This window comes from Photobacterium minamisatsumaniensis (genome assembly GCF_050336695.1).
Taxonomy (GTDB): Bacteria; Pseudomonadota; Gammaproteobacteria; order Enterobacterales; family Vibrionaceae; genus Photobacterium; species Photobacterium minamisatsumaniensis.
In genome coordinates this window covers 1-57,671 of sequence record NZ_JAKJSI010000035.1, presented here as the reverse complement: position 1 = coordinate 57,671, position 57,671 = coordinate 1, and the positions used below count along the sequence as shown (strand labels likewise).

The following is a 57,671-nucleotide window of genomic DNA, read 5'->3' as shown; positions in this document are numbered from 1 at the left end:
GGAGCTTAGCCGTATTGCTACGTTAGTAGCAGAAGCCAATGACATGATCATGCAGGTCGCGACAGCTGCTGAGCAGCAAGGAACCGTCACGGAAGAAGTCAATAATACGGTAGCGCACATTCATACCGCGACCGATGACATTAACCGTGCAGCACAACACTTGGCGTCTGAGAGCCAGTCGCTCAGCAGGGCGGCCTCTGAACTAGGTGAACAGCTTAAACATTTTAAAGTGTAATCTAAGCATCTAATAGAAAACGTTTTACCATAAAAAACCACAAGCATTGCTTGTGGTTTTTTTATATCGACTCAATGTGACTATTTCGTCAGTGCTTGATTTAGCCACTGATCGAACTGTCCTTTTGGCAGTGCCCCATTGATTGTGTCAGCCAGTTGACCATCTTTGAATACCATAACGGTTGGAATGCTACGAATGCGATATTGGGCAGCTAACGCCTGTTGTGCTTCGGTATCAATTTTAACAAAGCGTACGTCGCCATTACGTTCATTAGCAACGTCTTCAAATACAGGCGCAAAGCCAACACACGGGTTGCACCAAGGGGCCCAGAAATCAACGACTACAGGCTTATCACCCTGTAGTAATGACAAGAAGTTATTGGTAGTACCTTCAATAGGCTTACCGTCTAGCAAGTGTTCCTTACAAGCGCCACAGGTAGCGGTATCACTAACACGCTCAGTAGGGATGCGGTTCATCGCTTTACAATGAGGACAGCGGGTAGTCATTGTTGTCATAGTTACGTTCCATTCGATATTCTTAACGTACTAATTTAACGACTACCCCGAAAATAGAAAAGCAGGAATAACAGATTATAGTGATAGAAATAATCTATCGGTTATGATTTCACCTTGTAATATTGGTTGTTTGTATTGCCAATAACGTACCAAGCCGTGGCTTAGTGAATAAGTCCCATATCTCTAGCTTCCTCAATGGTTAAGCCGCTTGCTCTGATATCACGAAGTATTTCAATGCGACGACGTGCTTCTGCTTGCTGGCGCTTATTTTTAGATACGTGAGACGCTGTCTCGTCTTTGTAATCCCACTTCGAAGAGACATTAGCCATCTCATTGTGGTCGATAGAATTGATAGACACAATTACCTCCTGAAATTAGTCCTGCGTCGAAATCCACCTATCTTTATCAAACGTTTGTGACAGAGTTAAGACGAACAAATCGACTTTGTGACATATCCCAAATTTGTGCAATTCTAATGAAAACTTGCTTTCCACGGGCTCGAAACGCGAGTACTGTTGATGATTCCACTCTGCGAATAATAGACTGTTTTAGATCAATTTTTTCGTCACTTGGCTAAGTTAGGAATGTATTGCTTAAAATAGCAACTAAGAGTAGGTGTAATTGCCATCAATCTCATTTTAATTCATGGGTTTAGGTGGTTATTTGCTCTGAGTGGTTGAATGGTGTGCGGTTGGCGTTTTTAGGCTTTACAGTCGGAACCATTATCCGTATTATTCGCCGCACAACGGAGAGATGGCTGAGTGGCCGAAAGCACCTGACTTGAAATCAGGCGAGGGGCGACCCTCCTAGGGTTCAAATCCCTATCTCTCCGCCACATTCAGAAAGCCCAGCAGAAATGCTGGGCTTTCGTCGTTTTAGTGGCAGCGAAAGGGATTTGAAAGTCCTGCCATACCAAAATCGCTCCGCCACATTAGAAAAAGCCGCTGATTTATCAGCGGCTTTTTTGCATCTGTTATTTAGGGTTCAAATCCGTAATACCCTCGTAGCACTCCTCCACATTCAGAAAGCCCAGCAGAAATGCTGGGCTTTCGTCGTTTTAGTGGCAGAGAAAGGGATTTGAAAATCCTGCCATACCAAAACCGCTCCGCCACACTTTTCATATCTAAACATTGCACCCCTCCAAACCACGCAAAGCAATGGACACATTTAATATCAAAGAGCCGTCCATGACGAATGAGCGTAGAAATATTGCAGCCGTTTGATTATGGCCTTGAAGTGATATTAATCGACAAGATAAACAATCTGAATTGTCGCAGCGTACCATTGGTTATATAACCCGCATTCTTTTCTTAATATGTTAAAACGTGATGCAAAAGTTGATTGATGCGTTGGCTACTCAGGGATACTTTGTCTGGGATGATTTTCTAACTCCGGTTCAGGTGAATGCCCTGAAATCCTGCTTGCCCGAGAAGTGGATCAAAGCGCGAATTGGCCGTAATGATGAAGTGATGCGTGAATCATCCATTCGTAGTGACAAAATTCATTGGCTTGCTGCTGAGCAAGGTGTGGCAGCGCAAGATTTTCTTGAAAGAATGGAAGTGATCCGTCGAGAGGTGAACAAACAGTTTTTTCTTGGTTTGTTTGAATATGAAGCCCACTTTGCCAAATACGAAAAAGGCGACTTTTACCAAAAGCATCTCGATTGTTTTCGGGGAAATGAAAACCGCCGTTTGACGACTGTTTTTTATATGAATGACAGTTGGTCAGAGCAAGATGGTGGTGAGTTGGTGGTATATGATCTCGATGATAGGGAATTGATGACGCTGCAACCAAAATCAGGGCGATTACTTGTGTTTTTATCGGAGCTATTTCCTCACGAGGTACTACCAACAAATGTTGAAAGGTTCAGTATTGCGGGTTGGTTCCGGACTAATGGTGTAAAAGGTAGCTTGCTGGATATTGCGCGATAAAGCCCCATTAGACGCTTTTGATTACATCTAAAGACCAAAAAAATTGATAGAACGATGCCGTATTCGTCATTATCGGTCCACAATGATCGAAGAAGCCACTGATTTATCAGTGGCTTCTAGTATTTGAGCTCTCGTCGTCGTGCTGAGTGGCATTAGTTAATCTTCAGTGATTTTTTTCAGCAGAAATAAGAATGCGACTTTTTCAGTTTCATTCAAATTCTTCAACGTTTCTTCGGTTATTTTTTTCGCACTCGGTAGCATTTTTTCGACTAACTTACGACCTTCAGGCGTTATCGTTATAATCACTTTTCGATTATCTTGGGTATCTTGCACGCGTTGGATCAACTCTCGAGCCATCAAGCGCTTTACCACGCCTCTGATTGTCGCTTGATCGATATCGGTCTCGTTGACAAGTTCTGTTAACGAGCTGGGTCCACGCTCAACAATTGTACAGAGTGTGGCGAATTGAATTGACGTTAGTTGCTCGTCATAACTTAAGCTCTGAAAGATTGCAGTATGCTTCTGATATGACTTACGAATCAGGTGACCGACCTGCTCACTTAAAATATAACCATGCTCTTTTAAACTGTTATTTATATTTTTATCCATATATCAACACGTTATCTATATTTTGGCTAAAGGCCATATTATATTAATACAAACATTTTTCATCCTAAATGTCTGACATTTCATCCATCTATTTTAGCCATGTAGAATACAGCACTAAACGGTCATTCTTCGCGAGACCGATTATATGAATATTTGCACGCCTTGCGATGTTGATCGCCAAGGTTGTAGGCACTGAAAGGGCAACAAGTATTCCAATACCACAAGTTGCCACTTTTTGTACCAGTTCATAACTGATCCTGCTGGATATTAAAACAAAACCGAGTTGAGTATCGCTTTTATCTATTGAGCCAATTAGCTTATCAAGTGCATTATGGCGGCCAATATCTTCACGAATACGTGTCACTTTACCTGTTTGGTCGCACCAAGCCGCAGCATGAAAGCCGCCAGCATTTCGTTGGTATTCCTGTTTATGTTTTAGTTCTCCCACTGCATTTTTGACTGCCTGATAAGTTGGGATTGGAGGTGGTGATAGCTGTTGAGGCGTTTTGACTGCCTCAGCTAAAGACTCTATCCCGCACAAGCCGCATCCAGTTCGTCCCGTGATGTTCCGTCTTTTATCCTTGAGTGCAAATATCCGACGGTTGGTGATGGTGATGTGAATTTGTACACCAGAATCAGACTCTTCAATTTCTATATCCAGACATTCTGAGCGAGTCATAATAATTGACTCCGACAAACTAAACCCAAGAGCAAAATCTTTTAGATTTGAGGGGGTTCCCATCATCACTGCGTATGAGATACCGTTATATATCAGCGCAATTGGCTTCTCTTCAGCCACAACCCCTTCACAGTCCCACTGACCAATCGATCCTATTTGCACGGTTTCTAGTGATTGGTATGGCCGCGCACTAGCTACACCATATTCTAAATGGCCCCCTCTGTCGCATATTTTAGCTTCCATGCTCATGACCCCATTCACTTTGATTGTTTTAAAAAATGACGCTGTTGAGTGTCTTGTGCTACATACCGTTCTTGCCATTGAGATGGTTTTGAAACGCGTTCAATGCGCACGGCTGTAACTTTATATTCTGGACAGTTTGTTGCCCAATCTGAGTTATTGGTGGTAATAACGTTTGCGCCACTTTCTGGGTGGTGGAAGGTGGTATAGACGACACCCGCTAATACGCGAGTTGTTAAGGTCGCTCTTAGCGCCGTGCTTCCCGAGCGGCTAGAAATTCCAACCCAATCACCTTCATTAATGCCATAAAACTCAGCATCACTCGGGTGTATCTCTAATTTATCTTCATCATGCCATACTTGATTCTCTGTCTTGCGTGTTTGCGCCCCCACGTTATATTGAGAGAGAATCCGACCGGTTGTTAATATCATCGGGTATTTACGTGAAGCCACCTCGCTGGTGGGGGCATATTCTGTCACCACAAATTTTCCCTTACCTCTAGAGAAAGTTTGCGTATGCATAATTGGCATGCCTGATGGGTTCTCATCGTTACATGGCCATTGCACACTGCCTTGCTGTTCAAGCTTTTCATAACTGACACCCGTAAAACTTGGAACCAGTGTAGAAATCTCGGCCATGATTTCTTCTGGGTGTTTATAGTTCATCTCAAAACCCAGTGCGGTAGAAAGCGCTTGAGTCACTTCCCAATCTTCTTTTTCTGCTAGCGGAGCCATTACTTTTCGGACGCGGTTGATACGGCGTTCGGCATTGGTAAACGTCCCATTTTTTTCAAGAAAACTTGAGCCGGGTAATAACACATGGGCAAATTTAGCGGTTTCGTTGAGAAAAATATCTTGGACGATAAGGCAATCTAGTTTACGTAAGGCTTTCTCTACATGTTGGGTATTGGGATCGGACTGAGCGATATCTTCACCTTGTACGTACAAGCCTTTAAAGCCACCGGAAATCGCTTCATCAAACATATTGGGTATGCGGTAGCCCGGCTCGCCATCTAACTCGACTCCCCATACGGCTTCAAATTTAGAGCGCGCAATGGGGTCTGATACGGATTGATAGCCAGGTAATTCATGTGGGAATGCCCCCATGTCGCATGAGCCTTGAACATTATTTTGTCCGCGTAATGGGTTTATCCCGACACCAGAGCGACCGATATTGCCTGTTGCCATCGCTAAGTTCGCTATCGACATCACTGTGGTTGAGCCTTGGCTGTGCTCCGTTACGCCTAACCCATAATAAACGGCGGCGTTTCTTGCTTCGCCATAAAGGTTTGCGACGGTTCGAATAAGTTCAGCGGGAACACCAGTGATCGTTGCTGTTTGTTCTGGGGAATTGGATGGGTCTAAAATGAAATCCAACCAAGCGTTATAACTTTCTTCTTCACAACGTTCACCAACAAATTGACTGTCGAGTTGGCCATTCACCGCCAAGACATGCGTTATGGCATTGATAAGCGCGACGTTAGAGCCCGGTTTTAAGGCTAAGTGGTAGTTCTCATTGAGGTAGGGGGTATCGAGTAGGTCAATACGCCGAGGATCAATGACGATGAGTTTTGCCCCTTGGCGAAGCCTTTTTCTCAAAAGAGAACCAAAGACGGGGTGGGCATCAGTTGGGTTCGCCCCCATGACAACGATCACGTCGGCATCGAGAACTGAGTCAAAATCTTGTGTACCTGCGGATTCTCCTAATGTTTGTTTCAGTCCATAACCCGTTGGAGAGTGGCACACCCTCGCGCAGGTATCACTGTTATTATTACCAAACGCGCCACGGATCATTTTTTGGACAAGGTAAGCCTCTTCATTGGTACAACGCGATGAGGTAATGCCGCCGATACTTTTACGGCCATATTTTTTCTGAACGTTTTTCAGTTTATCGGCTGCAAACTCAATGGCTTCTTCCCAGCTGACGGCTCGCCATGGTTCGTCGATATGCTCTCTGATCATTGGCGCTTTTAGGCGGTCGGGGTGAGTGGCATAACCAAAAGCAAACCGGCCTTTTACACAAGAGTGACCATGGTTAGCACCACCGCCTTTATAGGGCACCATATTGACTAATTGGTCGCCTTTCATTTCCGCTTTGAATGAACACCCTACACCACAGTAGGCGCAGGTTGTGATCACACTGCGCTCTGGTTGCCCTATTTGGATGATGTTATTTTCCATCAGTGCTGAGGTTGGGCAAGCTTGGACACAAGAGCCGCATGATACGCAATCGGAAGATAAAAAGTCGTTACCTTGACCCACCGAAATCGCTGAGTCGAACCCCCGATTTTCCACGGTCAGCGCAAAGGAGCCTTGTGTTTCTGAACACGCGCGTACACACCGAGAGCACACAATGCATTTAGCGGGATCAAAGGTAAAATACGGATTTGAAGTGTCTTTTTCTTGCTGCAAATGGTTTTCACCTTCAAAACCATACCTGACTTCTCGTAAACCAACAGCACCTGCAACGTCTTGGAGTTCGCAGTTGCCATTTGCAGGACAGGTTAAGCAATCTAAAGGGTGATCAGAAATATACAACTCAACAATGTTTCTGCGCAGTTTGGCAATATCATCGTTTTGTGTTTTGACCTTCATCCCTTCCATGACAGGTGTGGTACAAGAGGATGGTAGCCCTCTACGACCTGCTATTTGAACAGCACAAACACGGCATGAGCCAAATGCATCTAAACTGTCTGTTGCACAGAGTTTAGGGATTGTAATATCAAGTTGAGCCGCCGCACGCATGACGGATGTACCTTCGGGGACCGTGACAGGGAAACCATCAATTTCCAGTGTCACCATAACGTCAGAGTTAACCTCTGGTGTACCAAAATCTTTTTCAAATACCGTAGGGTCAAAGGACACGGGGTCAAAATATTCAACCATTACATTTATCTCCAGTCGCGTTAAAATCTTCGGCAAAGTATTGGACGGCGCTTTTTACTGGGTTGGGTGTCATACCGCCCATCGCACACATCGACCCCAACTCCATGGTTTGGCATAAGTCGTCTAATAAAATGAGATTTTCTTTACGATCAACATTGCCGAGAATACGATCAATGACCTCAACTCCGCGTGTTGAGCCTATTCGGCAGGGTGTGCACTTACCGCATGATTCAATCGCACAAAACTCCATGGCAAAGCGAGCCATTTGTGCCATATCAGCGGTGTCGTCAAACGCGACAATACCACCGTGGCCTAGAACAGCACCGATTGCGGTAAAGGATTCATAATCCATCAATGTTTCCCATTGTTCTTCTGGGAGGTATGCCCCTAAAGGGCCTCCAACTTGCACCGCTTTTAAATTACGGCCACTGGCAGAGCCACCTCCAAAGCCATATAACAGCTCTTTGAGGCTGATACCGAAGGCTAGCTCGACCACGCCACCTTGGCGTAAGTTGCCTGCAAGTTGGAAGGGTAAGGTGCCTTTTGAACGCCCCATTCCATAATTGGCATAAGCCGCTGCACCGCATTCTAAGATATAAGGAATAGCGGCTAACGAAAGTACGTTATTGATGACGGTGGGCTGTCCAAAGAAACCTTTCAAAGCGGGGAGTGGCGGTTTGTTTCTTACGATTCCTCTTTTTCCTTCCATGCTTTCTAGTAGTGAGGTCTCTTCGCCACAAATATAGGCCCCGGCACCCAGTCGAAGTTCTAAGTGGAACGTTTTTCCTGAATCCAGAATATTGTTTCCGAGATAGCCATTGCCTACGGCAAGATTTATTGCTTCATTCATGATATTAAAGGCATGTTTATATTCCGAGCGAATGTAGACATACCCTTTGGTCGCGCCGACGGCCAAACCTGCAATCACCATTCCTTCTATTAGCATAAACGGGTCAGATTCCATGACGAGGCGATCGGCAAACGTCCCCGAATCCCCTTCGTCGGCATTACAAACAATATATTTACCACCTGTTCCTGCGTTGGCTGTTCTCACCGTTTCCCATTTGATACCCGCAGGGAAAGCGGCACCACCACGGCCTCGAAGCCCTGACTCAGTGACTTCTTCAACAATCTCTTTGTCGGTTAATTGAATGGCTCTGCGTAGCCCTAAAAAACCACTCATCGCTATATAGTCTGCAATTGATGTCGGATCAGCTATGCCTGCGCGTTTGAAGGTGAGACGCTGTTGTTTTTTCAGGTAAGGGATATCTTCGGTTAACCCTAAGCAATAAGCATGATCGCCTGAGAGGAAGGCTTCTTTGGCTTCTAATAGTTCGGTGAGCTTATCAACGGTCATGTTAGGGTAGGCGATACGCCCTTTTGGGGTATGAACTTCCACTAATGGTTCTAACCAAAAAGCGCCGCGGGAACCGTTACGTATCATGGTAAATTCGTCGCCACGATTTTGAAGTAATGTGGCTAAACGGTCGGCTCCTAGGGAGATCGCGGTGGTATCTTTAGGGATGAATATTTTATCGTTCATCGGCCTCTCCCTCCGAAGTGTACTGCTGGGTTATTGCGTGTTGAATTGAATCTATATTGGCTCGACCATACAGGTCGTCGCCGACACACACATTCGGTGCACACGCGCAATTTCCCATGCAGTAGATGGGTTCAATTTCGACAGCGTTTTTAACTGAGCAATCTTTTGTTTGCAGCCACTCTTTTATGTTATTGCATAAACTTACGGCCCCCATGGCTTGGCATGCTTCAGCTTGGCATATTTTTACAACGACTTTAGCTGGTGGCGTTAAGCGGAAATAATGATAGAAGCTGATCACTCCATCAATATCGGCCTCTGATCGGTGCAATTGCTGTGATATTACTTTTATGGCGACACGGGGTATATAACCGAACGTGTCTTGTAAGTCATGTAATATGGGAAGTAGCGGCCCTGCCTTATTAATATTACTCTCTATCACTTTGAGAGTTGAAAATTCAATGGCATCGGTTTGTAGAGTGGGAGCATAAATAGAAGAAGTTTGCATACAGTGCTTTCCTTCGATAATTCTTAGTTAATCTTATCCATAATTAACCATTAAAAATAAGACTCTACGCTAGGGTGCTATGACTATTCTAAAAGCATGACAAATTAGACTTTGAATATACTTTTAGAAAGTCATGAAAATAACGCTATCAATTAATTAAGCCGATACGGTGTCAACAACGCCAATATATTGGAGATAATCAGCACTTGAGATGACATCGCCATATTTACTGTTAATATCAAATAAATTAGCATCATGGGGAGACTTGTGGCGATCCCCAACACAATCCTCAAGCACGATAACTCGAAAGCCATGTTGCATGGCATCTACTGCCGTTGCACGAACGCAGCCACTTGTTGAGCACCCTGCAATCACAACAGTATCGATCCCTGATGCCGTTAATGTTGAGGCTAATGTTGTACCAAAGAAAGCACTGGCATACTGCTTTGTTATCACCAATTCATTGGTTTGAGGAATTACACCTGGACAAAACTCTGCCAGTATATTACCTTCGACCATCTCCCTCATGACAGGGGCTTTCTTCACCCAAGTACCGCCATCAGCAAAGCTGGGTGAATGGTAACGAATGTTGGTATGTATCACCATTTCACCGGTTTTTCTTGCCTGCTTAAGAACAGATTCCGTTTTAGCTACAGCATTTACAACATCGGGCGCATATAATAATGAATTGGGCGTTGTATATGCTTTCATGAAGTCTACAAGCAATAGGGCAGATTTAGCACCGAACCCTATTTTTGTATCCCACACTCCCTGATAATTATTCAGCACATCGTTATTCGACTTTATATCGCTCATATTTAATGCCCTGTTATTTATAGTCACCTGATAAAAGTGCACCCGCACCAGGTACGACAGGCTCTAAGTTCAATTCTTTGAGCATGCGGTAGGTGGTCGCAATTGCTGCTGTCAAAACGGGTTTTTCTGTTTGCTGCTCGACGGTTGTTACCGCGGCAAGAGAAGGCATTTGTACACACGCTGATAGCACGACAGCATCAACCGAACTAGTATCCATTTCTGCGACGATAGCGGGTAGGTTCATTGGATCATGACGGGCCACATCGAGGTTATTCGGTATTTCTAATGCTCGATGGTCAACAACGTCAATACCTTCAGCTTGGATATAGTCAACCACCATTTGGGTTAATGGCTTCATATAAGGGGCAACTAACACAATACGTTTAGCGCCCATTGCGTGTAAGCCTTCGACTAATGCGCCAGCACTTGTTACTACCGGTGTTGGTGAATCATTCGACTCGGTCACTTTCGTGAGGCGTGCTTGTGATTCACGGTGATAACCTAAACCCATCGACATTATTGCGACTAGGCAGGCATAGCCGAGTACATCGACTTTGGCATCACTTAATTCCAAAGCACAGCGATCAGATTCGGCATCCATTGCCGCGAGTTCTTCTTTACTGACTGTTTTCATGCGCATACGGCTAGAGTGGAAGGTGAATCTCTCAGGGCGTATGCCTTGTCGCGCAAGTAGCATGGCTGGGATTTCTGTTTCCATTGTTACATTTGAACTTGGGACAATCTGGCCAATTTTGAATAATTTGCTCATGGTGTTAGTTTCCTTACTTATTTTCCTGATGCGGGTAATTAGCAACGCTATAGTTTTACACCCAAGAACGGGGTTAATTGTTCAAAGAAGCCATCGAGATCATCCCATGGGATCATATGCCCTGCTTTTTCTACTTTAACTATTGAGATAGAAGGTAGTAGCTCACGCATTTCTGCTTCATCAACGGGTTCAATGACTCCGCCTTTTCCTGCGACCATAAGTAGTGTCGGAATAGTGATGTTGGGAATATATTGATGGATATCGTCATTATGAAAACCGTCATAGGTTACTCGAACGGCTTTTTCATCACAGGTATGTAACCATTCAGCGCGTAGAGTGAGTTGTTCGTCGGTCCACGTTGCACAGTATTTACGCATCGCTTCGGTATCACACCCAGCCGTCGCTTCAGCCATTGAGTCGATATACCACGGTAGTTTGCTTGGGTAAGCGCGTCGACCTGGGCCTGAAACGGGGGGGTCGATGAGTACCAGCTGGGTACAGCCGGTTTGACTCATTGTCTCGGCGCGTATGGCAAAACGAGCTCCCATTGAATGGCCAACCAAAGTGTATTCATCAAATTTCATCGCTTGAGCAAAATCCACAATGTCTTTGGCACAAGTATCAAGATCATAATCGAGCTCGGGGCCAGAAGACGATAGTCCCCTTCCTCGCACATCGAGTACATAGGTATCAAACTGTGTCGCAAAACGTTCTGCAACGAACTCCCACGTAATCGCAGGGCTAGTAATACCAGGAACAATCAGCACTTTTGGTCCTTTTCCACCATAGCGTAAGTAGTGCTGTCTGATGCCGTTAGCGTGGACATTGCCACCGTTTAAGAATGCTGAACTCATGCTAGTGTCTCGCTCTTCAATGAAACAGCGTATACGTCGTAGTCATATACCCAAGATGGATCTTCTTGCTCTTTCAGCCATGTATTTGCATTGGAAACACGTTGAACACGTGAAGCTCGTTCTTTACGGTTGGATTCATAAAGATCAAAAGCGGTTTCATAATCTTCAAGTCCCACTTCATCAAAGCAGCGCAGTAGCATTGCAGCATCTTCAATCGCCATACAAGCACCTTGCGCCATATGAGGCTTCATTGGGTGGCAAGCGTCACCAAGCATGACAAGACGACCGCGGCTCCATAGAGGCAATGGGTTGCGATTTTTTAACGCCCAGCGGGTAACAGACTCGGTGGAATCAATAAGAGCTTGAACGGTAGGGTGGTAACCTTCGAATGCTTCGTACATTTCTTCTTGGCTACTTTGTACAAATGAACCTTCAAAATCTAATTCTGGTTGAGGTACACCTGTCACATAATAATATTCATCACGTTTGCCCGTTGTGTAATAGACCATCATATGGCGGTCTTCACTCCACCATTTAACACAGGGCTCAAACGTCATATTATGTTTGGCTAATTGCTCTCCTGTTATTAATGCTCGGTGTGCAACCCAGCCACTGTATGTAGGCTGCTCGGGGCCTAGCAGAACCTCCCTGATTTTAGAATTGATACCATCAGCACCGATAACGATGTCAGCGCGTGCTGTTGTGCCATCAGAGAATGTCAGTAATACATCATCACCACCATCATCAATCGCTTCGAGCCCTTTACCGAAATGCATTGTTCCATCTTGGATGGCGTCAATTTGCATTGCATGGAGGTCACCACGGTGAACAGTAATATAAGAAGCACCGTACTCTTTCTTTGCAAACTCACCCAACGGGATCCTTGACATATATTCGCCAGTGCGGCCGTCACGGCTGAACCAGAAGTCGGGGTGTGAACTCATCAAATTTAGTTTGTCTTCCATCCCCAGACGTCTGAATATTTTCATCACGTTAGGGCCAATATGGATACCTGCGCCCAAGCGGTTAAAGCTTTGAGCTTGCTCATACACATCAACTTTATACCCTGCCTGCTGTAACAAAGCTGCTGCCGCTGCCCCACCTAAGCCTGCCCCAACGATTGCTATTTTCTTATTTGATTTAAAGCCACTCATTCGAATTCCTTCTTCATATTATTTGATCTAAATATCTACCAACCCGCTAAGTGTGTTGCCTTAGCCTTCCTGTTATTAATTTGTAGCGTACACACTATAAATTGACAATGTTAAATTATCGTTAACTTGTACGTATTGAACATTCATCACATTTATATAAATTGCAATATTATCAAATTGCAGTGTTTTTTATTATTAATCAGTGGTTTATTTGTTGGTTTGTTTTTTGTTACCGATGTGGGTGTTGTTTTTTTACAATTTATAGGTGCATATTTTTTAACATTGTGCATACAATTGAAGTCATCAATGAGCGTATACGCTATACATGAGCAAGTCGGGAACTTGGTTATACATAGCAAATATTTAATTTCAAAGGAGTGAAGGAAATGCCAGTTAGTGACTCACAATTAACGCAAATGTTTGAGCATGTACTTGAACTGTCTTGTGTTGACCACTCGCAATCTGTCGCAATACTCTCTAGTCATTATTCTGATCAACGTACAGTGAAAGCAGCGTTTGATGCCGCGCAGCGTTTAGGTGCAAAAGTATATAAAGTCGAGCTGCCAGCATTTAATCATCCTGTAGCGATGGGGAATGACTTAACGGCTTATTGTGGTGACACGCCATTAACGGGAAATATTGCAGCGCAAAGAGCACTAGAAGCCGCTGATTTGATTGTAGATACGATGATGTTGCTCCACTCTCCCGAGCAGGAGCAGATCTTAAAGACAGGGACACGCATCTTACTTGCTGTGGAGCCGCCTGAAGTCTTAGCCAGAATGTTGCCAACGAAAGAAGATAAGTTGCGGGTAGAAGCTTCTCAGGCATTATTGCAACAAGCATCTTCAATGACAGTTACATCCGAAGCGGGTACTAATTTCCGTGTACAGCTGGGGCAATACCCTGCGGTTACAGAATATGGCTATGCGGACAAACCTGGACGGTGGGATCACTGGCCAAGTGGTTTCTTATTTACATGGCCAAATGAAGAAACGGCAGAAGGTATAATTGTTATTGATAAAGGTGACATTTTATTACCCTTTAAAAGTTACACCCGAGAAAAAATAACCCTCGAAATTGAAAAAGGCTTTATTACCAATATTACTGGTGGCTTTGAGGCCGAGTATTTACGTGAATATATGGACTATTTTAATGATCCTGAGGCATTCGGGATTTCTCATATTGGGTGGGGATTACAACCTCGCGCACAATGGACTGCCATGGGTTTACATGACAAAAATGATGGTATGTGCATGGATGCTCGTGCTTTTTACGGTAACTTTTTATTTTCAACTGGACCAAATACAGAAGTAGGTGGTACACGTAAAACACCTTGCCACATGGATATCCCGCTAAGGGGTTGCAGTATTTACCTAGATGATGCGCCCGTTGTTATTAAAGGGGATATTGTTGCACCAGATGCGTCAATGGTGAAGTGAAGATATGAATGATTTCGCTGAACACGAAAGCAATTTATAAATAATAATGAGAAAGGAGTTACTCATGGCAGATTATGTATTAAATACTTGGTATCCACTCACGTGGTCACGTGACGTTGAACAAGCATTATCTAAGCACAGAATTACCGAGCAAGATGTTGTCCTTTATCGGAATAGTAATAATGCTGTTATTGCGATGGAAGATATGTGTCCGCACCGTTTACTCCCTTTATCGAAAGGTAAGCTGAAAGGTGATGACATTGAATGTGGATACCACGGCGTTACTTTTAATTGTTCCGGCGAGTGTATTCGTGTACCGGGGCAAGACATCATTCCGCGTAGTGCGAAAGTACGTACTTATCCAACCCATGAAAAATTGGGTCTTGTTTGGATTTGGATGGGGGAGGCAAGCCTTGCTGATCCATCAGAGATCATTGATATTCCTGAATACAACTCTGAAGACTGGAGCGTTGTAGAGGGGGACGCACTTGAAATCAAAGCAAATTATTTAAGTCTTGCTGATAACCTATGTGATCCTGCACACGTGAGTTTTGTACACCTAAGTACATTGGGTAATGCTGCAAGTGAAGATATTCCAGTGCATCATAAAGTTGAAGAGAAGAAGATTCTGACATGGCGTTGGATTATCGATGCGCCTGCGATCCCTATTTTTGAAAAGTACGGTAACTTCAAAGGTAATGTTGATCGTTGGCATTATTATCATTATTACGCACCAAGTATTGCCATTATCGATTTTGGCAGCGCGGAAACAGGTACGGGTGCGCAGGAAGGGAATCGAGAGGGAGCAATGCAAGTGCTAGCTTGCCATTTCATGACGCCAGTCGATGAATTTAACTCGATTGATCATTGGTTACACATTAAAAACTTCCAGGCTGACGAGCAAACCAATAAGGCACTATCGGCCGACTTTAGGCTGGCATTCGATGAAGATAAAGAGATCCTTGAAGCAATTCAAGAGAAAGAAATACAACATCCAGATCGTAAAAGGCTGAAAATTGCGATTGATGCTGCACCTGCAAGAATGCGCCGTATTGTCGATAACATGATTAATGCTGAAGCGAGCACTGATGCAAACAATGAACTGCTAATTCCAATCACTTCGAACGGTTAATATTATGAACTCAAAACCTTTTTTACTCGGTTGTAATGGAAGAGGGGTGCAATTGTCATCCCTAGATAAACCTATATCGCTCGATGAACTATCGATATACGAACAATTTAAATTGGTTAGTGAATCTGGTGTGTTTGATTATTTTGATCGTATTCCGTTGCGCTCTAATATCGATGAATATAAACATGCGATAGAGACTTTTAATCTTCCTGTTCATACCGCGAGTTGGTTTTATCAGCTTGGCGAAGATGATGCCTTACTGGATGATAATTTACGTATATGCCAAGAAATCGGCGCGAGCTGCCATAACATAATGACTTTCAAGCACCATAAAGATGGGCATGAATTAACGAATGAAGAGCTTTGTGACCATTATTTAAGCACCTATGATAAAGGGATGAGCCTAGGTGTTGAGCCGACCTTTGAACTCCATGTGAATATGTGGACAGAGGACTTCCTCCGAGTTCAGGAAGTGGCTGAACTTGTTCAAGCACGAGGGATCCCATTTAACTTCACGCTGGATTACAGCCATGTTAATTTCAAAATTGGCAACCCTGAAGAACTTGAGTTATCAGGGGTGCGAGAGGCCGTAGCTCGTGGTGAGGTAATTCTGGACCCGTTTGAGCCTGATTCTTTATGTGATAAATGGTTAAACATGGGCATTGTTAAATGGTTACAGTTAAGAACTGTTGCGCCGAATCAACCTAAAAATCTGTGGCATAAAGTGAATGATGAAGAATATGCTCGCGGCATTCAATACCCAATCGTTAAGCCGAAAGAAGGGGAATGGCATTCAGAGTGGAACGCTTATTTACTTGAGCCGTCAAAAGAAGCAATTAGAAAAGCATTGAAATATCATAAGAACACCCCTAATAGTCCATTAAAATATATAACAACCGAAATGATTAACTTACCAGACTATGGCTTAGGTGCCAAATATAATTTATTCGAACAAAATGTAGAAGCAGCGAAGTTTATAAGAAAAATATGGGATGAATTAAATAAATAAGTTAAATATAAAATTATAAATTAAAGTGAGGAAGAGTAATGGCCGAAATAACATATATTGAACCTGATGGTAATAGCCGTAAAGTTTACGTTGAAAACGGGCAAAGTTTGATGCAGGGAGCAATTAATAACGACATCAACGGAATTGAAGCTGAATGCGGTGGTGCGTGTGTTTGTGCAACATGTCATATTAGAGTTGATGAGGCTTGGTTCTCAAAAATCCCTCCTGCAGAGGAGGTAGAGCAACTAACGCTCGAAGAAACAGAAAACCCTACAATACACTCAAGGTTAGCATGCCAGATACAAGTGAATGATTCGCTTGATGGCCTTGTTATTCATGTGCAGGATTCGTCGTTCTAGTGGGCTAAGCCCACTTTATCTCAGCATTTTCATTGTGATAAAAACTTATCAATAAATATTTCCATTGACCGGATAGCCTTGCCTCATAAATGTTTATTTTTAGGCGCTGTATGTCTGTAATATTATTAATAACAACATGCAGTAATGGCAATATATTTAGGAAGCAATATGAACAATAACGAAATAGCTATTACCAGACCATCAACAGACCAGTTATATAGTAAAGTTACATGGAAACTTATTCCTTTTTTTTGCTTGTGTTACTTTGCGGCTTATTTAGATAGAATTAATGTTGGCCTTGCTAAATTACAAATGGCTGGTGATTTAGGTTTTAGCGAAGCTGTTTATGGATTGGGGGCTGGCTTATTTTTCATTGGCTATGTTGTCTTTGAAATACCCAGTAATCTTATTCTGCAAAAAGTTGGGGCAAGATGGTGGATCGCAAGAATAATGATCACCTGGGGGTTATTGTCTGGTGCGACAATGCTCGTTACCACACCCACACAATTTTATATTGTTCGTTTTCTTTTAGGTGTGGCTGAAGCCGGTTTTGTTCCTGGCGTTTTACTTTACCTCACTTACTGGTATCCAACCTATAAACGCGGGAAAATTATTGGGCTCTTTATGATGGGCCTACCTGCTGCGGCGCTGATCGGTAGCCCATTATCAGGCTGGATTATGGAAGCGTTTGATGGCGCAAGAGGTTTTGCAGGTTGGCAATGGCTTTATTTCCTTGAAGCATTGCCGTCCGTTATCTTAGGTTTCCTAGTCTTTATTTTCTTGCCTGACGGTATTAAAAGTGCGAAATGGCTGAACGATGAAGAGAAAGAAGAGCTGCAGCATAACCTAGAACAAGATCATCTGGATGTGAAGCAGAAGCACTCTGTCAGAGATGCTTTAACATCGGGTCGAGTATGGCTTTTATGCTTTGTTGATATGAGCTTTATGATGGGGACATATGCAATTAGTTTTTGGCTGCCTACGCTCATTCGAGAAGCGGGTGCAACCAGTATGTCCGAAATTGGTTACTTAACTGCAATACCACATGCATTTGCTTTGGTCTTCCTACTGCTTAATGGGATGAGTTCAGATAAGCACCGAGAGCGCCGATGGCATTTGGCTGTACCGCTATTTATTGGTGCGACTGGTCTTGTTCTCAGTACTTTCTTTACTGATAACCTAATGATGACGGTTTTATGCTTTACGTTAGCTAATGTGGGTATTGTCGCAACGTATTCTGTATTTTGGTGTTTGCCTGGTACGTTCCTCAGAGGCGCGGCGGCAGCGGTGGGAATCGCTTTAATTACCTCTGTTGCGAACATTGGTGGCTTCGTTGCAACGTCTGTTCTTGGATGGCTAAAAGAACTGACAGATTCTTCTAGCGTAGGTCTGATTACATTCGCAATGTTCTTAGTCGTAAGTTGCATACTTGTCTTACGTTTACCAAAAGAAGAAGTTAACAAATAAAGGCAATAAAGGTGGTTTCATAGGATGTGATGAAACCGCCTATTTTCTTCCTCAATTATAAGAGTTGGTGACAACATGGAAAAACAACGCGTAGTAATTATTGGTGGAGGGCATGCTGGTGGCTCTGCAGCTGCATTTCTTCGACAGTACGGCTTTACTGGTTCAATAACGATTATTGGCTCTGAGTCTACACCACCTTATCAGCGTCCGCCGCTCTCTAAGGCGTATATTAAGGGAACGGCAGATTCAAACAGCCTCTTACTTAGACCAAATGCTTTTTATCAAGAAAAAAACATCGATGTTAAGCTGAGCACGAGTGTCACTCGTATTGATCGTAGTAATAGAGCGGTTGAGACTGCATGTGGTGAAACATTGAATTACGAATATTTAATTATTGCGACAGGTTCAAGACCCCGTGTTTTAACTATTCCAGGGAAAGACAGTAACGGCATTATATACCTACGCAGCATTGACGATGCAGAACGCTTAAAGTCAGGCATTAACTCTGACACGAAAGTGGCGATTATTGGCGGTGGATATATTGGTCTTGAAGTTGCGGCATCAGCACGCAGTTTAGGCGGGGATGTGACGGTCATAGAGCAAGAGCCGACATTACTTTCACGCGTAGCATCAAACCATTTATCCGGCTTTCTCTTGAACGCGCATCAGGAACAAGGTGTTAATTTCTTACTGAGTGCTAGCGTAACGGATTTTAATCATACGAATGGTCAACTGGAGAGCGTTAGCCTTTCAAACGGTCAAAAGGTTGACTGCGATATTGCTGTAGTAGGTATTGGCGCGATCCCCAATACTGATCTCGCGAGCGATGCAGGCATTCAATGTTCAAACGGGATCACTGTTGATCGGGATTCTAGAACCAATGATCTACATATTTTTGCCATTGGAGATGTAGCGAATCGCTATGTGTCAGTTTCAAAAACTAACCTACGATTAGAAAGTGTCCAGAATGCGTTAGAACAAGCTAAAGTTGTGGCTAACAACATAGTGAAGAAACCGAACAAACCGGAAGAGACGCCGTGGTTTTGGTCAGATCAGTATGAATATAAACTTCAAATCGCGGGTATGAAAAATACCGCAACTAGCCAAGTGGTGAGAAAGTCTAATAACGCAAATGGCTTATCGGTTTTTCATCTGAATAATAATCGCTTAGTATCGGTGGAGTGTATCAATAGCCCCGCAGACTTTATGCAGGGGAAAAAACTCATTCACACCCATGCTACGATGGACAGTGCATTGCTTTCTAATCCCGCTCTATCACTACGTGACTGTGTATTAACAGATAAACTGGAACTGCAGTCGTAGCGTCTTATCATGCGATGTATTTATTTAGGTTGATATATGTTTGGTTAGTTGCTGATATTTATGATTTTGTGCTTAGTCATGATAGATGAATCATAAGTAGAATCGCTAACCATTTTTATTTTGAGCAGCCATCTACGGCTAACAAATTCTATTCTACAGATGGTTTTATCTGGGTCTTCTTCTTGTCTTTATAAGATACACTCTTTATTGTTCTGGCTTAGTAGCGTGAAACGAGGAAATTAAAGACGATGTATAGTTTTGAGCAATTAAAGATGTTTGTTGCAGTGTGTGATTGCGGTTCGATTTCTGCGGCGGCAAGAAAGCTTAAGCGTGCACAGTCAGGTGTTAGCCAATCTATTTCAAACCTTGAAATCGCTTTAAACCAATCCTTGTTTGACCGCAGTGGCAATACGCCAAAATTGACGGTTGAAGGTGAAGCACTATTGCCGATAGCACGCTCAATATTGTTACAGCAACAACGGTTAGATCAGAAGGTCGCAGCACTCGACGCCGCCGAAGAGCACGCATTGATTATAGCCATTGAAGAGAGCCTGCTTGAGCCGGCGCTGCTACGTCAATTAGCCGAAATTGGTGAGCAATATCCGATGACCAATATTGAACTCTTATCTTCTTCGACATTTGATATTCGGGCTATGGTGAGTGAAGGCAGTGCACATATCGGTGTCGTCTATGCTGATGGGAAAATGCAAGAAAACACCGAGTTTTCGACGTTAGGCTATAATCGATTCGTCACGCTTGCGGCTCCCTCACATCCATTAGCGTATATGTCGGTATTGAAAGATTCTGATTTAAGAAATTACCGCCAGATAGTCCAACGTGCTTCATCAGGACAAGAGCTTTGGTTTAGTTACGCAATCAGCTCTCAGGTTTGGCATGCCAATACCCACCAATTGCTGTTGGATCTTGCTTCTGAGGGGCTAGGGTGGGCCATTGCACCACAACGTCTTGCTTCAGCATATATCGAACAAGGGAAGTTAGCGATATTGAATGTGGAGTATGAACCGGAAGGGTGGATGACGACCATAGATGTGATCCAAACCCGTCGGCATACCGCTGGCCCGGTTCGACAGGCTGTACTGAATACATTAAATAAAGCTTTCGAGCATTATCGGTTTTAGGCGATTTGCTATAATTGTTGTGATCAGTTTTGTTGTTTATCAATTTAGCGTTGCTTCTTCATTTTCAAAATCCAAAGTATGAATCGATATACCCATCTCCCTACTTTTCCTGCAGATGAACGTGGGTATTGGCTGTAGCAAAATAAACATAAGCCCGGCAGCAGAACAAGAATCCTGATATACCATGGCCACAGTTCATTCATAACTGATGGAATATTGTTTCGGTTTGGGCTGCTTGATAGCTCAGTGACCCAAAGTATGAGTTGGGAAAAAAACAGCAAAGCTCCCCAGAAACAGACATGTTTCTTTTTTATTTTTATCATGCTTTAGTCACCCTTTATTCGATGTGAATAAATAAGTCGTAAATAAACCAAATGAAGTCGCTTGGAATATTCTTAAATTAAGATCGCAAACGATGGCAAAGCGGTATAGCGCTTTTCATTGGATGTTCTCGGGGGACTTTATACTTAATATTCAAAGGGGTTATTGCGAGGGGTTATACAATATTCTGGATATTTGCTGTGAAATAACGCGCATTTAAAACATGTTAAATTACATTGGTTTTTATCGGTTTGGTATGTGTATGTGTATGTGTCGTTTTTAGGCGACACGTGCATTCTTCACGCTTTATCCTCATATCTTACTGATTTGCTATAGTTGTTTAAATGTCGGGTACAAGGAAGTTACGAGGAAAGTATGAAACGATTTTTAGCTTTATTTTCAAGTCATATTATAGCGGTTGCGATAGGGTTTGCCCTTGGGATTTATGCCCTACCTATATTAATTGCCCCCGAGGCACCTCCTGCCGCAGCAATATCATCTATTCAGCAAGATGCGCAGTTTACTGCTGTCTTTGAAAAAGATCGCCAAGACAGCGATTTTCTTCATTGGGGGGAAGGTGAAGTATCGATTTCACCAAATGCGATCAGCTTTGTGGGGGAGCTTGCTCCGGGACCTGACTATAAGCTGTACCTATCGCCAGAGTTTGTTGAAACCGAATCGGACTTTAATCGCTTAAAAATGTCGATGGTAAAAGTCGGTGAGATTAAAACGTTCAACAGCTTTATGGTTGAGCTTGATAATTCGGTCGATATTGCTCAATACAACACCGTTATTGTCTGGTGCGAGACCTTTGGACAGTTTATTACATCGGCGCAATATCAGTAGAGTAAATTGTCTTATAAAACAATACCAGCGCAAGCCGATTGCTGCTTTTATCATCGGTAAAAGAATGCCATTCTTACTATCTGTGTTTCATATCACGTAAATGCACTTAATGTAGTTGTTTATCTTGGGTTTGTGGTCGATTTGTAGATAATAAAACCACGTTATTGCCAATCACGTGGTGGATTGAACTGTTATGGAACTATTATTCTCAGCTTTATTTATGTCTACGCTTATCGGTTTCAGTTTATGGGGATGGGTGCAAGCAATACGTGTTGTGTTCCGTTTTTGAGTAAGTCCGGTACAACCTTATATAAGATTAACGTTGTGTGACATTATCTTGAGTGAATAGGCAGCCTAGTGTGCTGCCTTTTGTTATTTTGGGCGTATCAGTATTTGTGGTTACCGTTATTCGCGATGGCGCTATTTTTCAAGAAAAAGGCGCTGGCTTGTGTCAAAATGCACCGTCTCAATCAATAAGTCTGTAAAGCAATGAACTATCAAGCTGCTATTTTCGATATGGATGGTTTGCTTCTCGATACCGAGCGCGTATGTATGCGTATCTTCAAAGAAGCTTGCGAAGTGCAAAACCTCCCTTTTTATGAAGATGTTTACCTGTCTATCATTGGCCGTAATGCTGCGGGCATTGAAGCCATTTTCCGTAAAGCCTATGGGGATAATTTAGACCGTTTGCATAATGAATGGCGCACCCGTTATAACGCGGTAGTGCAACATCAAGCAATCCCTGTGAAAGATGGGGTGGTTGAGCTATTAGAGTGGTTGAAAGCGCAAGGCTTGCCCGTCGCTGTTGCCACCTCGACAGAAAAAGAGGTGGCCAAGAAAAAATTAGAACTGGCAGGGCTCGCTAAATACATTGATAACCTGACCACTGGTTGTGAAGTTAGCCAAGGCAAGCCAGATCCTGAAATTTACTTGTTGGCTGCCAGCCGTCTTAATGTTGATCCGAAGAAGTGTTTGGCATTCGAAGACTCTAATAATGGCGTTCGTTCATCGGTTGCTGCGAACATGATCTCTTTCCAGATCCCTGATTTGGTTGAGCCTTGTGAAGAAGTACGTCAGCTTGGCCATAAGATTGCCCCTTCGCTGCATCATGTGCTCGCTGAGTTGAAAGCCGTTTAATGGCGATGATGATGCCTCTCGTTGAGGCATCATTCGTTAGTAACTAGCCACAATTTTTATCCCACCATTTCTACCAGACAAACTGGCGCACCAATATTGCACTGATGCTCGGTCGGAGTAATCTCTCCTGTTTCCTTGTTTCTGCGAAAGCTAGTGATGTTGTCTGAATGTTGATTAGCCACGAGCAACCACTGCCCGTCGGCAGACAAGGTAAAGTCTCTTGGAAAAGCGCCACCGCAATCGTACGCGGCAAGCCTGACTGGTTGTGCACCTGATACGTCAAACAGACTTATTTTATTTTGTGCTCGGCAAGACACATATAAAAACGTCTCATCAGGGCAGAGGTGAATGGCTGATGCGGCTTCTCCCTTTTCAGAATCACTTAATAAATCACACTGGTGTGTCACATGCCATTTATCTTCACATTTAGATAGAACAATTAAAGTTTCAGATAGCTCGCACACCACGTATGCAAGCGTTTCGCTTTGGTTAAACACTAAGTGACGAGGACCAGAGCCTGCAGGTATGACGATGCTTTGTACTAAGTTGAAGCTATTTTCAGCTGTTTCGGAACCATGACTATAAAGATGAATTTGATCTGAGCCGAGATCAACAACTGCCAATTGGTTAGAGTGCTTGAGAAAGGTGACTTGATGGGCGTGGGGAGCTTGCTGGCGATCTTTGTTTGGCCCATTTCCTTCAACGTATAATTCAGATATAGCTTGTAAAGGCTTACCCGCTTCATCGAGTTGATACACGCTAACATTACCAGAGCCGTAATTGGCAATAGCAAGATAAGGCGCTTTGATAGCGATATGGCAAGGGTAATCTCCTGCTATCGGTAGCGCACAGCATTTATTGGATGAAATGAACTGAAGTGCTGCGCCTTCTTCTTTTGCGATTTCGCTAAAGGTGTATAGCCCTTGCTCTGTCGAAGTAAGATAAGACGGATTGCGTAAAGTAACAGTATCATCTAAGCGCTTTAGTTCACCTGTGTCTGGATTAAGAGAGACGAGTGCGACGCCCGAACTAGTACTCGGTGCATCAGTGTAGGTGCCAACATAAAAATGTGGGTGGCCATTAGCTGTCATGAAGAACCTTGAAAGATGAGGAATATTTGCCATTACCATGCCGTTTGTCAATTCAGGCGGCAATCCTTATTAGTAATCAATTGGTTAAAGTGTGAAGCAGTTGCCGAAGTTAGAGGGTTGAAACTGGGCATCAGTTGGTCATTGCCCGTTCACTGTGTTGAAGAAGGCAATTTTGTACAAAATTTGCAAAGGCGGATAAGCTAGACTGGCACCACAAGGAATAGTGAGTAAGCAATGTCAGAACAAACTAAACAATTCAAAGAAGATGTGAGCTTTACGGTTGCCGATGAGCTAGGTGGGCTTGAGGTGTTGCAGGCGAAATATAAGCAGCAGAATTTCTCGCGCCATAGTCATGAGGGTTACACCATTGGTGTGATTGAAAAGGGTGCGCAGCGTTTTTATCGTACCGGTGGTAATCATGTTGCGCCTAAAGACCATATTATTTTGGTTAATGCCGATGAGGTACATACCGGTCATGCGGCAACGGAAGGTGGCTGGGAATATAAGGCAATGTACCCGTTACCAGAGCAGTTTGCGGTAATGACCGATGGGATAGGTGCACATTCTTCGATCCCCTATTTCCCCGAGCCAGTCGTACATGACCCAGAAGTCGCACTGCAGTTACGATTGGTCTTTTCTACCTTGGAAAATTCAGATAATCGTTTGTTACGTGAAACATTGATCTACGGTGCACTTGTTAAGTTAATGGCAAAGCACAGCAGAAGCCGTAATGATTTTGAACCACACACAAGAAGCCAGAAGCAAGTATTGTTGGTGAAGACCTTCCTCGATGACTTTCCTCAGTCAGATGTTTCTCTTGAAGAGTTAGCCACCTTGGCAGGTTATAGCCCCTATTACTTGGTACGTGCGTTTCAAAAGGAATTCGGATGCCCACCTCATGCCTACCAAATCCAAAGCCGCTTGCGGTATGCCAAAAGGTTACTTCGTGCTGGGCACAATATTTCAGGTGCTGCGCAAGAAGCCGGTTTTCATGATCAGAGCCATTTTCATCGGCACTTTAAACGGGCAATGGGGATCACGCCAAGGCAATACACCCAATCGCTTGTCTAGTGCTTTATTGGGCAATTTTGTACAAGTATTTGTGAGGCCGTTATGGCGATATAACGTCATGATGACGCAAGAAGATAAATTATGGATACAACATTAGTGAATAACACCGAACTGGCTACTCCCGCGAGGTTATTTGGACAAGGTGCCTTGGCAATGCTGCCGCTCAGTGTGGCTGTGATCCCATGGGGGTTACTTGCTGGTTCTTTTGCCATAGATGCAGGGCTGAACCCTTTGGAGAGTCAGGCTATGTCAGCCATCTTATTTGCAGGCTCGGCACAGCTGGTGGCTACAGGCATGTTTAAAGCGGGAACGGGGCTTGTCTCTATGCTGCTAGCAACCTTTTTCATTACCTCTAGGCACTTGCTTTACAGTGTCTCAATGCGAGAGAAAATCAGCCCGATGCCATTGCGTTGGCGATTGGGATTAGGTTTTTTGTTGACTGATGAGCTGTTTGCGATTTGTGGTCAGCAGTCAAAAAAGCAATTTAATCGTTGGTATGCGCTCGGTGCGGGGTTAAGTTTCTATCTTGCTTGGAATGCCGCGACCTTGGTCGGAATTGTAGCGGGCAGCTATATTCCTACGTTGAATGAACTGGGATTGGAGTTTGCTGTTGCGGCGACTTTCATTGCTTTGGTGATTCCACATGTTGTTAGTTTTCCTGTTGTTGCTGCTGTAATGGTTGCGATGGGGTTGTCTATTTCCCTGAATTTCTTCGATATTGACGGGTCATTGATGATAGCTAGTTTGGGCGGCATGTTGGCGGGCTATTTTTCTGAGAAATGGCAAGGAGAACAGGGATGATCATATTCTCTATATTGGCGATGACAGCATTGGTGTTTTTAAGCCGTTATCTATTTTTGGAGCCTCGTCTGCCATTGAAAGTTAACCCTGAATTACAGCGTTTATTGAAATACTCCAGTCCAGCGGTACTGACAGCTATCTGGGTGCCCATCGTGTTTATGCCTGAAGGGGGAGGCTTGTGGCTAGCACTGGATAATCCGTATTTATGGTCGGCAGGCTTAGCGGCATTACTGGCTTGGAAAACCAAGAATGTGCTGCTGACCACTGTCGTTAGCATGGTAGTATTTTTGATGTTGAATTTGGTGATATTTATTTAGCCCTACGCACGGCTTGTCCAATAGACACTTTATTTTAAGCAACCAAACTTTTCAGTTGAAAGGACGCGTTCATTGGCAATATCACTGCAACATAAGGAGGTTTATCCGTATTAACCTCTCGTTTAGCGATTGGAGGGTAAAGTTATAGATAGCCTCGATTAACGGGTTAGCAATTGATGGAGATGTAATGGATATTAAAGCAGTATTGTTCGATATGGACGGGCTGATTTTCGACACAGAAGGCTTATACAAACTGAGCTGGCAGTATGCCGCCAATGAGCAGGATTTGGTGTTAACCAATGCTGATTACCAGTCTTTCATTGGTGTTCAAGATGCCGAGTGTGAGCGCCGCATCGTCAGTAAATTTGGTGACGCACTTGATATCGAGCGGTTCATACAAGTACGTGACGCGATGTTTAAAGCAGAGCAAGAGAACGGCATCGCTTATAAAGCGGGCTTTGACATGCTATTCCTCCATTTGAAGCAACTACAGCTAAAGTGTGCGTTAGTAACATCGTCGGGTTTGGCTCAAGTTAAGCACCACTTTGCCGGCTCAGACTATCTAGCTCAGTTTGATGTGGTTATCACGTCTGAAGATGTGAGTAACGGTAAACCAGCCCCAGATTGTTATCAAATGGCGAGTGAGCAACTTGGCATTGAGCCGGATAACTGCTTGGTGTTAGAAGACTCTAATAATGGTATGCGTGCAGGTTTAGATGCTGGTTGCCACGCAATTATGATCCCTGACTTATTATTGCCAGCTGATGATGTTGCCGAGCGTGCAACGGCTATATTGACTGGGTTATCTGATGTAAAAGCTTATCTCTAAATAACAGCCCGCAAAGCGAGTATTGAACGATATAGTGCTAGAGGGCTGTTGTTCTTGATGATATACGGACGTTACTTTGGTTCGTAGGGTGAAAAAGTTGTTTGCAGCTTTTCCCATGTTTGCTTATCTGGCGCTAAAAGCAGATTGCCATGGCTTAAGGTCGGCTTATATTCTTGCCCATCTAATAAAGCCGAATACCCGCCCGCTTCTTGGTGAACAAGCTGACCTGCGGCGTGATCCCACGGTTTAAGAGATGAAGTGAGCACAAAGGAAAAGCTACTGGTCGCCAGTAAACGGTACTCAAAGCATGAACAGCCTAAGGCCATAATACGCTCGAAGTGAACGGTTTGGCTGGCAACGTGTTGTCGGTGGCTGTGCTCAAACATCGACAAAGATAAACACCCAGTCATTTTATCGAGTTCTGTTTCTGCATTTATAGTGAGCCGTTGGCTGAAACCGTCTGGCCGTTGATAATAAGCGCCCTTACCACGCTCTGCTTGTACCCAGTCATCAGCTATTGGGTCGTACAGCAGGCCGAACTGAGTTTCACCGTTAATGACTACCGCGAGAATGACCCCAAAGACCGGTAGGTGATTGGCGAAATTCCATGTTCCGTCCACTGGGTCAATAATCACCGCCAGCTCGGCAGAATTTAGTTTTTCAAGAAGCTGTGGATTTTCGGAAACCGCCTCTTCACCAATAATCAGTGCATCAGGAAGAAGTTCGCGCACTTTTTCGCTGATTCTTGCTTCAGCATTTTGATCGGCAATGGTGACTAAATCACTGTGAAAGTCTTTAGCTGCAATGGCATTCGTATCGAGGTTACGAAAGTGAGGGGTAATTTCCGCTTGTGCGACATCGTGAACAATCTGGATCAGTTCGTTAAGAATAGCGTTGTTAAGCATAGGCCTTCCTTGTTTACAAAAAAGAAAAGGAAGCAATGCTTCCTTTTCTTGAGTAATGGTTACAATTTCGAATTACCGCATTAATACGTTACGAGTGAATTGTTTTTTCAGCTCAGCTGCATAATCAGCATTGAAAGGTTCTGTCGCCAGAGCACGCATTTCCGTTGGGATAAGCGCATTGCTTGAATCAGCTTCTGGATGCTGGGGTGCAATACCAAATGTTTTATTCAATGCAGCCTGTGTATCGGCAGACGTTAACCAGTTTATAAATACCAGTGACGCTGCTTTTTTCTGGCCATTGCTTGGTACTGTTACGAAGTTACCGCCACCGGACATACCAAATTCAGGGATGTAGAACTTAATACGGTCAGTGATTGCACCTTGCTGCTGTAGTGCGGCTAAGTGGTCTTCCCATGCGGGTGCTATCGTAATTTCACCATCGTTGATGCGAGTCAGGCTGTCGGCGTTAGATGCGGTGATCAGCATGTCTTCTTTGTTGTTCTGGAACCAATCCCAAGCGGTGCTCCAACTCTTGATGATCTTACGGTCAACCTTTTCGCCTTGCTCTGCGTCGCCTGACACATGACGAATGGTAGATTCGATAAAGCGTAGACCTGCACCACCACCGTTAGGATCGTTTACCCCAAAGGCCATTGGATTGTTACTGATAAAGGCTTCCATTTCCTCAAAGCTCTGAGGTAATGTTGCTTCGTCGACACGCATAGGATCATACGCTAAGCCCGTTTGGTTGCCCCAGAAAGTAACCGCGTAGCCTTCAGACTCAACCCCTTCAGCACGGGTGGTCAGTTGCTTGAATTCAGGCAATTTTTCTAGTGGTAGTAATGTTGATTCTTTATTAATAACGTCAATACTTGTTGGACCGATGGCCAAAACATCAATACTGCCCTTATCACGGCGACTTTCAGCCATTAGCTTATTACGGTTACCGTCGTGAGTACCTTCAGGGATACGCACTTTGATCCCTGTGTCTTGCTCGAAATCTTTAACAAATTCGCGCCACTGAGGCTGAAGGTACCAAACAGCAAACGTGATGTTACCTTCTTTTTTAGCTTGTGCTTCTATTTCTCCCCAGCTCATCTCATTGACGTCATACGCCAATGCTGAAAATGAGGCGGTTGCCAGTACAGTCAGTGTTGTCCCTAAAGCTGCTTTTTTAAATGACATCAGTATTTCCTCTACACTAGAAATTAAGCTTTACCTGTGGATTGAGACAGGTAGTTACCTTTTAACAACCGCTCGATGATCAACATCAGGATCACATTTGGGATCACGAGAATCAGTGAAACCACGGCAGCATCAGGCCGAATGAATGAGTATCCTAGGAACGAATACAAAATGGTTGGGATCGTAATGAAGTCAGGTGCACCTAGTACGTAGGCCATATTGAATTCTTCAATACTGATCACCAGACAGAAAATGAATGATGCGAGTAGGCTAGGCTTGAGCATGGGTAAAAAGGCATGCTTAAACAGTCCAATTTTACCGGTTCCCATGTCCGCACAGGCATCAATTAAGTCTTGTGGGATGGCTTTAAAGCCTGCTGACAATATTCGAATAGCATAAGGCAAGGCTAAAACAGTATGAGCCAGTACAATGTTGAGGTACGGGTTAGTCATGCCTAGTTCTAATAGCATCGAGCTGAAGAACACCGCAAGGATCATAGAAGGCATAACCATTGGTAGCAGCGACACCATCTCAGCAATTTTCTTACCACGGAAGGTTAAGCGACCAAAGGCATAGGCTGTTGGCATTGCCAGCGTCAGTGTCAGTAATGCAACCGCGGGCGCAACCATGTAGCTATTGGCGAGCGCTTCAGGCAGTGAGGTGGTTTGCCACACCTGTACCCAGCGACCAAAGGAGAGTACCTGTGGGAACATGTCCGGATAGCTCCAAGGGTGCTCTGGGTCAACCAGTGACCATAGAATCGCCATCCCGAAAGGCAATGCCAGCCAAAGAATATTAACGATGAAGAAAAAGCTAATTGAAATAATGGCAATTTTTTTACCATTAGCTGTTATCGGGGTCATGCGACAGCCTCCTGCAACAGTGGTTTTTTCTTAGTGGCAAATGGCTGAGTCAGCAATGTAATAGCCACGGCACTCAATGCTGCAAGTATCATGATGATGATGGCAATAACAGCTGCGTTTTCCCATTCGTAGTACTGAGTTGCTGTAATGTTCATCAGCATTGAAAGTGAGTAACTGCTACGCGAACCTGCTACAGATGCAAAAGAGAAATCCCCCAAAGCACCAATAAAAATCAGGATGGATGATGCCTGCATTGCTGGGATTGTCAGTGGGAAAATCACCTGACGGAAACGCTTCCAGCGTGTCGCCCCGAGATCTTGTGAGGCATGCAGTATATCGGTACGGATACTCGCAATAGAACCCGTTAACAGGATCAGGGCAAACGGTAAGTTTTTCCAAATCTGCAATATGATGATACTCCAGCCGAACTTATCATTGGCCATTCGAAGTGGCTCATCAATAATACCTAAAGACAGAAGTGCCTCATTGAAGATGCCATGGTAGGCAATCACATTCATCAACAAAAATGCTGCAACTAGACCCGGAACAAACATGGGAGCACGGAGAGTTGCTACGATCGCATTCCTTGCAGGTAGCGTTTGTTGTAGCCAAATAGAAATGGGGTAGGCCAAGCAAATTGCGCCTAACGTGCCCAAAAATGAGGTACGCATTGAGTATTCGACCGAGCGCCACAAAATTGGGTCGGTCAGCATGGTTTGCCAATACTCAAGTGTTGCTGATGTTTCGCCTGTAAAGCTATACATGCCAAAACTTTGTGCTACCACAACATAGAGGGCACTGCCCATCAATAGCACGATTGCACCTAGTCCGGGGATCAGAAGTAGGTAGGGCTTCATGCAGTTACCTCTTCCAAGAATCGGATAGCACTTCGTTTCAGGCATGCATGAATGCGGTCGCCCACTTGAATCGGGTCACGACCACTAAGCTGTAATCGAATTTCCTGACCTGGGTTATTGCCAACCATGCCAAACACTTCAAGGGTATTTCCCTGAAAAGCCATTGACTTCACATCTACCGCAAAGCTGTTGTCAGTACCTGCATCGCACAGTTCTGCATCTTCAGGGCGCCAGCAGACATAGATCTGATCACCTTGAGGGGCTTCTTTTGATTCAACGGTCATTTCGCCTAAACTACAGCTAACACGATAGGTATGGATGTCGCTGCTCGGCTCAATATAGGCTTGGTGGATGTTGGCTGCACCGATGAAATCGGCCACAAAGCGGTTGCGTGGACGGTAATAAATATCTTGTGGTGAACCGATTTGCTCAATACCACCGGCATTAAGAACGACAATTTTGTCACTCATGGCTAAGGCTTCAGCTTGATCGTGGGTAACATATATAGACGTTAGGTTGTGCTGCTTCTGCAGCGCCTTAATTTCAAAGCGCACGGTCTCACGCATTTTGGCATCAAGGTTAGAAAGAGGCTCATCAAATAAGATCAGATCTGGGCGAGTTACCATGGCTCGGGCTAATGCGACACGCTGTTGTTGTCCACCTGACAGTTGTCCTGGCATTTTATCTTTCTGATCCATTAAGCCAATTTGTGATAACGCATTTTGTAAGCGGTTATCTTGTTCAGTTCGGCTAACTTTCTTTTGTACCATACCAAAGCAGATATTGTGCGACACGCTTAAGTGCGGGAAGAGGGCATAAGACTGAAAGCACATTGCTGTATTTCGCTTTTCGGCAGGGACATTGTTAACTGTCTCTCCCCCAATCGCGATGTTTCCACCATCTGGTTGCTGGAAGCCACCGATCATTTTCAGCAAGGTGGTTTTACCGCAGCCACTAGGGCCTAGTAATGTCACGAATTCCCCAGTTTTCACTGAGAAAGAAATATCTTTAGATGCGTAGAAGTTACCGAATTTTTTCGTAACCCCTTGAAGTTCAAGCATTGTCATTAATAACCTTTCCTTGAAAGCTTAACTTTTATGGGAGGATAGTAATTGTTCGATGTTTCAGAAAAAAGTCAGTAACGTTAAAAACGTGACAGAGGTATGCGTTTTTACATTAAGTCATTGTTTTATAGGTGATGTGTGTTTTTTGCTGTAATTTTGTAATGTGTTTATCATGTGTCTTGACATTCTATTGATGAAGAGATTAATCTTTAATAAGCTTTTTGATAAAGATTAATAGGATTGTAATCATGCCATTTGATTTTGATGTTGGCAGTAAAGGTAAAGTTCTGATCAACAGCCATCGCGGCTCGTGCCTTCACTACCCAGAAAACACCATGCCAGCATTTAATGCTGCCTTAGACGCTGGAACAAGCTGCATCGAAATTGATGTAGCAATGACCAAAGATAATCACATTGTTGTTACTCACGATCCAAGCGTGGCAAGAACATCAGACGGTCAAGGCTATGTAGAGCAAATGACACTTGAAGAGCTACTTGCTCTGGATTTTGGTGGTTGGTTTTCGCCAGCGTTTAGCGGCACCAAAGTGCCTGTTTTCGTTGATGTATTAAATTGGGCCATTGAAAATAATGCTGGTTTAGTTGTTGAAGCAAAACAACGTCTTCGCCATCAGGAATTTGCGGTGCAAATGGTAGAAATTTTACGCTCGGTACCGAATGCTGTTGACCACATTCAATTACTGGGCTTTGACCATGTGCTGGTTAATCGAGTGAAAGACCTGATGCCAGAAGTTAACTTGCAGGTGGTAACATTAGCGCGTTATAACGATCAGTTAAAAGCGGTGACAGACTCTCGTGCTAGCTGTGTGTGTTGTGAATATCCACATGTGAGCGTTGATGACTTAAGGGCTTATAAGCAAGCGGGCTTAACCACACGCTTATATTTACCAACCAAGGATATCGATACGACATTGTGGTTTAACGAACACTATGGCTACGATGTTCATAGCGAAATTATCGGCTGGATGCAGGAAGGGCTAATCGATATGATTAGCCATGATGATATCGAGATGCTGAAGCGCTTGGTTGAAGAGGCAGGCTTAGAAGCAATCTAAGTTAAATTCTACTAGTGAATATTAGGTGGGGTATGGGATAATCCGCCTCGCCTAACTGCCTAATAAATGAGTTAAAAATATGCTTTCTCCGATTAAGCCTCTCCAGCTAGAGCTGTCTCCAGGGCAGAAAAAAGTTCTAAGCATTGTCCGTAATCATGCGCCAGTTTCCCGAGCTAAAATCACTGAATTATCGGGCTTGCGCAGCGGGAGTGTCACCAGTATCTGTAAAGAATTACTGTCTATGCAGCTCATTAGTGAAGGCGAACGGATCAAAGTTGGCAGAGGGCAGCCTATTATACCTTTGCAGCTGAGCCCCTACGCGGCGTTCTCTTTTGGTGTTGCGTTTCATATTAATAAGATTGAAGTTGCACTGGCTAACTTTTGTGGCCACCTTGTTGATACTGTAAGCTTCGATTATCAAGAATCAGCTCCTATTGAAGATGTAATGGAAGCTATCCAATCGGCGATCTTAAAGTTGATTGATAAACACCGTATTCAACAGTCCCGTATTTTGGGGCTGGGTGTATCGATGCCTGGCCCACACTTAGGAAGCGGGGGATTCATTCACACCATTCCTTGGCTATCCCATTGGCGAGAAGTGGATGTAGCGCAATTATTTGGCAGCGTTTTTGAATGGCCAGTCTGGATCGATAACGACTGTAATGTTTCAGCTGTTGGCGAATACTTTTCTGGCTTATGGCCAGAGGTCGCGAATATGCTATTGATAGAAATTGGCCATGGCATTGGTGGCGGTGTCATCATTGATGGTAAGTTATTTCGTGGCCGGAACAAAAATGCAGGTGAGATAGGTACTTATTTCTCTGTGCAAGAGCCTGACGTTCGCCGTCCTTCATTGCGTGAACTTATGACGTTATTGGCCGATGATGGCCATCCCATTGATGATATCAACGATATACCCTCAATCGAGCATCCCGTTGTCTCAATGTGGCTAGATAATGCAGCAACGCAGCTACGCCCGTTGGTTTTATTAACACTAGGTTGGTTTGACCCTGACTGTATCGTGTTTGGTGGTTCAGCGCCGAAACACATTAGTTTAGAGCTTATAAAACGAATAGGTTTAGATAGGCAATGGGCTCAGTTTGGAATGGATTATGACATGGCAACTATTGCACCATCTCGTGTTGGCTCGCAGCTGTCCTCACTTGGTGCTTGTATGTACCCTGTTTTCCAGACGCTAGAAATCGCATAGCTACATACATAGCTTACATGGTTAGATGCACCGTTAAGCGAGTTCTACATCAATGTAATACACCTTATTTCAGCTTGCAGCCAGAATGGGGTGGAATCCCACGACTATCGTTAGATACTTTAAATAATACTTAACCTAGCGATAAGCATTATAAGTTTTAATTAATTCAATGTTACCTTTATTCTCCCTCTCGTTAACTGTTTCTGTTGAGATTTATAACATGGAAAAGAATGCTATCGAGAAGTATACAAGATTACCTCTTATCCCCTTGGCAATTGCTTCGGTTATTGTTGGGGTGTGGTATCTGTATAGGATGGTTGTGGTCGGTAATGTTAACTTGCTTGGTGACGAGTTGGATCCTGCTTCTTATTTTGGGGACACTGAGCAGTGGTTTTAATTACTTTTATGCGTAGGCTTGCGAGAGGGATCCATTTTTTACGGAATAACCTCTGTAATGTGTGATCGCAAATACATGCCTTTATTTTTCGCTCTGGCACTATAGTTGAATATAAACAGTCAACTAGCGAGGCCGTGATGCGACAAATTGGTGATGACATTTGGGTACATGAAGACACCATGAAAATGGTTGGGACTAAGCTTGGATTAAGAATGACCATCGTCCGTTTGTCGGATGGCGGTGTTTGGATACACTCACCAACGGCGATTTCTGCCGATCTGCGGAAGATGATTGATGATATTGGCCCTGTTACCTCGATTGTGGCTGCGAACGATCATCACAGTAAATGGCTACAAGAGTGGTGTGAGGCGTATCCAGAGGCTGATGCTTATGTCAGTGCGGGGATACCAAGAAAAGTACCGCTATCTATTTACCATATACTACAGCAAGGGCTAGAGAATGCTTGGCCTGAAGACTTTGTATGGAAAACCATGCCAGCTGTTCCTATGTTTAATGAAACTGTTTTTCTGCATAAAAAATCCAACTCTTTGATTGTGACTGATTTTATTCAAAACTATCCTGAAGCTACGCCAGAAGGCTTCGCAGGTTTGGTAAAAAGCTATGTATTCGAGCCAATCGGTTTTAAAGGACAGTGCGTGGCACCACCATTTCGGTTAGGAATGACGAGGAAAAATAAACCTGCTTTTAGTGAGTTTATTCGAGATCTGCAAACATGGGATTTTTCGCAAATCGTCGTCACTCATGGCGACATTATTACAGATAACGCACCGGCAGTTTTTAAAGATTTATCTGCACGTTTTTTAGATTAAAAGCCTTACTGCTAGACGTGTTGATGTGATAGTGAGCACTTGTTTTTTATTTTTAATTTATGCCTTTACAGTTAACCGTTAACCCCGTATTATTCGCCGCACAACGGAGAGATGGCTGAGTGGCCGAAAGCACCTGACTTGAAATCAGGCGAGGGGCGACCCTCCTAGGGTTCAAATCCCTATCTCTCCGCCACATTAGAAGAAGCCGCTGATTTATCAGCGGTTTTTTTGCATCTGTTATTTAGGGTTCAAATCCGTAATACCCTCGTAGCACTCCGCCACATTCAGAAAGCCCAGCAGAAATGCTGGGCTTTCGTCGTTTTAGTGGCAGCAAAAGGGATTTGAAAATCCTGCCATACCAAAATCGCTCCGCTACATTAGAAGAATCCGCTGATTTATCAGCGGCTTTTTTGCATCTGTTATTTAGGGTTCAAATCCGTAATACCCTCGTAGTACTCCACCACATTCAAAGAAACCGCTACTCTGTTAGCGGTTTTTTGCATTTAGGGTATATAGAACCCAAGGTTCAGCCGAGCTAAGCGAGACAACGTTACTAGTCGAAGGCGCTTTAAAGTAACGGCCATAGGGCGAAGTAAATTCGTCATGTCCCGAAGCACTCCGCTGTATTTGAAAGCACTTAGGCAGGTTTCTTACCGTGCTGGGTATGAACGTTAAGGAATGGGGGATACAAAAAAGCCGACACAGGTCGGCTTTTGGGGATATCCAGCATTTATCAAATTACAGTCGTATTTTGCTTTACGCTAGATACAAAAAAGGCCGCCTAGGCGACCTTTTATCGATTTAATTCTTAATTAAGAATTAAAGAGCAACAACGTTTGCTGCTTGAAGACCTTTTTGGCCTTGTTCTACTTCGAAAGACACTTTCTGGCCTTCAGCAAGAGTTTTGAAGCCTTCAGAAGCGATAGCACGGAAGTGAACGAATACGTCAGCGCCGCCGTTGTCTTGAGAAATGAAACCGAAACCTTTCTCTTCGTTAAACCATTTTACGATACCAGTGTTTGATGCAGACATGTTATGCCCCTTATTTAATTCATTTAAAAGATAGTGTTGCACTGAATGCTGAATTATTAAATTTTACGATAAAGCTAAGGGAAACACTGATTACATAAACTGTATATCTAAGGTTTTACTTATTACTTGATGCTTCATTAATAACTCTGTGTGTCAGAGCGAGGGAGATAGTACCCTAAAAAAATTATATGTAAAGGCTATTATTTAAAATTTATCAAAAAGACATGAAAAAATTTGAGCGTGCCACACTTATAAGCATAACGTTCAGTATTGCTTATAAGTGACAACAGCGAGGGAATGATGAAAAGAAGACGATTTTTGGCGGTGCTTTCATTGGCTTTTATGACGCCATCATGGGCAGGAGCCCGTATGAGGTTAACGGCAAGCGATGCGGAAGGGCCTTTCTATCCGGTTGAAGATATACCACTTCGGCCCGATTTAGTCTTAGAGCCCGCAAGAATAAACGGTACCCCTTTATTGCTTGAGGGAAGAGTTGTGAATCCGCAAGGGCAGCCACAAGCCAATGTGAAAGTGGAGATTTGGCAATGTGATGGCGCTGGACTATATCATCACCCTAAACAAGAAAATACGAATCAGCATGACCCTCATTTTGCAGGGAATGGTGCTGTTTTGACGGATAAAAAGGGGAGCTATCAGTTTTATACCCTTTACCCTGTCCCTTATGGCGCTAGGCCACCTCATATTCATATTAAAGTCTGGCAAGGAAATGACGAACTGTTAACCACTCAACTTTATTTACAGGGCCAGACGGGTAATGAGTGGTGGGGTAAAAATCGTGAGTTATTGCAACTATCACCGGGTAAAAATCAGCGCGACGTATGGACAGCCAATTTTGATTTTGTTGTTTAGGTGAGATCAATTCATTTAAGGGGGAAGTCTAAGGGTCAGAATGCATCGGCTTCAAAGCGTGCTACCCGTGCCTCAGTGATTGAGCAATTGGTTTGCTGCATAAGCTCAGCAAGTGTGATGTTTGGGTTTTGAACAACCAGTGTTTTGAGTTGTTCTTCTAGTGGTTCTAGTTTGCAGTGATATATCGACAGCTTTTCGTCAATTTTACGGTTGAGGTAGTACATGGCTTCAGCATCGGCTGCTTTCAATTGCTCGGTGAGTTTTGCCAAAGTAACCGCATCGCCCACCACTTGCCAGTTTCTAGAACGACGGACCCTTTTCAGCTCACAGCCACATTCCAAAGCAATGTCCTTTGCTTTTTTTACGCTTTCTCCACCAATGCGGTGAATTAACGATGGTAGGGCAATAGTTAAGGTATTTTCTATCATGCAATGAATTTTGCACGTTATCGATTGAAAATACCAATATTTTGCCTCAAAGCAAGCAGCTAGGTTTTTAGTTGTTTGATCACACTTTCTTTCGTACCATCGGCAACAAGCTTACCGTTATCCAACACGATAAGGCGATCGACGACATCCAGCATGCTGGATTTATGGCTGAATAGTACCACTGTATGGTGTTTATCGAGCGAGGCGAGATAGCGTTTGATATGTTGTTCTGATTGGTTATCCATATTGCTGGTCGGCTCGTCGAGAATCAGTATTTTGGGTTGTTGAAGCAATGCACGCGCCATTGCAATGGCTTGTTTTTGTCCACCTGATAGCCGTTGCCCGCTTTCACCTACCTGCCTTTCTATGCCTTCAGGTTCATGTTGAGTGAACAAGCTGACACCTGATAGTTTACAAGCTTGATGGATATCTTGAGTAGTTGCTTGTGAGTTTCCTAGGGTGATATTTTCACGAATTGTGCCGAAAAACAGGGTGATATCTTGTGGTACGCAGCCAATTTGGCGACGAATATCCGCAGGGTTAAGCTGATGAATATCGTTATTATCGAGCCTTATTGCTCCTTCCGTCGGTGAATAAAGCCCTGTGATTAGGCGCATCAAGGTCGATTTCCCGGAACCTATTTTTCCTATCACCGCGACTTTTTCACCAGTCTGAATAGAGAATGTAATGTTGTTGAGCGCCTTTCTTTCGCCGGCACCATTAGGCTCTGTGTTTGGGTAGCTGAAGCCTAGGTTTTCGGTGCTGATAACGCCAGACAAGGCTGATGTATTCAGGTAGTGCTTTTGATTGTCTATTTCATTGGGGGTAGACATGATTTGGTCAATAATACTCATAGCTGATTTAGCTTGGTGGTATCGGGTTGAGAGCTGTGAGAGCTGAACCATAGGGGCAATCGCGCGGCTGGTAAGCATAGATGTTGCGATTAGCCCCCCAACAGATAGATCACCTGCGGCAATTAAATAGACACCAACGACGATTACCGCAACCGACACGCTTTGTTGGGTACTGTTTGCGATATTGTTCACTGAATCTGTTAAGCGGCGTGACTTGATCCCCCAGTTCGCAATATGAGCAACGGCTTGTTCCCACTTAAATTGGAACTGCCCTTGAGCGTTGAAGAGCTTGAGAGTCTCTAGGCCAGTTAGGCTTTCGATTAAATTGGCATGCTTTTGTGAAACCAATTTAGATCCTTCTTCAACGCTGGTTTGTAGCGGACGTTGAATTAACCAGCAGTAGAGGATCAAAATACAGACGGCGACAAGTGGTACGATAACCAAAGGGCCTGCTATCAACCAGATGATCAATAAGAAAAAGAAGGCAAAAGGTAGGTCTATGAGTGAGGCGATGGTTGTTGACGTGAAAAATTCCCGAATGGACTCAAATTCTTGTAAATGGCGGGCAAAAGCGCCTATCGATGGGGGGCGGGATGACATTTTCATACCTACTGCTTTGGCGTAAATAGCAGACGAAATCATCAGATCTGATTTTCTACCTGCAATATCGATGAAGTAGCTGCGGAGTATTTTAAGCAGTAAATCGAAGCCGACAATAATTGCCATACCGCTGACTAATACCCACAGTGAATCAAAAGCTTGATTAGGTACAATTTTGTCATAAACCAAGCGGGTAAAAAGTGGTAATGCAATGGCGAAGAGGTTGATTAAAACCGAAGCAATAAACACATCACGGTAGATAGACTTAGATTGCCAAATCGTGCTCCAAAACCAGTGTTTCTGGGATGATGATAAGAACTCAGGGCTGCGTTCATCGTATTTAAAGTGTTTTTTGAGCAAGAATACTTTATTGAGAAATTGCTGTTCAAGATCGGAAAAAGAGAGCCACTGCGTAATGTATTTGTCTGTTCTACCTACCGTACTGGTAGCAGGAATACCAATTGCAATTTGTGCTTGCTGCTCCACAGGGTTGATATCGAGTACGACGCAAGCTTGATTATTCTCAAGTAGGGCAACGGCTGGTAGCAATAAAGGGGAGAGCTGTGATATCGGAAGATCTTCTTCGATTGCAGAAAGCCCTGCATTGCTTGCGGCACGAGAAAATAAATGTGGCGTTAATTGACCATTTTTAAGCGGTAACCCCGCGATTAAGCTTTCTGCAGAGCAGGGCTGCTCATAATGACGGCATACAAAGGTGAGGGCGGCGAGTAAAGAATCATTCATCGTTGCACTCCTTATGGTCTCTTCTATCTTGTCCTCCATGATTATTTCGTTCTTCAACTACAAACCCTTGGAAGCCCTGTACACCAAGCTGGGCTAGGCTTTCTAATTGCTGGCGAGTTTCGACCCGCGTTGCTATCGATATGATGTCGAGATTGGCTGCCGCACGGGTAATGGCTTTGAGTGCATCGGTTTTAATGTCTTCATCAAGTTGGCTGGTATAGGTGAAATCGAGTTTGATATAGCGAGGGCGGAAGTGTTGTAAATAACTAGAGTTGAAATGTGCACCGCAGCTATCAACACCGAAAGAAAAAGAGTGGGTTGTTATGATGTTGCATAGTAATTTCACGTGTTCGGGGAAATGGATAAAAACGGTTTCGGGTAATTCGAAGATCAGCTGTTGGCTTAGCGTTGGATATTGTTGCAGCTGGCGGTTTAGCCAGTGAACAAAACCACCGTTAGTCACAGTTGTTGGGGCAAGGTTTACCGCGATAATGTGGTGGCTGTTTTGTAGCGAGGCCATTGCACGCTCTAGAATAGATTTATCGATCTCAACTGTATTGTCTAAGGCTTCAAGTGGCGGGAAAAACTGACTGGCTGAAAAGGTTCTACCTTGATATTGAATCGCGGTAAACAGTTCTCGATGCAGCTCATCCCCTGCTTTGTTAATCGCGCGCTGATGGGTAAATATCAGCTGATCTTCTTTAAGCGCATGGTGAATAAGCTCTAGCCATTGTTGTTTCCCCCATGATGCGGGTGATGCAGCTGATTGGTTGTCGTCAATGATGGCAACTTTGTTGGTTTTCTGTTTTGCCATGGCTCGGACATTGTCACACTGGGCAAGCAATTGTGAGAGTGAGGTTTCATTTTCCTGCTTATCATTTTTTTTAAGAATAATACCGATCTCAACCTCATTATCGGCTTGGAGTGCTCTTTGATTAGCAAACGTATTTTGTATGATCTCCATCAGATCATTGCGAAGGTTATTGGCCATATTACTCAACGTGTTTTTCGATTGGTCATTGGTAATAAATAGAAATTCACTGTGGCTTAAACGCCCAACATGGCGACTTGGGGTGTTAAACGATGCCAGTTTAGTGCCAATGGCCTTTGCGAGTAACGTTGAGGCTGCATAGTTATTGGCCTGCCGCAATTGGCTAAAAGCAGGTATGGAGATAATCATTAGCCCATGCTGGTTTTGTAGAGTATCGGCTGTTAGCCACTCTTCCAATTGCAGCTGTAACAAACGGCGATTACCAAGGCCTGAATCAGGATCTTGATAGGCGCGTTTGCGTAATACGTCGGCTTCATTGGCTTGTTGATTGAAGTGTTGTTTGAGCTGCAGTGACATCTGATTAAATGCGATTACCATGTCTTTCAGCTCGCGAGTGTTAGGCTCTGCAAGTGGTTCACCGAAGTCATTTTTGGCAATATCTTTTGCTTTTTGTTGTACCACTTCTAATGGTCGTTTAACTAAACGGTTGAGGATGAACTTAAGTAGTACCATGCCAAACAACATGCATGTACCAAATGTCCACATCAACTGCTTAGCGTTCTGCCATAACTTGCTGTAAGCAATCGAGGAGTGGCTGGTGACGGTGATTTTGGCCAGTTGAAGCCAGCCGCTAGTAATGGTATTGGTTTGGGTCGCGCTAGGAATTGTGACCCATTGTTGGAACCAATGCGGCACAGTGGTGGGGGCGACTGGGTATTGGCGCTCGATTCGGGTTTTGGGCTCAAAGACTTCAAGGGTGACTTTTTGATAAAAGCTGCCATCGAAAATGGCATTTATCACTGATTCGATAATTACTGGGTCGCTTGCTTTGAGGTAAGGGGAAAGTGCTAGCCCGACGGCATTCATGGCATTACGCATTTCAACGGATTGTTGCTCAACGAGGAAGCTACGGGTAGTCTTGATTTGGCTGTAGAAAATACCCGTAAGTAGCAGACTAAAAAGTAACAACATCCAGACAAATAAGCGGTGATAGATAGTCATACGGGGTCATCCACATTATTCGTCGAAATTGACAATAGGTTGAGCCAGCTGTTGGCTGCTGAAACGACGGCGAAGATCGTTCCATTGTTTTATTTGGCCGGCATCGCCAGCCAGTTCACCTTTTCCTTGTAATTTTATCAGCCATAACTTGCTTCCGTTAAAGCTAAAAATAGGGTGGAGGTCTTGTCGTTGGCTGGCATCAACAATTTCTGGTGTAAGGTTGTCGAGCAGCAGAGGGATCGATGAAGGGGTAGGGTAATAAGCCAGTACCATGTGAAATTGATTTAATTCGATGGCTTTCACATAGATCAGGCGCAGCTTTTCATCATCCATCCCGAGCTCACGCAACGAGAAATATTTGGCGATACTGAATTCTTCGCAATCACCCGCCCCAACGCCGAGAAACTCTAAGGGCGTTGCCCAGTAATCATCTTTGCCCCAGATATCGATATCATCTAAAAAGCGTAACTGGTTAAAAAAGTCATTCACATGTTCCAGTAATAGCCGCTCATCACTGTGGCGAATATCAGCCAGTAGTTGACGCCATGCAGTGACACGTAATCCTGCACGTTCACCGTAGGATGCGCGAATAAGCGCAATACTATCCAGTTCGGATTGAGTCAGGGCATTTACCTTGGCTGATGCTGACAGCAGCGTGAGTAAGAATAGCATTACGGAAAATCCTCTCATCATTCAACCAGTACTAATCAGTGCGAAGTGAAAAGATAGTCCATTCTTCAAGCACATTTCCTCGCTCCCCCCTTACCCTCGCCGTGACTCTACGGCTGAGGGTATTTGTTTGCTCTACCGTGCTGGCTACCACAGGCTCGCTATCGCCAAAGCCGAGGGTTTTGATCCGAGCGGGATCAACGCCGAAACTGATCAGTTGCTGTCGTACCACTTTTGCCCGCCGTTGTGACAAGCCAATATTGTAAGCAGCAGCGCCCACTGGGCTGGCGTAACCTTTGAGTTCAATTCGAGCTTCAGGATATTGCGCTAAAAATTGCGCCATCTTTTTTATTTGGGGCAGGAACGAGGCTGGGATCACCGTAGAGTCGTTTGCGAATAAGATATGTAAATCATTAGATTCGCTACGCTCAACATACGTAGGGCAGCCGTCATTATCGACAATCGCGGAAAGGGGAGTATTCGGGCATTTATCTCGTGCGTTTATCACGCCATCATTGTCGTCATCGAGTAAATCCCACGATTGCTCGGCAACAGGGGGAATATCAGCATCGGTTGTGCAGGCATTAAGCAGCGTTAGTAAGGCCGCAGTAAAAATGGCTGCAATGTACTTAGGTGCGTGTATTTTCATTCTCTGCCTCCTACCTCACCGATGATGTCCATTGCTCAGGTACATCGACCCGCATTTCTTCTAATAGCAGGCCAGTTGCATTCAAGACGCGATACTTTGCCAAGATGCCCGCGTAGTGAGCGTCAAGGTAGGATTTTCTGGCTTCAAAGAGTTCATTTTCTGTGTTTAGTACATCCAGTAATGTGCGTTTTCCAATTTTGAATTGCTTCTCATAAGCAATGACTGTTCGAGAGGAAGCATCAACATGCTGTTGTAAAAATTGGGTTTGCTTGAGGGCTAACTCCATCCCACTCCAAGCCAGACGAGTACTTTCTTCTAGCAGGCGATAAGCGCGATCCCTGACATCTTTTGATTGACTAACTTGATAGGCGGCTTGACGGCTCTTGGCTAAATCTGAGCCACCGTTATACAGGTTATATTGCACTCTTATCCCTGCCTTGAACTCATCGGTATGGCCGGGTGTACCCTCTAGATCTTCTCCCCATTCTTGCGATGCCTCAAGAGTAAAGGTTGGATAGAAATCACCTTTGGCTTGCTTGTATTGGTAGTGGGCTGCATCGATATCGTTGCTTGCAGTAAATAGTACTGGGTTGTTTTCTTTAGATTGGGTTAATGCATACTCCAGCGATCCCGGTACGTAGTTCTGATCGACCTCTGGCTTTATTAAATCCACAGGCATACTTCCCACCTCGCGGTAAAACTCGGTGGTTTTATCCTGTAGGTTGTTTTCAGCCGCGATAAGGTTAGAGCGTGAGCGGGCGAGGCGACCTTCAATTTGGGCAAGATCAGCGGTTGAGCCAATACCCGCATCGGTGCGTTTTTTGATGTCGGTGAAAATGCGTTGGTGAACCTGATAGTTATTTTGTGACAGTGACAATACTTCTTGGGCTTCCAGTGTATCGAGGTAAATCTCGGTCACTCTTAGCGCTTTGTCTTGGGCATCTGTTAATAGCTGGTAGCGCTGTGCTTCTGATTCGGCTTTATTACGTTGGATATCGTGATAGGTAATAGAGCCATCCCAGATGAGTTGGCGCAAACTTATTTTTGCGTCCAGTGGGTCATAGTCACCGGTGCTATTTGTCGTGTTATCGTAGTCTTCATACCCAGCTCCGGCACTGATATCAACGGAAGGAAGGTAATCCCCCGTTGCAGCACGTGTTGCCTGATCTCTGCTCATGAACTCATTATATGCTCGCTTTATTTCTGGATTGGTAGCCAGCGTTTCTGATACCGCTTGTTCTAATGACTGTGCCAGAAGGTTCAAGCTGGTCAACCCTAAGCTTAAACAGGCGGACATTAGTATCCTCATTGGTTTTTTTGGCAGTTGTCTACAGCGCATATGACTACTCCCTCAGTGCCGTGTGGCGTGCTTTCAGCACGGGGTTAAGTAAATATTGAAGTACGGTTCGCTGCCCCGTAATGATGTCGGCAGCGGCAGTCATTCCGGGGATTATCGGTAATTGGCCGCCGTCGCGATCAAGTACATGGCTGCTATCGGTGCGGATCCGTATTTGGTAATAACTATCACCTTGCTCATCGGTCACGGTATCGGCACTGATGTGTTCGAGGGTGCCATCGAGCCCGCCGTAAACCGTAAAATCATAAGCTGTAAACTTGAGCTTGGCTTTCAGGCCGGGACGGAGGAACCCAATGTCTTTCGGGGCAATTTTGGCTTCTACCAATAAGCTGTCTTCGGTGGGGACGATTTCCACTAAATCCATACCTGGCTGGATCACCCCGCCAACCGTATTAATATGGATTTTATGAACCGTGCCATTCACAGGAGAGGTAACTATCGTTCGTGCAACTTTATCTTTTAGACCGATATGTGATTGATTTAGCGTATCGAGTTTATCTGATGTTTGATTGAGCTCAGATTGCATATCAGTTCGAAATTTCAACGCGATATCGAGTCGCTTTAAGGTTGCTTCGCCTAACTCGGCTCTGATCACCGGTAAGCTCAATTCAGTAGAGGTGGCTTCTCTACGGGTGTCATTCACCTGCCGTTGTAATTTTAATAACTCGACTTTGGGGACAACCCCTTCATCAGCCAACGGTTTAGTAATGCGATATTCTTGGCTGGCAAGTGATAGGCTACGTTTTTGGTTAGCTAGCCTCGCTTTGGCTTCATCCAATTCCCTGTTTTTCTGCTGGATTTGCTGGCTAATGACCGACAACTGATTGGATAGATTCGCGAGGGTATCTCGGTATTCACTGCGCTGGCGATGAACAAGCTCAGGGTGCTGTTCAGAAAAGGGGGCTGAAAATGTTAACTTGTCGGTCGCTATTGTAATGGCTTGCTTACCTGTTTTTACGCTATCGAGTAGGGCATTTAGACGAATGGCATCGGCTTCTAGGCCAGCTAAATCAATAGCCTTTTCATCAAAGTCAGAGCGAAAACGGGTATCATCAATCAAGATCAAAGGTTGTTGAGAACTTACTTGCTCTCCCTCGGTGATCAAAATCTGTTTAACAATGCCACCTTCAAGGTTCTGCACGATTTGTAATTGCAGTGAAGGTATCACCCTTCCTTGTCCTCGGGTAACTTGTTCTAGCTGGGCGTTAGCTGCCCAAAAAAGAGCAATCGCAAGAAAAATGATGACTAGCCAAAGCAAGATGCTCGCACTTTTAGGTGCCTTCAGCAGCAAGGCTGAGCTACTATCATCGATATAGTCGATATGCTTTTGATTTATCTTGTTCTTTGCGTTCATCATGCCTCTTAATAAAAGACACGTCAGCCAAGTAAGTTCCGTATAGTTATGGTAACGCTAACGGTGATTAACCAGAAAATAGACCTTGAGCATAGGGCAAGAACGAAGCGGATCACGTTGCGAGAGTGGGAATTCTAAAAGCTGAGATTCGTTCATGGTTTTTGAATTCTGACTCTTTATTGAGACTACACTTCACACATCCCTAGAGTGTAGTAAGTGCTATGGCTGATTCTTCTCGCTTATCTTCAAGTTCTCCTCAACCTGCATATATTCAGGTTGAACAAAGTACGGTCTACGTTGCCCTGCCTGACGGTACTAACAATGCTGTGGACTCTCAGTACCCTTTACCCAATTCACCCACATTGATTTTTGCTGATTCATCGGCTCGTTACGTTGTGATGAAAAACGGTGAGCCTGTGCTGGTTGACTGGCCTTGTCCAACCTGTGTGTTAATTGCGCCAGAGCTGGGGGGGGGAGAGAACCTTTCCGACAACAGTATTTTTGTTAATCCGATAAATACATTACCAGTGAGTGCAACTGGCGGTGGGTTATCTGCTGAGGATTTTGAATCGCTACAAGCATTGATTCTAGCGGGAGGCGATCCAACAGAGTTACTTGATGCGCCTGCGGCAGGGAATGCAGGGTTTGTAAGTGATGATAGTGCCAATAGTGGGTTTGTCGTGGTCGATTATAACGGCGACAGTACGCTCGCAGACGCTGGTTTTGAGACCGAATTCACGCCCGACGAAGCTGCGATTGTTGATGATATTGCCCCTGTTTTTGCCGCTTCCGGTGGCGAAAACGGTGCAATGCAGCTTACCGAAGGGGATCTTTCCCCCAATACATACCCTTCTGTGTCATCAACAACGGTACTGGTTGCGGCAGGCTCGCTGCCGCTTGATGCTTCATCGTTTAGCTTTGACCCACAGACCCTTTCGGTATTACTGGCTGAACTAAGTAGTGAAGTCACCTCGAGCGGTCAAACGGTCGATTTTCGGTTTGATGCTGCAACTAATACCATCATTGGTGAGATAGCAGCAGGACAAGCCAACAGCGGAGAGGCCGTTGTTAGTATTGAAATTGATGCAATTGAGCAGGGTAGGGATGTTTCCGTCACAGTATCGACGACGTTATCACGTCCGGTTGATCACCTACCGAACGGGGATACCTCGGGTTTGGTGACCAATAGCAATGATAATTTATCGGTACAGTTAGCTATTCAGGGGGCAGACTTAGCCGGAAATTCGCTGACAGTACCGGTTCAAGTCAGCACCAGTATGCTCGACGGGGTTGACCCACAATTTGGAACTGATCCGGGCACAATTATCGACGAAGCCGATTCATTGGGTGTGGATGTCGATGGCGCTATCCCGCTTGATGTAGGCAGTGATGAGATTAGTACGATTACCATTGACCCCAATCAGCCGGATCTTGAAGCGATCACCAGTAATGGGTTTGAGACCCAAGTATTAGTCGCTGGCAATCAATTGTTGCTGGTGGATTCACGTGGTGAAACGGTACTGTCGTTGGTGGTTGAAACCGATGGTAGCTATGTCGCGAATTTAATGTTGCCGCTCGATCAGCTCACACGTGCAGAGTTGGCACTTACTATTGCTGTGACAGCCACTGATTTTGATGGTGATATTGCCCCTGGCAATGCGTTATTGATCACTATTGATGGTAACAGCCCGCCAGGAGGCGAAGAAGGTGCGATTACTTTTACCGAGCCTGACTTCATTCCAAATGAATACCCGGTTAATGGTAGTGATGAGTTTGACTTACAACCAGGTGTCGATAGGCTCGACCCAGATAGCGTTCGTATTGATGAGCTGGAAATCGATACTTTAATTGCAGAGCTTAATGATGAAATCAGTTCAGGTAATCAACCGTTAGTGTTTAGCTATGACCCTGCAACAGGCGTGTTAAGTGGTGCATTGGCGGATGGGAATATCGCCTTACAGCTAACGATTTCTGCGGTACAAAGCGCTGATGGACTCGGGCTAACCCTGACTTCCACACTAGAGCAATTGCTGCCGCTCGATCATCTGCAATCAGGTAATAACAGTGGCCGAGTTACCGTCAACGGCGAGCAAATTGTCATTACTGTGCCAATTCAAGCCAATGATACCGATGGCGATTTTCTTGATGCGCCTGCGATACTCACGCTGACAATCAATGATGGTGAATTTCCTGCATTTGGTCTTGATGACGGCGTAACGGTAATTGACCCAGACCAAGGTGCAGAACCAGTGGTCAGCGAAAGCCAGATAGCTCTTGACGTTGGTAGTGATGACATTAATAGCTTGGTGATCATTAATAACGCCGATTTGGCGAATGTGATTAATGGTTTTAGCTCTAACGGAGAACCTGTTACCTATCAAGTGAGCCAAAACCAGCTCACTATTTTTGCCAGTGCGAGCTTTGACAGCACGAGCCAAGAAATCCTTACCGTAACGATTGAGACTGATGGCAGCTATCAGGTTGTTATGAGTGACGCTTTTGATCAGCCGGTCGATAGCAACCAAATTTTATTACCGATTGACGTACTGGTGACGGACGATGATGGTGACAGCGACCAAAGCCAAATCACAGTTACCTTGCTAGATGGTGCTGATCCAGCGGGTGGCGAAACCGCACAAACCAGCTTTACCGAGCCGGACTTAGAACCAAATGAATACCCCGCTTCGACCACGGCATCCATAACGTTAGCTGCAGGCTCAGACAGGCTAGTGGTTGATAGCGTTACCATAGATCCCGCTCAGTTAGAGGCAGTTATCGATGATTTTCAGTCTCTACTAACCTCGGCTGGGGAAGCGATAACCTTTAGCTTTGATGAAAATACAGGGGTGCTTGAAGGGCGTTTGCCAGATGATACCTTGGCCGTGTCATTGGCTTTATCGGCAGTACAAGCTAGCGATGATCGTGGGATTGCAGGTGAGGTAACTGTTACCCAGTTTGTGCCGCTTGACCATCTTGAGGCGAGCCAAAGCTCACCTTATATTACGACTTCTGGTACTGAAATTACGCTTAGCTTGCCACTCATGGCGACGGATACCGATGGTGATGATCTCGTGACGCCAGCCATTGTCACGACCACGATAATCGACGGCGAGTTTCCGGCGTTAGAACAAGGTGCAGGACTTAGTGTTAATGAGACTGACGATAACAGCCAGCCAGTGACGAGCACTATTGGTATCGACAAAGGGAGCGATGATATTCGCAACTTGCTGTTTACCGATAGCCAGCCCGAAGTACCTTTCACCAGCGATGGCAGTGTACTGGCTTGGGAGGTGGAGGGGGATCCGCTTGGCTCGCAAGTATCGCTGCAAGATGAATTGGGCAACACCATACTCGCCGTAAGCATAACGAACGATGGTGAGTTTACCGCGACCTTAACTGGCACCATCGATCATTTTGATGATGATACAGCCACTTTGCCGCTCAATGTGATGATCACCGATAACGATAATGACCAGACCAACGGTCAGATAAGCATAGATGTAACCGATGGCGATGATCCGGAAGGGGGCGGTGAGATCAATGTCAGTTTCACCGAGCCTGATCTTGTGCCCAATGAATACCCTGCCACCAGTACCTTGAGTATTACCGTACCTGCAGGATCTGATCGTCTAGTGCCAGAAACCGTTCAGATAGACCCAAGTGCTTTAGCTGCGATCTTGGCCGAGCTTGGTTCGGAGCTTTCCTCTGGCGGTGAGCCACTCACCTTTAGCTACGATGTTGTCACAGGTTTGCTCGAAGGCCGGCTAGATGATGGTAGTCCGGAAGGCTTGTTAGTGCTGAGTATGGCGGTGAATGCCCAACAAGTTGTAGGCAGCAATGATGCCCAAGTGATCCTAACGGTTACTCAGTTTGCTCCGCTGGATCATGATCTCAATGGCAATAGCGAAGGTTTCGTTTTTGTCGATGGCGATACAATTTCAATTGCGTTACCCATTCAGCTTGAAGATGTGGATGGCGATAGCTTGGTTTTCCCGATCACGGGTACTGCCATTATTGATGATGGGGATATTCCGTTATTGGGTGAAGACAGTAGTGTCGCGGTAAATGAAAGCGCCGATCTGAATACCCCAGCCACTGGCAATATCGAGGTTGATGTCGGCAGTGATGATGTAGCGTTTATCCATTTTACTGATGAGCAACCTAGTTTGGCTGGCTTATTCAGTGATGGTGAGCCAGTTAGTTTTGAAATCGTTGATGGTAATACGTTAAATGCGTTTATTGAGCAGGGCAACCAACAAGTGCCTGTCTTGTCTGTTGTTATTCAACCCGATGGCAGCTACCAAGTTTTGCTCAGCAACAACCTGGATCACCTCGACGGTGATGTGATTTCATTGCCGCTGGATATTGTGGTTAGTGATGATGATGGTGACACCAGTACAGGGGTGATTACTGTTGCTGTTGAAGATGGGGATGATCCGTCATTTGGTGATGACAGTGGTGTCGTCTTGGACGAAGCTGAAGACGGCATAGCTTCCGGAGACGGTAATATTGAGGTCATCACGGGTAGTGACGACATTATTAGCTTGGTTTTTGAGGCTAACCAACCCAGTTTAGCGGGCCTGACAAGTAATGGTTTTGCTACCACAACACAGGTTAACGGTAATCAGGTAACCGTCACATTAGCGAGCGATCCCGATAGTGTCGTATTAAATATCGAAATTGGACTTGACGGAAGTTACGTTGTAACTCAATTGCTGCCACTAGACCAATTTGACCCGCCAGATAACAACAACCTTACCTTAGCTATCCGTGCCGAAGACCGTGATGGTGACATCAGTGAACAGGGCACTATTAATGTCACCATTCTAGATGGTGTTGATCCCGAAGGGGGAAATACTGCCGAATTAGGTTTTACCGAAGGTGATCTCACGCCAGATGATCCAGTGTTGGGTTATCCAGTATCAGATTCTGCTTCTGTTACTGTTGTTGCCGGTGTTGATCGGCTCGATCCTGCAACGGTCACTCTGGATCCAGCCCAGCTCGATTCTTTGATCAATGAGTTGCAAGCTGAGGTGACAGCCAGCGGAATTGCTGTGGTTGCCACTTGGTTTGCAGATACCAATACATTGACCCTGACCGCAGGTGGTGAAACGGTGCTTACCGCAGTCTTGGAGGCCGTGCAAAATACTGACGGTGAACAAGTCGATATTACCGTCACCGTGACCCAGTTTTTACCTTTAGATCATAACGGTACCGATGCCACCGGCTTGGTTCGTCAGCAAGACGATACCATTGAAATTGACTGGCCAATCCAGCTTCAAGATACCGATGGTGATAGCCTAACTACGCCTGTGTTGGTGACTTCCACCATTACCGACGGGGTTGATCCTGTAATTGATGCCATTCCGGCGTTAACCGTATTGGAAAGTGATATCGATGAGGGTGGGGATTTTCACCCCGGTTCGAATCCCGGCGGTGATGGTGAAACCGATGGTAGTGAAGTTGGTATCGATGTCGGATCCGATAACATTGAAACCTTCTTGGTTGATGTCGATGCGTTTAACCAAGCCAATACAGGAATACTCACTGCTGGCGGTGAACAGGTTGTATTGGTTAATACCGCTAATAATCGCTACGAAGGGCAGGTAAATGGTGTTGCGGTATTCGTTCTGACTTTTGTTCCGAATCAAAACGACTCCTTTGAGTTACTGGGCGCACTGGATCATCAACAACCCGATAACGACGATGAGCTACAGCTGGAATTTATTGTTAGCGCCCAAGATTTTGATGGCGATGTCAGCAATCCGGAAAGCCTAGTGGTAACTGTGATTGATGATATTCCACAGACGTCCGATGCCGCGTTTTCTCCTGTTGAGGAAGGTAGTACAACCGAGACCCTTGATGTGCTCACCGTGCCCGAGGAAGGGGCGGATGATGCAGTCGTAACTGCAGTCATTATCAATGGGGAAAGATTGGAATTAACAGGTACCCCAAACCCTGATGGATTTTTCATTTTCCCTATAGAGCAAGATGGTCTGGCGTTGGGGGATTTGTTTATTTCGCCTGAAGGGCAGGTATTTTTTGTGTCGACTATTGTACCTAGTCCAGATCCAGAAATTACCACTGCCGTCGATTTTGAGGTGACTGACGGTGATGACGACATTAGTATCAGTACCCTGACGATCACCATTACCGATGAAGCACCGACGTTGATCATCGATCAAGCCGAGGGTGTTGAAGATCAAGCGCGCAATCCTGATGAAACCTTGAATGATCCTGCTCTGGGGATCCCAGTATTGATGACCATTGATGTTGGTGATGAAGATAGGGGCGAGCAAATCGGTGAGGTTTTCATTCAACTGCCTGCTGAGCCGCACGGGGAATTTTATCTTGATGGTGCGCTGCTGATTCCTGATGGCAATCAGATACTCATTCCTGCAACGGCATTTACTGATCCTGACGGCGACGGGGTATATCAATTACAGGGTGTCACCTTCGTTTCTGACATTGATTATTCAACCCTTGATGAGCCCAACGATCTGCTTGATTTCACAGTAACGGCGCAAGTGGTTACCGATGATGGTGCAAACCATCCATTGCAAACCGGCACTTTGTCGATTGATGTGCTGGGGGTTGCAGATGCGCCAAGTTTTGCCGATACCACTGTGACCTTCTACGGTGATGGCTTGGAAGATAGCGATAACATCAGCTTGACTGAATCATTCCAAGCAATGCTCGAAGATCTTGATGGCTCCGAGGTACTGACCTACTTCATCACGATAACCCAAGGTGAAGGGCAAATTATTGGCGATGGTATTACTGAAACTGAGCCGGGCTCAGGCATATTCGAAGTGCCAGTCGGTTCGATAGATTCTATCGAGCTCGATCCTGCACCTAACTTTAGCGGTGATATCAGGCTAAATTTGACCGGGCAAAGTCGAGAGCGGGGTAATTTTGTTCCTGAGTTTGAAACCGCAGAAACCACCGTCGAGCTATTGGTGAATGTGTTGCCAGTGGCTGATGATGCCCAGTTAAAAGTACGTCGGGTAGATTCATTGGAAGATGAAGCGATAGCACTTGCTCCTTTGATTGATTTAATCGAATTGGATGACACCGATGATGATTTCGGCGTCGAAACCTTGTATGTCCGGATTTCTGAATTACCTGTAGGGGCCGTGCTTGAACAAGACGGAGCAGTATTGCAGCCCGATGAAAATGGCGTGTACGAAATTTTGTTCGACGAGCTGGATCAAGTACAGCTAATTCCCGTGCCGGAGAGTAACGTCGATTTCAACATTAAGGTGGAAGGCGTGGTTAAGGACGTCGTTGATATCACCCTTGAAGACGGCACGGTTGAAACGGTCGAAGATGTGCTGGTTACTCCTGCTCAATTTATCGAAGTTGCATTAACGGGTGTGGTCGATGAGCCTGATTTTATTGTTGATGGTACTGATTGGACGCCATTACCCGATGGTCAGTCGGGGCTTGAAATCACCATTGATGAAGATACCGATGCCACCCTAGATTTCACATTGGTATCAGGCGAATTTGCTAATGCGCCGCTTGATGAGTCAGAAACCTTGACCTTTGTTATCTCGAATATTCCTGAAGGAGCACAGATTTTTGATGCTGCTGGCAATGAGCAAACCTTGGTGTTTGTCGGCTTTGACCCTGATACTGGTTTACCTCGTTACGAAGTAAAACTCGACGGCGAAGCTATCGGTGATCCGGAGCAGCCCGTTGCGATTACCATTCGCCCTGCTGAAAACAGTACGACTGATATCGTGCTCGATGCCAGCATTGTGGTGACAGAAAATGACGGTGATCAAGCTGTCTTCGATGCCCAGTTAATCATTCATATTGAACCTGTAGTTGATGCGGGTGATTACACCTTACAAAGTAACGGCTTGGAAGATGAATTTATTAACCTAAATTGGCAGCCGAACCTCACCGATAACAAAGAGCAAATCACAGGGCTGGTGATCCAAAACGTTGGTGCTGATTATCAGCTGCAAATTAATGATGGTGGTGCGATCACCCCATTAGTGATAGACGGAACAGGCTCGGTTACCTTGAGCGAAGTTGAGCTGAATTTATTGCTTGATGGGGCGCAGCTACAATTATTAGCGCCGGAAGATTCCGATCTGAATTTAACGGATGATACTGCCATTACGACCTTAGTGACGGTAACCGAAGAAGATGTTGATTCTGATGCTACCGATACCAAAGACATCAACGGTACGCTCAATGTCATCATTCGTGCGGTAGTCGAGCCGGATGGTGTGCTGGAGGTACAAGTAGACGGTGAGGCTGTTGATAGTTTGGAATCACAAGATGGTTCAGTCGATCTCTCCGGTGGTGATGGTGCTGATGGGCAAATTATCTTTACCGATCTTGATCCGAGTAGTATTGAGAACATTCAATCTATTGTGATCAGTTTCCCCGATGAGCCGGAAACAGGCTTTGTCGTGATCGGCGGGATCAACAATGGTGATGGCAGTTGGACGATCCCGAGTGGGAGTTTTGATAATATTCAGATCTTAGCTCCAGCAGGCTTTACTGGCGAGGTGACCGTTCAGCTAGCTGCTGAGGTACAAGACCAAAGTGATGATGGCGATGTTAGTACCGTTGTTATTGTTAACGATGAGATCACGATTAACTTTTTGGCTGGCGCACTGAACGATCAACTTGCTGGTGAGATCATCACAGATGACACCATTATTGTCACAGGTGAAGAAGATACGGCTGTTGATTTGGGTAATTTTCTTAGTCAGATCGTGAGTATTGATACGGCAGGTGATAACCAGCTGGAAGATGAATTTTCTTTGGTGATCAGCGCAGCGGATCTTCCGCCGGGAGCCAGTATTTCTGGCATGGACTTTAACTTTGTTACTGGTGAATACGTGATTAAGGTATCGGTTCAGGCCGATGGCTCGCTAGATTTATCTGGCATCACTCTTAATTTGCCTCAGGATTTTGCTGGGGACTTTATTCTACCGGTGAAATACGTGAATACCGATACCGCCAGCGGTGATACCAACGAAGTATTCGACACCATTCCTGTCCGTATAAGCCCGATTGTCGATGTACCAGAGCGTACCGGCGATAATGAACGTGTACCAGATATTGGTGTGGCCGTGGTTGAAACGCAAGGCTTAGATGCAGATCAGCAGCCGATTGAAGATGGTGAGCCAGAGGTGATATACCCCGGCATAGCCCTTGAAGATGGCATCATTATTTTGAATGTGACAGCAGCTGTTGCCGATATCAGTACCACCCAACAAGAAGGGTTAGAGACCGTTGAATCGGTCGTGATCGATGTCAGTGGATCTGGTGGTTTTTTACTGAATCAAGACGGCGAGCAAGTCACCAGCTTGACCATTACTGATTTAACCCTGTTAGACAATATCCAATATATCCCAGTTGAAGATTTCAGTGGTGATGTCAGCTTAAACATTGCCGTTACCATTGATGATACTGCTACGTTTGATGAAACCCTTGGTGATGATACTGAAGTCGATACGGCGAGTTTCTCTGAAAATATTAGTTTTGAAATTATTGCCGTTAATGACGAGGTTGAGTTTACGGGGGCGGATACACCTGTTGTGGGTGATGAAGATTCCGGCGCAATCAGTTTTGTAGGTATTGGAGGCTCTGTTGTTGATATTGATGGGTCGGAGTCAATTCTCTCAATCAAAATTGTGGATGTGCCGGAAGGTTTTATCATTGATGGGGCTGCGAATAATGGTGGTGGTGAATGGAGTGTCTCTGTACCGCCGGGTAGTACCACCTTCGACTTGAGTAGCCTTGGTTTGATCCCGCCGAAAGATTTCAGCGGTACGGTTGAATTGGGTGTGGTGGTGTTTTCAAAAGAAGAAAGTCTAGAATTGCCCGCTGAATTTAGTAGCAATTTTACCGTTGTGGTGAACCCAATAGCCGATAGGGTCGATACCGACATAACCCCAACAGCAGAAGGCACAGAAGATGGTGCGATTGACTTAATCCTCAATATTGAAGCCTTTGATGATAGCGATAGTTACACCGGAACTGGTACCAATGTGGTCGAGAATCCGCCGGAAACCCTGCAAATTATTATCAGTAACATACCTGATTCCAGCCAGATAGCTTTGCCTGACGGCGTGACAGGGACAGTAACCAACAATAATGATGGCAGCTGGTTGGTCACGGTGGATGCATCAGACCTTGATCGCTTGGTTTTCATTCCGGGCAATGCGAATAACAATAATTGGGATGGTGAACTCACGTTAGATATTCGTTCAGTCGATCAAGCTGATGTAGCGACTGATGATATTGCCGTTTTTCAGACTATTACCCTTGATATTGAAGCGGTCAATGATGCGCCAGAGCTGCCTGATATCGATGATCAAACCGTAGAAGAAGATACCCCGCTAGTGATTAGCGGTATTACTGTCACCGATGTCGATTTCAATGAAACGGGCACAACTGGCGTGATGACAGTGTCACTATCGGTAACTAACGGACAAATCACCGTTGTGGATGATGGCAGCCTAACCATTACGGGGAACGGCACTGATAGTCTGTTGATTGAGGGAAGCCTTGATGCGATTAATACCTTGCTTGATGCTGGTGTTACCTATCAGGGGGATCCTGATTTCAAAGGTGACGATGTGGTTAGCATCAATGTGAATGATAACGGTAATGTTGGTACTGGTGGGTCACTGCAAGACGATATCACCATTAACATTACGGTGACACCAAAGCCCGAGCCACCGTTGTTCACGCTCTCGATTCCTCAGCTAGCCAATACGCGCGCGGCTTTAGGTGCTTTAGTCCCTTTAATTGGATTGGTTGTTACTGCGGTTGATGCCGATGAAACGCTATTTGTTGAAGTCAGAAACTTGGGTGATGGACGTCTGGTTGATGCTATTGGTAACGAGGTCGGTACTGATAACGGTGATGGTAGCTGGCGTGTGCCAGTTGACCTGTTAGATGATCTGTTTATTGCGGACTTAGCGGCAGGTGAGAATAGCTTAACGCTGGTGGCAATATCGCAAGAGATTGATGGTAGCGAAGCTGAGTCATCAGAATTAGTCATTGGTGTACGGATAGATAATCTTGTCGACACTGGCAACCAGATTGGTGTTGGCGATTCAGATGCTGAAAATCTCGTTGTCGGTAGTGATGAGAATGAAACCTTATTGGGTGGGTTAGCTGACGATATTTTAATCGGCGGCAATGGCGAAGACGAGCTGTTTGGTGGTGAGGGGAACGACGAACTTTGGGGGGGCGAACGCAATGCTTCCGGCGATGGGGTTCGTGATGTCTTTGCATGGCAGATCGATGATCTTGGTGATGGCTCCTCCACTTATACTGATACGGTTAAAGATTTTGAAATTACCATTGATCAGCTTGATATTGCTGATATTTTGCCGGATAACGGCGAAGATGATCTCGAGCGCTTACTTGATAATATCAATGCTGAAATAGATGCTGAGGAAACGGTCAATTTAGCGGTATCGGCTAGCGACACCTTACAGCAAAATATTGAACTGGAAAATATTGATGTTGCAGCGCTGGGCTTAAGCACTGGCTCGTCATCGAGCGAAATTATCAATGAGCTATTTAATAACGGCGTGTTTATTGTTGATTAGCAGCTTTCAATAATTAGCGTAATGATTTCATTAATGCAGTTAAAGTGTCGGATTTTTTTACAATGAATGCCCGTTGAAATTTTAACATATTAAAAAGTAAGTCAAATATAAATGGAACGAATATTGC

46 protein-coding genes and 2 tRNA genes (1 of these 48 running past the window's edge) are annotated in these 57,671 nt (G+C 44.8%); 23 read left to right on the top strand and 25 right to left on the bottom strand.

Features of this window, described 5'->3' with window-relative positions; genetic code table 11:
- Positions 1 to 235: the 3' end of a methyl-accepting chemotaxis protein gene (locus L4D78_RS18840; RefSeq protein ID WP_428468365.1), read on the top strand. It extends 1,382 nt beyond the left edge of the window; the window shows 235 of its 1,617 coding nt (coding positions 1,383-1,617); its start codon lies off the left edge, out of view; it ends in the stop codon at positions 233 to 235.
- A gap of 80 nt (positions 236 to 315) precedes the next feature.
- On the opposite strand, the gene trxC is transcribed toward L4D78_RS18840, so the two are convergent.
- Positions 316 to 750, bottom strand: a complete 435-nt coding sequence (gene trxC, locus L4D78_RS18835; RefSeq protein WP_428468364.1) for a thioredoxin TrxC — start codon at positions 748 to 750, stop codon at positions 316 to 318.
- Positions 751 to 911: 161 nt separating this feature from the next.
- Positions 912 to 1,109 carry a hypothetical protein gene (locus L4D78_RS18830; RefSeq protein ID WP_428456204.1) on the bottom strand — a complete coding sequence of 66 codons (198 nt, stop codon included), beginning with the start codon at positions 1,107 to 1,109 and terminating at the stop codon, positions 912 to 914.
- Between the two features lie 388 nt (positions 1,110 to 1,497).
- Here L4D78_RS18830 and L4D78_RS18825 point away from each other — a divergent pair.
- Both L4D78_RS18825 and L4D78_RS18820 read left to right on the top strand, forming a co-directional pair.
- Positions 1,498 to 1,585: transfer RNA gene (locus L4D78_RS18825), tRNA-Ser, on the top strand.
- Positions 1,586 to 2,078: 493 nt separating this feature from the next.
- Positions 2,079 to 2,681 (top strand): 2OG-Fe(II) oxygenase, encoded by a 603-nt coding sequence (locus L4D78_RS18820; protein WP_428468363.1) that lies wholly within the window; start codon positions 2,079 to 2,081, stop codon positions 2,679 to 2,681.
- Between the two features lie 156 nt (positions 2,682 to 2,837).
- Here L4D78_RS18820 and L4D78_RS18815 read toward each other — a convergent pair whose 3' ends face one another.
- From L4D78_RS18815 to L4D78_RS18775, 9 genes are all read right to left on the bottom strand, one after another.
- Positions 2,838 to 3,290, bottom strand: a complete 453-nt coding sequence (locus L4D78_RS18815) for a MarR family winged helix-turn-helix transcriptional regulator (RefSeq protein WP_428468362.1) — start codon at positions 3,288 to 3,290, stop codon at positions 2,838 to 2,840.
- A gap of 88 nt (positions 3,291 to 3,378) precedes the next feature.
- Positions 3,379 to 4,212: a formate dehydrogenase accessory sulfurtransferase FdhD gene (fdhD, locus tag L4D78_RS18810; RefSeq protein ID WP_428468361.1), complete on the bottom strand. Its 834-nt coding sequence runs from the start codon at positions 4,210 to 4,212 to the stop codon at positions 3,379 to 3,381.
- A 14-nt stretch (positions 4,213 to 4,226) separates the two neighbouring features.
- Positions 4,227 to 7,094: a formate dehydrogenase subunit alpha gene (gene fdhF / locus L4D78_RS18805; RefSeq protein WP_428468360.1), complete on the bottom strand. Its 2,868-nt coding sequence runs from the start codon at positions 7,092 to 7,094 to the stop codon at positions 4,227 to 4,229.
- The gene (locus tag L4D78_RS18800) at positions 7,087 to 8,637 is read right to left on the bottom strand and encodes a formate dehydrogenase beta subunit (RefSeq protein ID WP_428468359.1); all 1,551 of its coding nucleotides are present in this window, start codon (positions 8,635 to 8,637) and stop codon (positions 7,087 to 7,089) included. The genes fdhF and L4D78_RS18800 overlap by 8 nt, the downstream gene beginning before the upstream one ends.
- Positions 8,627 to 9,142, bottom strand: coding sequence for an NAD(P)H-dependent oxidoreductase subunit E (locus L4D78_RS18795; protein WP_428468358.1), 516 nt, complete (start codon positions 9,140 to 9,142; stop codon positions 8,627 to 8,629). The genes L4D78_RS18800 and L4D78_RS18795 overlap by 11 nt, the downstream gene beginning before the upstream one ends.
- Before the next feature lie 156 nt (positions 9,143 to 9,298).
- Complete coding sequence (locus L4D78_RS18790; protein WP_428468357.1) at positions 9,299 to 9,958, bottom strand: N-carbamoylsarcosine amidohydrolase; 660 nt, start codon at positions 9,956 to 9,958, stop codon at positions 9,299 to 9,301.
- Positions 9,959 to 9,971: 13 nt separating this feature from the next.
- Positions 9,972 to 10,727 carry a maleate cis-trans isomerase family protein gene (locus L4D78_RS18785; protein WP_428468356.1) on the bottom strand — a complete coding sequence of 252 codons (756 nt, stop codon included), beginning with the start codon at positions 10,725 to 10,727 and terminating at the stop codon, positions 9,972 to 9,974.
- A gap of 47 nt (positions 10,728 to 10,774) precedes the next feature.
- Positions 10,775 to 11,581 (bottom strand): alpha/beta fold hydrolase, encoded by an 807-nt coding sequence (locus tag L4D78_RS18780; protein ID WP_428468355.1) that lies wholly within the window; start codon positions 11,579 to 11,581, stop codon positions 10,775 to 10,777.
- Positions 11,578 to 12,735 carry an FAD-dependent monooxygenase gene (locus L4D78_RS18775; protein WP_428468354.1) on the bottom strand — a complete coding sequence of 386 codons (1,158 nt, stop codon included), beginning with the start codon at positions 12,733 to 12,735 and terminating at the stop codon, positions 11,578 to 11,580. Before L4D78_RS18775 ends, L4D78_RS18780 begins: the two co-directional genes overlap by 4 nt.
- 386 nt (positions 12,736 to 13,121) lie before the next feature.
- Between L4D78_RS18775 and L4D78_RS18770 the strand changes: the two genes are divergently transcribed.
- The 9 genes from L4D78_RS18770 to L4D78_RS18730 all read left to right on the top strand — a co-directional run bounded on the left by L4D78_RS18770 (position 13,122) and on the right by L4D78_RS18730 (position 22,907).
- The gene (locus tag L4D78_RS18770) at positions 13,122 to 14,174 is read left to right on the top strand and encodes a 2,5-dihydroxypyridine 5,6-dioxygenase (protein ID WP_428468353.1); all 1,053 of its coding nucleotides are present in this window, start codon (positions 13,122 to 13,124) and stop codon (positions 14,172 to 14,174) included.
- Positions 14,175 to 14,238: 64 nt separating this feature from the next.
- Positions 14,239 to 15,306, top strand: a complete 1,068-nt coding sequence (locus L4D78_RS18765; RefSeq protein WP_428468352.1) for an aromatic ring-hydroxylating dioxygenase subunit alpha — start codon at positions 14,239 to 14,241, stop codon at positions 15,304 to 15,306.
- A 4-nt stretch (positions 15,307 to 15,310) separates the two neighbouring features.
- Entirely contained in the window at positions 15,311 to 16,315 is a 1,005-nt protein-coding gene (locus L4D78_RS18760) for a hypothetical protein (RefSeq protein WP_428468351.1), read from the top strand.
- A gap of 38 nt (positions 16,316 to 16,353) precedes the next feature.
- Complete coding sequence (locus L4D78_RS18755) at positions 16,354 to 16,674, top strand: 2Fe-2S iron-sulfur cluster-binding protein (protein ID WP_428456190.1); 321 nt, start codon at positions 16,354 to 16,356, stop codon at positions 16,672 to 16,674.
- A gap of 168 nt (positions 16,675 to 16,842) precedes the next feature.
- Positions 16,843 to 18,141, top strand: coding sequence for an MFS transporter (locus L4D78_RS18750; RefSeq protein WP_428468350.1), 1,299 nt, complete (start codon positions 16,843 to 16,845; stop codon positions 18,139 to 18,141).
- A gap of 75 nt (positions 18,142 to 18,216) precedes the next feature.
- The gene (locus tag L4D78_RS18745) at positions 18,217 to 19,464 is read left to right on the top strand and encodes an NAD(P)/FAD-dependent oxidoreductase (protein WP_428468349.1); all 1,248 of its coding nucleotides are present in this window, start codon (positions 18,217 to 18,219) and stop codon (positions 19,462 to 19,464) included.
- Between the two features lie 248 nt (positions 19,465 to 19,712).
- Positions 19,713 to 20,603: a LysR family transcriptional regulator gene (locus L4D78_RS18740; RefSeq protein WP_428468348.1), complete on the top strand. Its 891-nt coding sequence runs from the start codon at positions 19,713 to 19,715 to the stop codon at positions 20,601 to 20,603.
- A gap of 696 nt (positions 20,604 to 21,299) precedes the next feature.
- Complete coding sequence (locus L4D78_RS18735; RefSeq protein WP_428468347.1) at positions 21,300 to 21,770, top strand: DM13 domain-containing protein; 471 nt, start codon at positions 21,300 to 21,302, stop codon at positions 21,768 to 21,770.
- A gap of 489 nt (positions 21,771 to 22,259) precedes the next feature.
- On the top strand, positions 22,260 to 22,907 hold the full coding sequence (locus L4D78_RS18730) for an HAD family hydrolase (protein WP_428468346.1): 648 nt from the start codon (positions 22,260 to 22,262) through the stop codon (positions 22,905 to 22,907).
- 56 nt (positions 22,908 to 22,963) lie between these two features.
- On the opposite strand, the gene L4D78_RS18725 is transcribed toward L4D78_RS18730, so the two are convergent.
- Positions 22,964 to 23,998 (bottom strand): lactonase family protein, encoded by a 1,035-nt coding sequence (locus tag L4D78_RS18725; protein WP_428468345.1) that lies wholly within the window; start codon positions 23,996 to 23,998, stop codon positions 22,964 to 22,966.
- A gap of 234 nt (positions 23,999 to 24,232) precedes the next feature.
- Between L4D78_RS18725 and L4D78_RS18720 the strand changes: the two genes are divergently transcribed.
- From L4D78_RS18720 to L4D78_RS18705, 4 genes are all read left to right on the top strand, one after another.
- Positions 24,233 to 25,069 carry an AraC family transcriptional regulator gene (locus tag L4D78_RS18720; protein WP_428468344.1) on the top strand — a complete coding sequence of 279 codons (837 nt, stop codon included), beginning with the start codon at positions 24,233 to 24,235 and terminating at the stop codon, positions 25,067 to 25,069.
- Positions 25,070 to 25,150: 81 nt separating this feature from the next.
- Positions 25,151 to 25,870, top strand: coding sequence for an AzlC family ABC transporter permease (locus L4D78_RS18715; protein ID WP_428468343.1), 720 nt, complete (start codon positions 25,151 to 25,153; stop codon positions 25,868 to 25,870).
- Complete coding sequence (locus tag L4D78_RS18710) at positions 25,867 to 26,187, top strand: AzlD domain-containing protein (protein WP_428456180.1); 321 nt, start codon at positions 25,867 to 25,869, stop codon at positions 26,185 to 26,187. Before L4D78_RS18715 ends, L4D78_RS18710 begins: the two co-directional genes overlap by 4 nt.
- Positions 26,188 to 26,374: 187 nt before the next feature.
- A complete protein-coding gene (locus L4D78_RS18705) occupies positions 26,375 to 27,016 on the top strand; it encodes an HAD family hydrolase (protein ID WP_428456179.1) in 642 nt (213 codons plus the stop codon).
- A 71-nt stretch (positions 27,017 to 27,087) separates the two neighbouring features.
- Here the strand turns inward: L4D78_RS18705 and L4D78_RS18700 are convergent, their stop codons facing one another.
- The 5 genes from L4D78_RS18700 to L4D78_RS18680 all read right to left on the bottom strand — a co-directional run bounded on the left by L4D78_RS18700 (position 27,088) and on the right by L4D78_RS18680 (position 31,893).
- Entirely contained in the window at positions 27,088 to 27,921 is an 834-nt protein-coding gene (locus tag L4D78_RS18700; protein WP_428468342.1) for an inositol monophosphatase family protein, read from the bottom strand.
- Positions 27,922 to 27,993: 72 nt separating this feature from the next.
- A complete protein-coding gene (locus tag L4D78_RS18695; protein WP_428468341.1) occupies positions 27,994 to 29,106 on the bottom strand; it encodes an extracellular solute-binding protein in 1,113 nt (370 codons plus the stop codon).
- A 23-nt stretch (positions 29,107 to 29,129) separates the two neighbouring features.
- Positions 29,130 to 29,969 carry an ABC transporter permease gene (locus L4D78_RS18690; RefSeq protein WP_428456176.1) on the bottom strand — a complete coding sequence of 280 codons (840 nt, stop codon included), beginning with the start codon at positions 29,967 to 29,969 and terminating at the stop codon, positions 29,130 to 29,132.
- The gene (locus L4D78_RS18685; protein ID WP_428468340.1) at positions 29,966 to 30,826 is read right to left on the bottom strand and encodes an ABC transporter permease; all 861 of its coding nucleotides are present in this window, start codon (positions 30,824 to 30,826) and stop codon (positions 29,966 to 29,968) included. The genes L4D78_RS18690 and L4D78_RS18685 overlap by 4 nt, the downstream gene beginning before the upstream one ends.
- On the bottom strand, positions 30,823 to 31,893 hold the full coding sequence (locus tag L4D78_RS18680) for an ABC transporter ATP-binding protein (protein ID WP_428468339.1): 1,071 nt from the start codon (positions 31,891 to 31,893) through the stop codon (positions 30,823 to 30,825). The genes L4D78_RS18685 and L4D78_RS18680 overlap by 4 nt, the downstream gene beginning before the upstream one ends.
- A 245-nt stretch (positions 31,894 to 32,138) precedes the next feature.
- Between L4D78_RS18680 and L4D78_RS18675 the strand changes: the two genes are divergently transcribed.
- The 5 genes from L4D78_RS18675 (at position 32,139) to L4D78_RS18655 (ending at position 35,593) form a co-directional block, all read left to right on the top strand.
- Positions 32,139 to 32,963, top strand: a complete 825-nt coding sequence (locus tag L4D78_RS18675; protein WP_428456173.1) for a glycerophosphodiester phosphodiesterase — start codon at positions 32,139 to 32,141, stop codon at positions 32,961 to 32,963.
- 79 nt (positions 32,964 to 33,042) lie between these two features.
- Positions 33,043 to 34,173: an ROK family protein gene (locus L4D78_RS18670; protein ID WP_428468338.1), complete on the top strand. Its 1,131-nt coding sequence runs from the start codon at positions 33,043 to 33,045 to the stop codon at positions 34,171 to 34,173.
- A 220-nt stretch (positions 34,174 to 34,393) separates the two neighbouring features.
- On the top strand, positions 34,394 to 34,570 hold the full coding sequence (locus L4D78_RS18665; RefSeq protein ID WP_428468337.1) for a hypothetical protein: 177 nt from the start codon (positions 34,394 to 34,396) through the stop codon (positions 34,568 to 34,570).
- A 137-nt stretch (positions 34,571 to 34,707) separates the two neighbouring features.
- Positions 34,708 to 35,400: a DUF4336 domain-containing protein gene (locus L4D78_RS18660; protein WP_428468336.1), complete on the top strand. Its 693-nt coding sequence runs from the start codon at positions 34,708 to 34,710 to the stop codon at positions 35,398 to 35,400.
- A 105-nt stretch (positions 35,401 to 35,505) separates the two neighbouring features.
- Positions 35,506 to 35,593: transfer RNA gene (locus L4D78_RS18655), tRNA-Ser, on the top strand.
- A gap of 626 nt (positions 35,594 to 36,219) precedes the next feature.
- Here the strand turns inward: L4D78_RS18655 and cspE are convergent.
- Positions 36,220 to 36,432, bottom strand: a complete 213-nt coding sequence (cspE, locus tag L4D78_RS18650; protein ID WP_428456170.1) for a transcription antiterminator/RNA stability regulator CspE — start codon at positions 36,430 to 36,432, stop codon at positions 36,220 to 36,222.
- A gap of 300 nt (positions 36,433 to 36,732) precedes the next feature.
- Between cspE and L4D78_RS18645 the strand changes: the two genes are divergently transcribed.
- Positions 36,733 to 37,302 carry a dioxygenase family protein gene (locus L4D78_RS18645; RefSeq protein ID WP_428468391.1) on the top strand — a complete coding sequence of 190 codons (570 nt, stop codon included), beginning with the start codon at positions 36,733 to 36,735 and terminating at the stop codon, positions 37,300 to 37,302.
- A 35-nt stretch (positions 37,303 to 37,337) separates the two neighbouring features.
- On the opposite strand, the gene L4D78_RS18640 is transcribed toward L4D78_RS18645, so the two are convergent.
- Genes L4D78_RS18640 through L4D78_RS18610 form a run of 7 tightly spaced genes read right to left on the bottom strand, consistent with a single transcriptional unit; the run spans position 37,338 to position 45,953 of the window.
- Positions 37,338 to 37,730: a ribosome recycling factor family protein gene (locus L4D78_RS18640; RefSeq protein ID WP_428468335.1), complete on the bottom strand. Its 393-nt coding sequence runs from the start codon at positions 37,728 to 37,730 to the stop codon at positions 37,338 to 37,340.
- A 59-nt stretch (positions 37,731 to 37,789) separates the two neighbouring features.
- The gene (locus L4D78_RS18635; protein ID WP_428468334.1) at positions 37,790 to 39,928 is read right to left on the bottom strand and encodes a type I secretion system permease/ATPase; all 2,139 of its coding nucleotides are present in this window, start codon (positions 39,926 to 39,928) and stop codon (positions 37,790 to 37,792) included.
- On the bottom strand, positions 39,921 to 41,921 hold the full coding sequence (locus L4D78_RS18630; RefSeq protein WP_428468333.1) for a bifunctional diguanylate cyclase/phosphodiesterase: 2,001 nt from the start codon (positions 41,919 to 41,921) through the stop codon (positions 39,921 to 39,923). Before L4D78_RS18630 ends, L4D78_RS18635 begins: the two co-directional genes overlap by 8 nt.
- A 15-nt stretch (positions 41,922 to 41,936) precedes the next feature.
- Positions 41,937 to 42,593, bottom strand: coding sequence for a transglutaminase-like cysteine peptidase (locus L4D78_RS18625; RefSeq protein WP_428468332.1), 657 nt, complete (start codon positions 42,591 to 42,593; stop codon positions 41,937 to 41,939).
- Positions 42,594 to 42,624: 31 nt separating this feature from the next.
- Positions 42,625 to 43,239 (bottom strand): OmpA family protein, encoded by a 615-nt coding sequence (locus L4D78_RS18620; RefSeq protein ID WP_428468331.1) that lies wholly within the window; start codon positions 43,237 to 43,239, stop codon positions 42,625 to 42,627.
- A gap of 10 nt (positions 43,240 to 43,249) precedes the next feature.
- Complete coding sequence (locus tag L4D78_RS18615; RefSeq protein ID WP_428468330.1) at positions 43,250 to 44,536, bottom strand: TolC family outer membrane protein; 1,287 nt, start codon at positions 44,534 to 44,536, stop codon at positions 43,250 to 43,252.
- A gap of 46 nt (positions 44,537 to 44,582) precedes the next feature.
- Complete coding sequence (locus tag L4D78_RS18610) at positions 44,583 to 45,953, bottom strand: HlyD family type I secretion periplasmic adaptor subunit (RefSeq protein WP_428468329.1); 1,371 nt, start codon at positions 45,951 to 45,953, stop codon at positions 44,583 to 44,585.
- A 218-nt stretch (positions 45,954 to 46,171) separates the two neighbouring features.
- On the opposite strand from L4D78_RS18610, the gene L4D78_RS18605 reads away from it, so the two are divergent.
- Positions 46,172 to 57,544 carry a retention module-containing protein gene (locus L4D78_RS18605; protein WP_428468328.1) on the top strand — a complete coding sequence of 3,791 codons (11,373 nt, stop codon included), beginning with the start codon at positions 46,172 to 46,174 and terminating at the stop codon, positions 57,542 to 57,544.
- Positions 57,545 to 57,671 lie beyond the last annotated feature (127 nt).

Bases quoted from the DNA above. Each gene is read 5' to 3' on its own strand.
- trxC (WP_428468364.1), bottom strand. From the start codon at position 750: ATGACAACAATGACTACCCGCTGTCCTCATTGTAAAGCGATGAACCGC.
- L4D78_RS18820 (WP_428468363.1), top strand. From the start codon at position 2,079: ATGCAAAAGTTGATTGATGCGTTGGCTACTCAGGGATACTTTGTCTGG.
- L4D78_RS18815 (WP_428468362.1), bottom strand. From the start codon at position 3,290: ATGGATAAAAATATAAATAACAGTTTAAAAGAGCATGGTTATATTTTA.
- fdhD (WP_428468361.1), bottom strand. From the start codon at position 4,212: ATGGAAGCTAAAATATGCGACAGAGGGGGCCATTTAGAATATGGTGTA.
- fdhF (WP_428468360.1), bottom strand. From the start codon at position 7,094: ATGGTTGAATATTTTGACCCCGTGTCCTTTGACCCTACGGTATTTGAA.
- L4D78_RS18800 (WP_428468359.1), bottom strand. From the start codon at position 8,637: ATGAACGATAAAATATTCATCCCTAAAGATACCACCGCGATCTCCCTA.
- L4D78_RS18795 (WP_428468358.1), bottom strand. From the start codon at position 9,142: ATGCAAACTTCTTCTATTTATGCTCCCACTCTACAAACCGATGCCATT.
- L4D78_RS18790 (WP_428468357.1), bottom strand. From the start codon at position 9,958: ATGAGCGATATAAAGTCGAATAACGATGTGCTGAATAATTATCAGGGA.
- L4D78_RS18785 (WP_428468356.1), bottom strand. From the start codon at position 10,727: ATGAGCAAATTATTCAAAATTGGCCAGATTGTCCCAAGTTCAAATGTA.
- L4D78_RS18780 (WP_428468355.1), bottom strand. From the start codon at position 11,581: ATGAGTTCAGCATTCTTAAACGGTGGCAATGTCCACGCTAACGGCATC.
- L4D78_RS18775 (WP_428468354.1), bottom strand. From the start codon at position 12,735: ATGAGTGGCTTTAAATCAAATAAGAAAATAGCAATCGTTGGGGCAGGC.
- L4D78_RS18770 (WP_428468353.1), top strand. From the start codon at position 13,122: ATGCCAGTTAGTGACTCACAATTAACGCAAATGTTTGAGCATGTACTT.
- L4D78_RS18765 (WP_428468352.1), top strand. From the start codon at position 14,239: ATGGCAGATTATGTATTAAATACTTGGTATCCACTCACGTGGTCACGT.
- L4D78_RS18760 (WP_428468351.1), top strand. From the start codon at position 15,311: ATGAACTCAAAACCTTTTTTACTCGGTTGTAATGGAAGAGGGGTGCAA.
- L4D78_RS18755 (WP_428456190.1), top strand. From the start codon at position 16,354: ATGGCCGAAATAACATATATTGAACCTGATGGTAATAGCCGTAAAGTT.
- L4D78_RS18750 (WP_428468350.1), top strand. From the start codon at position 16,843: ATGAACAATAACGAAATAGCTATTACCAGACCATCAACAGACCAGTTA.
- L4D78_RS18745 (WP_428468349.1), top strand. From the start codon at position 18,217: ATGGAAAAACAACGCGTAGTAATTATTGGTGGAGGGCATGCTGGTGGC.
- L4D78_RS18740 (WP_428468348.1), top strand. From the start codon at position 19,713: ATGTATAGTTTTGAGCAATTAAAGATGTTTGTTGCAGTGTGTGATTGC.
- L4D78_RS18735 (WP_428468347.1), top strand. From the start codon at position 21,300: ATGAAACGATTTTTAGCTTTATTTTCAAGTCATATTATAGCGGTTGCG.
- L4D78_RS18730 (WP_428468346.1), top strand. From the start codon at position 22,260: ATGAACTATCAAGCTGCTATTTTCGATATGGATGGTTTGCTTCTCGAT.
- L4D78_RS18725 (WP_428468345.1), bottom strand. From the start codon at position 23,998: ATGACAGCTAATGGCCACCCACATTTTTATGTTGGCACCTACACTGAT.
- L4D78_RS18720 (WP_428468344.1), top strand. From the start codon at position 24,233: ATGTCAGAACAAACTAAACAATTCAAAGAAGATGTGAGCTTTACGGTT.
- L4D78_RS18715 (WP_428468343.1), top strand. From the start codon at position 25,151: ATGGATACAACATTAGTGAATAACACCGAACTGGCTACTCCCGCGAGG.
- L4D78_RS18710 (WP_428456180.1), top strand. From the start codon at position 25,867: ATGATCATATTCTCTATATTGGCGATGACAGCATTGGTGTTTTTAAGC.
- L4D78_RS18705 (WP_428456179.1), top strand. From the start codon at position 26,375: ATGGATATTAAAGCAGTATTGTTCGATATGGACGGGCTGATTTTCGAC.
- L4D78_RS18700 (WP_428468342.1), bottom strand. From the start codon at position 27,921: ATGCTTAACAACGCTATTCTTAACGAACTGATCCAGATTGTTCACGAT.
- L4D78_RS18695 (WP_428468341.1), bottom strand. From the start codon at position 29,106: ATGTCATTTAAAAAAGCAGCTTTAGGGACAACACTGACTGTACTGGCA.
- L4D78_RS18690 (WP_428456176.1), bottom strand. From the start codon at position 29,969: ATGACCCCGATAACAGCTAATGGTAAAAAAATTGCCATTATTTCAATT.
- L4D78_RS18685 (WP_428468340.1), bottom strand. From the start codon at position 30,826: ATGAAGCCCTACCTACTTCTGATCCCCGGACTAGGTGCAATCGTGCTA.
- L4D78_RS18680 (WP_428468339.1), bottom strand. From the start codon at position 31,893: ATGACAATGCTTGAACTTCAAGGGGTTACGAAAAAATTCGGTAACTTC.
- L4D78_RS18675 (WP_428456173.1), top strand. From the start codon at position 32,139: ATGCCATTTGATTTTGATGTTGGCAGTAAAGGTAAAGTTCTGATCAAC.
- L4D78_RS18670 (WP_428468338.1), top strand. From the start codon at position 33,043: ATGCTTTCTCCGATTAAGCCTCTCCAGCTAGAGCTGTCTCCAGGGCAG.
- L4D78_RS18665 (WP_428468337.1), top strand. From the start codon at position 34,394: ATGGAAAAGAATGCTATCGAGAAGTATACAAGATTACCTCTTATCCCC.
- L4D78_RS18660 (WP_428468336.1), top strand. From the start codon at position 34,708: ATGCGACAAATTGGTGATGACATTTGGGTACATGAAGACACCATGAAA.
- cspE (WP_428456170.1), bottom strand. From the start codon at position 36,432: ATGTCTGCATCAAACACTGGTATCGTAAAATGGTTTAACGAAGAGAAA.
- L4D78_RS18645 (WP_428468391.1), top strand. From the start codon at position 36,733: ATGAAAAGAAGACGATTTTTGGCGGTGCTTTCATTGGCTTTTATGACG.
- L4D78_RS18640 (WP_428468335.1), bottom strand. From the start codon at position 37,730: ATGATAGAAAATACCTTAACTATTGCCCTACCATCGTTAATTCACCGC.
- L4D78_RS18635 (WP_428468334.1), bottom strand. From the start codon at position 39,928: ATGAATGATTCTTTACTCGCCGCCCTCACCTTTGTATGCCGTCATTAT.
- L4D78_RS18630 (WP_428468333.1), bottom strand. From the start codon at position 41,921: ATGACTATCTATCACCGCTTATTTGTCTGGATGTTGTTACTTTTTAGT.
- L4D78_RS18625 (WP_428468332.1), bottom strand. From the start codon at position 42,593: ATGCTATTCTTACTCACGCTGCTGTCAGCATCAGCCAAGGTAAATGCC.
- L4D78_RS18620 (WP_428468331.1), bottom strand. From the start codon at position 43,239: ATGAAAATACACGCACCTAAGTACATTGCAGCCATTTTTACTGCGGCC.
- L4D78_RS18615 (WP_428468330.1), bottom strand. From the start codon at position 44,536: ATGTCCGCCTGTTTAAGCTTAGGGTTGACCAGCTTGAACCTTCTGGCA.
- L4D78_RS18610 (WP_428468329.1), bottom strand. From the start codon at position 45,953: ATGATGAACGCAAAGAACAAGATAAATCAAAAGCATATCGACTATATC.
- L4D78_RS18605 (WP_428468328.1), top strand. From the start codon at position 46,172: ATGGCTGATTCTTCTCGCTTATCTTCAAGTTCTCCTCAACCTGCATAT.